This is a genomic window from Plantactinospora sp. GCM10030261 (assembly GCF_042666615.1).
Classification (GTDB): domain Bacteria; phylum Actinomycetota; class Actinomycetes; order Mycobacteriales; family Micromonosporaceae; genus KBS50.
Window position 1 is genome coordinate 113,912 of record NZ_JBHTDD010000007.1, and the last position, 57,671, is coordinate 171,582.

Annotated in this window: 35 protein-coding genes, 1 pseudogene and 2 riboswitches (2 of these 38 running past the window's edge); of the genes and pseudogenes, 17 read left to right on the forward strand and 19 right to left on the reverse strand. The window is 72.6% G+C overall.

Features of this window, described 5'->3' with window-relative positions; all coding sequences use genetic code 11:
• A protein-coding gene (locus ACFQUZ_RS11050) for an ABC transporter substrate-binding protein (RefSeq protein ID WP_377440901.1) crosses the window boundary here: on the reverse strand, positions 1 to 170 show its 5' end (the start). Its footprint begins 1,387 nt before the window's first position; only the first 170 of its 1,557 coding nucleotides appear in the window; the start codon lies at positions 168 to 170; its stop codon lies off the left edge, out of view.
• Positions 171 to 543: 373 nt separating this feature from the next.
• On the opposite strand from ACFQUZ_RS11050, the gene ACFQUZ_RS11055 reads away from it, so the two are divergent.
• Positions 544 to 1,743 (forward strand): MFS transporter, encoded by a 1,200-nt coding sequence (locus tag ACFQUZ_RS11055; protein WP_377440903.1) that lies wholly within the window; start codon positions 544 to 546, stop codon positions 1,741 to 1,743.
• Here ACFQUZ_RS11055 and ACFQUZ_RS11060 read toward each other — a convergent pair.
• The 9 genes from ACFQUZ_RS11060 to ACFQUZ_RS11100 form a co-directional block, all read right to left on the reverse strand.
• A complete protein-coding gene (locus ACFQUZ_RS11060; RefSeq protein ID WP_377440905.1) occupies positions 1,645 to 2,577 on the reverse strand; it encodes an ECF transporter S component in 933 nt (310 codons plus the stop codon). The genes ACFQUZ_RS11055 and ACFQUZ_RS11060 overlap by 99 nt on opposite strands.
• The gene (locus ACFQUZ_RS11065) at positions 2,574 to 4,205 is read right to left on the reverse strand and encodes an ABC transporter ATP-binding protein (RefSeq protein WP_377440907.1); all 1,632 of its coding nucleotides are present in this window, start codon (positions 4,203 to 4,205) and stop codon (positions 2,574 to 2,576) included. Before ACFQUZ_RS11065 ends, ACFQUZ_RS11060 begins: the two co-directional genes overlap by 4 nt.
• Positions 4,202 to 5,437, reverse strand: a complete 1,236-nt coding sequence (locus tag ACFQUZ_RS11070) for an energy-coupling factor transporter transmembrane component T (protein WP_377440909.1) — start codon at positions 5,435 to 5,437, stop codon at positions 4,202 to 4,204. Before ACFQUZ_RS11070 ends, ACFQUZ_RS11065 begins: the two co-directional genes overlap by 4 nt.
• Positions 5,430 to 6,323 carry a hypothetical protein gene (locus ACFQUZ_RS11075; RefSeq protein WP_377440911.1) on the reverse strand — a complete coding sequence of 298 codons (894 nt, stop codon included), beginning with the start codon at positions 6,321 to 6,323 and terminating at the stop codon, positions 5,430 to 5,432. The genes ACFQUZ_RS11070 and ACFQUZ_RS11075 overlap by 8 nt, the downstream gene beginning before the upstream one ends.
• Complete coding sequence (locus tag ACFQUZ_RS11080; RefSeq protein ID WP_377440913.1) at positions 6,320 to 7,780, reverse strand: prenyltransferase/squalene oxidase repeat-containing protein; 1,461 nt, start codon at positions 7,778 to 7,780, stop codon at positions 6,320 to 6,322. Before ACFQUZ_RS11080 ends, ACFQUZ_RS11075 begins: the two co-directional genes overlap by 4 nt.
• A gap of 158 nt (positions 7,781 to 7,938) precedes the next feature.
• A riboswitch (cobalamin riboswitch) is annotated at positions 7,939 to 8,009 on the reverse strand.
• Positions 8,010 to 8,138: 129 nt separating this feature from the next.
• Positions 8,139 to 9,182, reverse strand: coding sequence for a ribonucleotide-diphosphate reductase subunit beta (locus ACFQUZ_RS11085; protein WP_377441138.1), 1,044 nt, complete (start codon positions 9,180 to 9,182; stop codon positions 8,139 to 8,141).
• Entirely contained in the window at positions 9,179 to 11,626 is a 2,448-nt protein-coding gene (locus tag ACFQUZ_RS11090; protein ID WP_377440915.1) for a ribonucleoside-diphosphate reductase subunit alpha, read from the reverse strand. The genes ACFQUZ_RS11085 and ACFQUZ_RS11090 overlap by 4 nt, the downstream gene beginning before the upstream one ends.
• On the reverse strand, positions 11,623 to 11,793 hold the full coding sequence (locus ACFQUZ_RS11095) for a hypothetical protein (protein ID WP_377440917.1): 171 nt from the start codon (positions 11,791 to 11,793) through the stop codon (positions 11,623 to 11,625). Before ACFQUZ_RS11095 ends, ACFQUZ_RS11090 begins: the two co-directional genes overlap by 4 nt.
• Positions 11,751 to 11,963, reverse strand: a riboswitch (cobalamin riboswitch). It overlaps the preceding gene by 43 nt.
• Before the next feature lie 136 nt (positions 11,964 to 12,099).
• Entirely contained in the window at positions 12,100 to 13,149 is a 1,050-nt protein-coding gene (locus tag ACFQUZ_RS11100) for a dihydrofolate reductase family protein (RefSeq protein WP_377440919.1), read from the reverse strand.
• A gap of 53 nt (positions 13,150 to 13,202) precedes the next feature.
• On the opposite strand from ACFQUZ_RS11100, the gene ACFQUZ_RS11105 reads away from it, so the two are divergent.
• From ACFQUZ_RS11105 to ACFQUZ_RS11115, 3 genes are all read left to right on the forward strand, one after another.
• Positions 13,203 to 13,877: a DNA polymerase beta superfamily protein gene (locus tag ACFQUZ_RS11105; RefSeq protein WP_377440921.1), complete on the forward strand. Its 675-nt coding sequence runs from the start codon at positions 13,203 to 13,205 to the stop codon at positions 13,875 to 13,877.
• On the forward strand, positions 13,874 to 14,653 hold the full coding sequence (locus tag ACFQUZ_RS11110; protein ID WP_377440923.1) for a DNA polymerase beta superfamily protein: 780 nt from the start codon (positions 13,874 to 13,876) through the stop codon (positions 14,651 to 14,653). The genes ACFQUZ_RS11105 and ACFQUZ_RS11110 overlap by 4 nt, the downstream gene beginning before the upstream one ends.
• A 228-nt stretch (positions 14,654 to 14,881) precedes the next feature.
• Positions 14,882 to 16,141: an MFS transporter gene (locus tag ACFQUZ_RS11115; RefSeq protein ID WP_377440925.1), complete on the forward strand. Its 1,260-nt coding sequence runs from the start codon at positions 14,882 to 14,884 to the stop codon at positions 16,139 to 16,141.
• A 106-nt stretch (positions 16,142 to 16,247) separates the two neighbouring features.
• On the opposite strand, the gene ACFQUZ_RS11120 is transcribed toward ACFQUZ_RS11115, so the two are convergent.
• Genes ACFQUZ_RS11120 through ACFQUZ_RS11130 form a run of 3 tightly spaced genes read right to left on the reverse strand, consistent with a single transcriptional unit; the run spans position 16,248 to position 18,219 of the window.
• On the reverse strand, positions 16,248 to 16,799 hold the full coding sequence (locus ACFQUZ_RS11120; protein ID WP_377440927.1) for a DinB family protein: 552 nt from the start codon (positions 16,797 to 16,799) through the stop codon (positions 16,248 to 16,250).
• Complete coding sequence (locus ACFQUZ_RS11125) at positions 16,796 to 17,752, reverse strand: RimK family alpha-L-glutamate ligase (RefSeq protein ID WP_377440929.1); 957 nt, start codon at positions 17,750 to 17,752, stop codon at positions 16,796 to 16,798. Before ACFQUZ_RS11125 ends, ACFQUZ_RS11120 begins: the two co-directional genes overlap by 4 nt.
• Positions 17,749 to 18,219, reverse strand: a complete 471-nt coding sequence (locus tag ACFQUZ_RS11130; RefSeq protein WP_377440931.1) for a rhodanese-like domain-containing protein — start codon at positions 18,217 to 18,219, stop codon at positions 17,749 to 17,751. The genes ACFQUZ_RS11125 and ACFQUZ_RS11130 overlap by 4 nt, the downstream gene beginning before the upstream one ends.
• A gap of 165 nt (positions 18,220 to 18,384) precedes the next feature.
• Here ACFQUZ_RS11130 and ACFQUZ_RS11135 point away from each other — a divergent pair, with 165 nt between their 5' ends.
• The gene (locus ACFQUZ_RS11135; protein ID WP_377440933.1) at positions 18,385 to 19,380 is read left to right on the forward strand and encodes a GlxA family transcriptional regulator; all 996 of its coding nucleotides are present in this window, start codon (positions 18,385 to 18,387) and stop codon (positions 19,378 to 19,380) included.
• A gap of 126 nt (positions 19,381 to 19,506) precedes the next feature.
• Here ACFQUZ_RS11135 and ACFQUZ_RS11140 read toward each other — a convergent pair whose 3' ends face one another.
• Complete coding sequence (locus tag ACFQUZ_RS11140; protein ID WP_377440935.1) at positions 19,507 to 20,451, reverse strand: acyltransferase domain-containing protein; 945 nt, start codon at positions 20,449 to 20,451, stop codon at positions 19,507 to 19,509.
• A gap of 120 nt (positions 20,452 to 20,571) precedes the next feature.
• Between ACFQUZ_RS11140 and ACFQUZ_RS11145 the strand changes: the two genes are divergently transcribed.
• The 3 genes from ACFQUZ_RS11145 to ACFQUZ_RS11155 all read left to right on the forward strand — a co-directional run bounded on the left by ACFQUZ_RS11145 (position 20,572) and on the right by ACFQUZ_RS11155 (position 23,105).
• A complete protein-coding gene (locus ACFQUZ_RS11145; protein WP_377440937.1) occupies positions 20,572 to 21,813 on the forward strand; it encodes a hypothetical protein in 1,242 nt (413 codons plus the stop codon).
• 63 nt (positions 21,814 to 21,876) lie between these two features.
• Positions 21,877 to 22,752, forward strand: a complete 876-nt coding sequence (locus ACFQUZ_RS11150) for a macro domain-containing protein (protein ID WP_377440939.1) — start codon at positions 21,877 to 21,879, stop codon at positions 22,750 to 22,752.
• A 92-nt stretch (positions 22,753 to 22,844) separates the two neighbouring features.
• Positions 22,845 to 23,105, forward strand: a complete 261-nt coding sequence (locus ACFQUZ_RS11155) for a transcriptional regulator (RefSeq protein ID WP_377440941.1) — start codon at positions 22,845 to 22,847, stop codon at positions 23,103 to 23,105.
• 34 nt (positions 23,106 to 23,139) lie between these two features.
• Here the strand turns inward: ACFQUZ_RS11155 and ACFQUZ_RS11160 are convergent, their stop codons facing one another.
• Positions 23,140 to 25,257 carry a radical SAM protein gene (locus ACFQUZ_RS11160; RefSeq protein ID WP_377440943.1) on the reverse strand — a complete coding sequence of 706 codons (2,118 nt, stop codon included), beginning with the start codon at positions 25,255 to 25,257 and terminating at the stop codon, positions 23,140 to 23,142.
• Between the two features lie 114 nt (positions 25,258 to 25,371).
• Between ACFQUZ_RS11160 and ACFQUZ_RS11165 the strand changes: the two genes are divergently transcribed.
• From ACFQUZ_RS11165 to ACFQUZ_RS11190, 6 genes and pseudogenes are all read left to right on the forward strand, one after another.
• Positions 25,372 to 26,184: a thioesterase II family protein gene (locus ACFQUZ_RS11165; RefSeq protein ID WP_377440945.1), complete on the forward strand. Its 813-nt coding sequence runs from the start codon at positions 25,372 to 25,374 to the stop codon at positions 26,182 to 26,184.
• Positions 26,181 to 31,673, forward strand: a complete 5,493-nt coding sequence (locus ACFQUZ_RS11170) for an SDR family NAD(P)-dependent oxidoreductase (protein ID WP_377440947.1) — start codon at positions 26,181 to 26,183, stop codon at positions 31,671 to 31,673. Before ACFQUZ_RS11165 ends, ACFQUZ_RS11170 begins: the two co-directional genes overlap by 4 nt.
• Positions 31,670 to 43,066 (forward strand): amino acid adenylation domain-containing protein, encoded by an 11,397-nt coding sequence (locus tag ACFQUZ_RS11175; protein WP_377440949.1) that lies wholly within the window; start codon positions 31,670 to 31,672, stop codon positions 43,064 to 43,066. The genes ACFQUZ_RS11170 and ACFQUZ_RS11175 overlap by 4 nt, the downstream gene beginning before the upstream one ends.
• Before the next feature lie 59 nt (positions 43,067 to 43,125).
• A pseudogene (locus tag ACFQUZ_RS11180) lies at positions 43,126 to 43,326 on the forward strand (MbtH family protein); the annotation flags it as partial.
• Between the two features lie 122 nt (positions 43,327 to 43,448).
• The gene (locus ACFQUZ_RS11185) at positions 43,449 to 44,396 is read left to right on the forward strand and encodes an ATP-binding cassette domain-containing protein (RefSeq protein ID WP_377440951.1); all 948 of its coding nucleotides are present in this window, start codon (positions 43,449 to 43,451) and stop codon (positions 44,394 to 44,396) included.
• Positions 44,397 to 44,419: 23 nt separating this feature from the next.
• Positions 44,420 to 45,172 (forward strand): ABC transporter permease, encoded by a 753-nt coding sequence (locus ACFQUZ_RS11190; protein WP_377440953.1) that lies wholly within the window; start codon positions 44,420 to 44,422, stop codon positions 45,170 to 45,172.
• A 57-nt stretch (positions 45,173 to 45,229) separates the two neighbouring features.
• On the opposite strand, the gene ACFQUZ_RS11195 is transcribed toward ACFQUZ_RS11190, so the two are convergent.
• Together ACFQUZ_RS11195 and ACFQUZ_RS11200 are read right to left on the reverse strand one after the other, a co-directional pair.
• Complete coding sequence (locus ACFQUZ_RS11195) at positions 45,230 to 47,524, reverse strand: lantibiotic dehydratase (RefSeq protein ID WP_377440955.1); 2,295 nt, start codon at positions 47,522 to 47,524, stop codon at positions 45,230 to 45,232.
• The gene (locus ACFQUZ_RS11200) at positions 47,521 to 49,848 is read right to left on the reverse strand and encodes a lantibiotic dehydratase (protein WP_377440957.1); all 2,328 of its coding nucleotides are present in this window, start codon (positions 49,846 to 49,848) and stop codon (positions 47,521 to 47,523) included. The genes ACFQUZ_RS11195 and ACFQUZ_RS11200 overlap by 4 nt, the downstream gene beginning before the upstream one ends.
• Before the next feature lie 70 nt (positions 49,849 to 49,918).
• On the opposite strand from ACFQUZ_RS11200, the gene ACFQUZ_RS11205 reads away from it, so the two are divergent.
• Both ACFQUZ_RS11205 and ACFQUZ_RS11210 read left to right on the forward strand, forming a co-directional pair.
• Entirely contained in the window at positions 49,919 to 54,820 is a 4,902-nt protein-coding gene (locus tag ACFQUZ_RS11205; RefSeq protein ID WP_377440958.1) for an amino acid adenylation domain-containing protein, read from the forward strand.
• Between the two features lie 69 nt (positions 54,821 to 54,889).
• Complete coding sequence (locus ACFQUZ_RS11210) at positions 54,890 to 55,039, forward strand: hypothetical protein (protein ID WP_377440960.1); 150 nt, start codon at positions 54,890 to 54,892, stop codon at positions 55,037 to 55,039.
• Positions 55,040 to 55,069: 30 nt separating this feature from the next.
• Here ACFQUZ_RS11210 and ACFQUZ_RS11215 read toward each other — a convergent pair whose 3' ends face one another.
• Positions 55,070 to 55,690, reverse strand: a complete 621-nt coding sequence (locus ACFQUZ_RS11215; RefSeq protein WP_377440962.1) for an L-threonylcarbamoyladenylate synthase — start codon at positions 55,688 to 55,690, stop codon at positions 55,070 to 55,072.
• Positions 55,691 to 55,751: 61 nt separating this feature from the next.
• Complete coding sequence (locus ACFQUZ_RS11220; protein WP_377440963.1) at positions 55,752 to 56,939, reverse strand: serine hydrolase domain-containing protein; 1,188 nt, start codon at positions 56,937 to 56,939, stop codon at positions 55,752 to 55,754.
• Positions 56,940 to 57,107: 168 nt separating this feature from the next.
• Between ACFQUZ_RS11220 and ACFQUZ_RS11225 the strand changes: the two genes are divergently transcribed.
• Positions 57,108 to 57,671 carry the start of a sensor histidine kinase gene (locus ACFQUZ_RS11225; protein ID WP_377441140.1) on the forward strand. It continues 621 nt past the right edge of the window, so 564 of the gene's 1,185 nt are visible here — the first part of the coding sequence; its start codon is at positions 57,108 to 57,110; its stop codon lies off the right edge, out of view.

Below are 57,671 nucleotides of genomic sequence, written 5' to 3' on the forward strand. Positions count from 1 at the left end.
AGCAGCAGGAAATTGCCCGTGAACGCGTGCGGGTCCAGCGCACCCGATTCCGCGCTCAGCCCGATGCGGAGCAGTGTGGACGACGTGGTGTCGCCGGAACTGGAGCTACAGCCGCCGACGAGCGCGACCGAGATGGCGAGGGAGGCGACAAGGGAACGTGATCGCGGCACGGACTCTCCTGGTGGGGCGATAGCTGGGGGCGCGACGGGGCGGGCGGTGACGCTGTCCCGATAAGTAGTCGATCCCGTCGCCCGGTTGGTTCCCTACACATCGTGGCCGCAGCACGCCGGCGGCCCCACGGCCACCCACCGCCGGACAGGCGGAAATCATGACTGGAAACGGATAGCGGCCACCGGGTACGGTCCTGGCTGGTGGCTTACGCGAGGACAGCAGACGGGTCGGTCGGTCCCTCGTATGCGCGAGTGCGGCCTGAGAACTACCCATGAGTTGGCGTGCGGAACGAGGGCGGCCGCGGCTCGGCAGCGCCATACCCGGCGCGGCGTGGATGGCAGTCGACTGATGGCGGTCTCGAGCTCTTCCCGGATGGGTCCCTCCGTGCTCCGCCGGCTGCTGCCGGCCCGAGGTCACACCTTCACCGGCGCCCAACTCGCGTTGCTGGCAGGCGGCCTGCTGGTCAACGTCGGCTCTTTCTCGATCTATCCGTATCTGGCGGTCCTGCTGCGCGACCGGCTGGGCGCCGGGATGGCGCAGGTCGGGGTTGTGCTCGGTGCCGCCACCCTGGTGCAGTTCGCCAGCGCACCGCTGAGCGCGGCGGTCGCGGAACGGATTGGGCTGCAGCGCTCGCTGCGTAGCGCCTTGGTCCTCTACAGCCTCGGCGGCGCCGCCTTCGTCCTCGGAGCGGTGCGCCCGGTGTTCACCATCGCGGGCCTGTTCCTCATCTCCAGCGGTGGCTCACTGTACTCACCGGCCTACCGCAGCTACCTCGTACACGGAGCCGATCCCGGGCAGCGGCCCCGGCTGGTATCGGCGGGTAACGCAGCCAGCAGCCTCGGCGTCGCCCTCGGACCGGTGCTGGGTGCCCTGCTCATCGCCCATCCGGGCGGCGTGTTCGTGGTGGTCACCATGCTCTACGTCGTCCTCGGGGTCTGGCATTTCCTGCTGCCACGAGAGCGGATGGTCGACGACGCCGTGCCGGTGGAGCCGTATCACCGGATGCTGCGTGGCCTCGCGGTGCTGCCTTTCGTCGTCACCGCCCTGTCGATCTACCTCTACATGCAGTTCTACCAGTACCTCTCCAGCTACGCCGAGGGCCGAGTACCGACCCTGTTCTATGGCTTGGCGATGATGGGGTACTCCCTCGGGTTGGTCCTGGTGCAGCCGCTGGTGGCGCAGCGGGTCGAGCGGATGAGCTACCGATCGGCGATGGCGATCGGATTCGGTGCCCTGGCGGTGGGAATGGTCGCATTCGCCGGCGGAAACATGGTCACGATCGGGGTCGGGATCGCGGCGATCAGTCTGGGGAATGCGGTGCTGCTTCTCAAGAACGATCTGATGGCGCTCGCCGACTCGAAGCGGTCGCCGACCGTCGTGTTCGGGCAGCAGCGTCTCGCCGTCGGCGTCGGGTCCTTCCTCAGTGGTGTCGTCGGCGGCATCCTGTACGGGACGTTCGAGCAGGCCGACCTACTACCGGGGTTCTGGCTTGCCGTCGCCGCCCAGTGCGTTCTGTTCCCTCCGTTGGTGGTGGCCGTCAGCAGGCGGTTGCGTCGGCGGGGCCGGAGATGAACTAGCTCCCTGGGCACCGAGAGCGGCGGGCTGCGGGTCGGGTGCGGCGAAGGTGACCGGTGCGCCGAAGGCCGCCTTCCGGGCGGCGCGGCGCAGCGCGGCGAGCACCGCCGGGCCGGCGAGGACGATCGCCACGGCGGTGGTGACCGCCCGACCGGTGTCCCAGCCGAAGGTGGAGGTGACGGCGGTGAACAGCGCCAGGCGGTGCAGGTTCTCCAGCACCGGCGCACCGGCCAGGTAGGACAGTTGGGTGTCGGCGCCGGTGCTGAACGGCCAGAACCACAGGTTCATCAGCAGGCCGTAGCCGTACGCGGCGAGCGCGCCGTATCCGGCCAGCATGGCCGTCTCGGCCCGGCCGCGCGGCCGGGCCGGCAGCAGGCCGGCGCCGAGACCGATCCACGAGGCACACAGCATCTGGAACGGCAGCCACGGTCCGATCCCGGCGGTGAGCAGCGCCGAGGCGAACAGGGACGTCGAGCCGAGCAGGAACCCGAAGCCGGGACCGAAGACCCGGCCGGCGAGTACGAGCAGGAAGAACACGGTTTCGATGCCGGCGGTGCCGGCGCCGAGGGGACGCAACGCGGCGTTGACGGCGGCGAGTACGCCGAGCATCGCCAGCGCCTTGCTGTCGATGCCGCCGGAGCTGAGTTCGGCCAGCACGAGCGCCACGAGCACCGGGAGCATGATGACGAAGACCAGCGGCGCCTCGCCGGTGCGGGCGGTGGTCTCGGGATCCGCCGGCACGAAGAACGGCCAGGTGAAGGTGGCAAGCGCGGCGGCCGAGGCGAGCGCCAGCACCACGGCGGTACGCGGGGCGACCCGCAGCGCGCTCACGGCGTACTTCCGGCCGGGGACAGCGCGGTGGCGACCTGGTCCACGGTCAGCCACGGTTGCGGTGCGAGGACCTTGGCGACCTGTGGCGCAAAGGCCGGTGAGGCGAGCATGACCTCCGCGGTGCCGCCCTCGGCGACGATCTCCCCGTCGGCCATCACGATCACCTGGTCGGCCAGCGTCGCGACGAGTTCGACGTCGTGGCTCGCCAGCACCACGCTGCGGCCGGCGGCCGTCATCTGCCGCACGAGGGTGCCGAACTGCTTCTTGGCGTGGTAGTCCAGGCCCCTGGTCGGTTCGTCGAGCAGGATCACCGGCGGGGCGGCGGAGAGCTGGATGGACAGCGCGAGGGCCAACCGTTGCCCCTCGGACAGGTCCCGGGGGTGCCGGTCGCCGGGCAGGCCGGGGACGAGTTGGTCGAGGATGGAACGGCAGGTTCCGAATGGCACGTCGCTTTCCCGGTCGGCCAGGTCGCATTCGGCGTCCACCGTCTCCAGGAAGAGCAGGTCGCCGGGGCTCTGCGGGACCAGGCCGACGTGCCGGCGGGCCTGACCGGCCGGCAGCGCCTTCGGATCGACGGTGCCGTGACCGCCGGTCACGGTCACGGCACCGCCGTGCCGGGGACCGCTGCCCTGGATCGCCCACAGCAGGCTGGATTTGCCGGAACCGTTGCGGCCCATGAGCGCGACGACCCGGCCGGGACGCAGGTCGAGATCGACCCCGGCCACGGCCACCGTCCCCGGGTACCGCACGACGATCTTGCGCGCGGTCAGCACCGGGGTGGTTTCCGGGTCCGCTGGTGGGCGTGCCGGGAGCGCGTGGACGAGTCGCTGGCGCAGGGCGGCGGCGCGCCGGCGGGCATCGCGCACCGACAGCGGCAGCGGCGTCCAGCCGGCGAGCCGGCCCAACTCGACAAGCGGCGGCGCCAGGTCGACGCCGGCCAGCACGTCGGCGGGCCGGCCGTCGACCACCCGGCCGTCACCGGGCAGGTAGAGCAGCCGGTCCGCGTACTGCACGACCCGTTCCAGCCGGTGTTCGGCGAGCACGACGGTGACGCCGAGGTCGTGCACCAGCCGGGTGACGGTGGCCAGCACGTCCTCGGCGGCAGTGGGATCCAGCGCGGAGGTGGGTTCGTCGAGGACCAGGATCTTTGGATGGGCGGTGAGTACGGCGCCGATGGCGACCCGCTGCTGCTGCCCGCCGGACAGGGTCCGCAGCGGCCGGTCGCGCAGCTCGGCGATGCCGAGCAGGTCCAGGGTCTCCTCCACCCGCTTGCGCATCACCGCCGGCGGCAGGGCCAACTGCTCCATGCCGTAGGCCAGTTCCTCCTCGACGGTGTCGGTCACGAAGCCGGACAGCGGGTCCTGGCCGACCACGCCGACGACGTCGGCGAGGTCCCGTGGCGGGTGCCGGCGGGTGTCCCGGCCGGCGACGGTGACGGTGCCGTGCAGGGTGCCGCCGGTGAAGTGCGGGACCAGTCCGTTGACGGCCCGCAGCAGGGTGGACTTGCCGGCTCCGGTGCGGCCGGCGACCAGGCACAACTCGCCCTCCTCGACGTGGATACTGACGTCCCGCAGCGGGGGCTGGCCGCCATCCGCGTAGCGGACGGTGACCCGGTCGAACGCGATCATGTGCGGCCTTCCGCCGGTGTCGACATGGTGGGTTCAAGCGGCGTCCCGGCGTCCCGGCCCGTCGGGTCGGTCCGGGTCCGGACGGTCCGGGCCACGGGTGGTGGCGGTGCCAGCCAGGCCGGCGCCGACGCCACCGCGACGGCGAGCACCGTCAGCGGGGTCAGCTCGGGCCAGGTGAGCGGACTGACCGGCGGGTAGAGCAGTTCCGGGTCGACGGCGCCGGCAAGCGTCGTCAGGACGGCGGTGGCCACCCCACAGCCGGCCACCACCAACTCAGCGGGCCGCCAGCGGTCCGGCCGGTAGCGGCTGCGGCGGACCCGCCGGCCGGCCAGTAGCATCCCGATCATGGCGATGACCAGCCCGGCCAGCAGCATCGGCAGACCGAGGAATCCCCCTCCGGTGCCGTCGAGCAGCCCGTAGGTGCCGGCGCAGACACCTATCAATCCGCCAAGCATCAAAACACCGGTCGCGGAGCGCTGCCCGGCCGGCACCGCGGCGGTGCGGCCGTAGCCCCGGGAGTCCATCGCCGCGGCGAGGGCCAGGGACCGGTCCAGTGCGTCGGCCAGCACCGGCAGCGCGATCCCGCGCAGCGCCCGCATCCCGCGGCCGGAGGCCCCGCGCAGCCGCCGTGCCCGGCGCACCCGCAGCACGCTTTCGACCAGTTGCGGGGCGACCGACAGCGCCACCACCACCGCCGTGCCGACCGCGTACAGCGCGCCCGGTACGGCCTTGAGCAGCCGCTTCGGGTTGGCCAGGGCGTTCGCGGCGCCGAGGCAGACAAGCATGGTGGCCAGCCGCAGCCCGTCGTAGAAGCCGCCGAGGACCTGCTCGGCGGCGACCGGGCCGAGCAGCCGGATGCCCGCCGCCCAGGCTGGCAGCGGGATCTCCGGCAGCCGGATCAACACGTGCTCACCCTGCCCGCCGCCGAACACGACCCGGAACACCACCCGCGCCAGCACGATGATCGCGGCGAGCCACAGGTACATCCGGAACGCCAACGCCCATGGGGCGTCGCCGCGCCGGCGGACGACCACCAGCGCGGCGCCGGCCACGAGCAGGCCCAGCGGCAGCGGGTTGGTGGTGTGGCTGGCCGCCGTGGCCAGTCCCAGCGCCCACAGCCACCACGCTCCCGGGTGCAGCCCGCGCGGCAGCCGCCCCGCCGACCAGCCGAACAGCCACCGCCCGTCGCCGAGAGTCGGGCGGTTCCCGGTGGCGACGGACGGGTCAGGCATCCGGCTCGGCGGTACGCCGGCGCCGCGCGGCGATCAGCCCGCCGCCGGCCAGCAGCACGAACACCAGTATCCCGGCGATCGTGCCGACCGGTGGACCTCCGCCGTCCCGGCGCGCGGCAACGTCGGCCAGCTCCGGGTCGGAGGTGTCCGACGACGGCGTGTCGGTGGCACCACCGGTCGGTGCGCCGCTGACCTGGCTCGGCGTCGGCAGCAGGGCATCGGTGGCCGTACCCGTGGGGGTGGCGATCCCGGTGCCGCCGACGGTCGGCGCGGCCGCGCCGGGCTGGCCGCCCGGCGCGGGCGGTGGGACCTGTCCACCACCGGCGGCCGGCGGGGGCGCCGCCGGTCCGCCACCACCCGTGGCCGGCGGCGGCGGTGGGGGCGGAGCCGGTGGTGCGGGTCGCTTCGGGGCGGCGCCCGGCCGGGGCGCGTCGTTGGCGTTGCGGTTGAGCGAGAAGGACCAGCCCTCGAAGCTGCCGGCCGGCGGCTTGCGGTTGGCCACGCCCTTGTCGCTGTAGGTCCAGTCACCTCCGTTCGAGGCGTACCAGTACGACCAGTAGGCGCTGGCTGGTGGCGTGTCGACGCACTTCTCCGCGGCCGCCGACGGTTTGCCCTCGATCCGGCAGATGAATCCCTCGCCCCAGCGCAGGGTTCCGGTGACCTGGAATCCGGCGTTCTTGAGGGCCGCCAGGCCGGTGGCCTGCTCACCGTGGGCGCAGCGGACCACCGTTCCGCCGCCGAGTTCGTTGAAGTCGACAACGACGGTGACGCCGGAGGCGTCGGGGCAGTATCCCGCGGCGGCCGTCGCCGGAGCAGGCGGCGCGGCCAGGGTGCTCGCCGCGACCAGGGCGAGGACGAGGCCGGCCCGCGCGTACCGGGCCGTCACGTCGTCCGCCTGCGGCCGAGCACCAGGAGCAGCACCCCGCCACCGACCATCAGCACCGCGATCAGGACGTACCCGATGATCGCCGCGCCGGTGGTCGGCAGCCCGGCCAGTCCCGGGGTGGGTGGTGTGGTGCTCGCGGCGGGGGTCACCGCCGGTGGAGTGGTGGCCGAGGGTGTCGCCGCCGGGGTGCTCGGGGTGCCGCTGGGCGTCGGCGTGGCTGAACCCGTCACGGTCGGCGTGGGTGAGGCGGTGGTGGTGGGTGAGGCGGTGGCGGAGGGTGCGGCCGTGCCGGTCGGGGTCGGCCCGGTCGATGGTGGCGGCAGGTCGAGGCCGATGCGGCCGAGCGGCACCTGGGCCAGTCCGAGCAGGGCCTGGGCGGTGGCCCGGCGCCACTGGTCCCGGTCGGTGGCGGTGATCCCGGCCGCGACGGCGGTGGTGAAACCGTCGGTGTTGTAGGCGATGGCACCCGCGTCGGCGGTGGCCTTGCCGCCGTTCGCGCCGGTGAGCTGAATCGCGGTCAGCGCCACGGCGGCACGGCTGGCCTCGGTGTCGCGTCCGGCGGCGGCGAGGGCCTGCCCGGCCAGGCCGGTGCTGTTGGAGTTGGCGCCGACCGTCGGTCCTGAACCGCCGAAGGAACCGTCGGCGTGTTGTTGGCTGACCAACCAGTCGGCCCCCTCGCGCGCCGCGTCGGCCGCGCCGGTGGCACCCTCGTCGGCAGCGGTCAACAGCGCCTGCACGGCCATCGCGGTGGAGTCGACGTCGAGGACGGCGTCGGGCTGTTCGTCGCAGGACGGTGACGGTCCGTCCGCGGTGTCCGGGTAGAGCCGGAAGCCACCCTCGGTGCACTGCTGGCGGATGAGGAAGTCAACGGTGTGCTGCGGGACATCGCCGCTGCGGGCCAGACCCAGCACGGCGAAGGACTGGTCGAAGGTGTTGCTGGCGTCCGGTCCACTGTCGGCGGTGACCCGGCTGGTGATCCGGCCTCGCTGGTTCCCGGCGTCCACCCCGGCGATCAGCGCCAGGGTTTCGGCCCGCAGGTCGTACCCGCCGAACGCGGTGGGATCCGCGCCGGCGGCAGCGGCCGCGTAGAGCAGCTTCGCGGTGGCCCCGCCGTCGGTGAAGCCTTCGATGCCCCACTCGTCGTAGCTGTTGTAGGACCGCACATGGGCCGCGAGCTGTGCCGTGGCGGCCTGGCGGGTCGAGGTGTCCACGCCGGTGGCCGACAGGGCGAGGACGCCGTCGATGGTCAGGCCCCAGTCCGGACCACCGAACGGGCCGGGCAGCGCCCCGTCGGTGAACTCGCCAGCCAGCCAGGTTGCGGCGGCGCGGGCGGCGGTGGTGTCGTCGGGGGTGGGTGCGGCCACCCCGGTGAGGGGGACGGTGGCGAGCGCGGCGAGGGTCGTCGTCGCGGCGGCGGCGAGACCGGCGCCGAACCGCCAGGGTCGGGACAGGGACATGTGGGGTGCCTTTCGCGGAGCGGTCGGTGAGAACTCCGGAAAGCACCCCGAGGACACGGCACCCCGCTCGTGTGACGCGTGAGCGGGGTGGGTCGGACCTCGGTGGCCCGGACTTCACCCTGTAGACCTCGACAGTGGAAGCCGCTCGTCCCGGGTGAGGCATTCCGGCTCGCGAGAGGAGGGCTCTCGCTCACGGCTGCGGGTCAGCGCCGGCTTCTACCGGCTTCCCCCCACACGGGACGTATGCAGTTGTGCCCGGCGTGCACCGGGTGTCGATACCGTACCGCCCAGGCGTCGCTTGACACCAGAACGACCGCCGACGCCCGGTGCGGTGCCGGTCACACCGGCGCGCCGGTCGTCAGAAGTCGTCGTCGAAGGTGACGGTGCCGCTCACCCCGACCTGGTACGCCGACACCCGTCGCTCGAAGAAGTTCGACAGCTCCTGCACGTCCTGCAGTTCCATGAACGGGAACGGGTTGCGGCTGCCGTACATCGGCTCGATGTCGAGCAATGCCAGCCGCCGGTCGGCCACATGCCGCAGGTATTCCCGCATGTCGGCCAGCGACAGCCCCGACACCCCCTGCGCGAGCAGGTCCTCGGCGAACTGGACCTCGCAGTCGACGGCCTCGGCCAGCATGTCCTTGACCTGCCGTTCCATGTCGGCATCGAAGAGGTCCGGCTCCTCGGCACGGATGGTCTCGACCACGTCGAACGCAAAGGCCATGTGCATGGACTCGTCGCGGAACACCCAGTTGGTGCCCGACGCGAGACCGTGCAGCACTCCCCGGGAGCGCAGGAAGTAGACGTAGGCGAAGGCGCCGTAGAAGAACAGTCCCTCGATGCAGGCGGCGAAGCAGATCAGGTTGAGCAGGAACGCCCGCCGGTCCTCGCGGGTCCGCAGCTCCCGTAACTCGAAGACCGAGTCGATCCACCGGAAACAGAACTCGGCCTTGCGGGCGATCGAGGGGATGTTCTCCACCGCCGCGAACGCCTCGAACCGCTCCGTCTCGTCCGGCACGTACGTGTCCAGCAGGTTCAGGTAGAACTGGACGTGCACGGCCTCCTCGAACAGTTGCCGGGACAGGTACAGCCGGCCCTCCGGGGAGTTGACGTGCTGGTAGAGGTTGAGCACGAGATTGTTCGCCACGATGGTGTCGCCGGTGGCGAAGAACGCGACCAGCCGAGACACGAGATGCCGTTCGGCGGGGGAGAGCCTCGCCAGGTCGGCGAGGTCGGAGTGCAGGTCGACCTCCTCCACGGTCCAGGTGTTCTTGATGGCGTCCTTGAACCGGTCGAAGAAGCGCGGGTAGCGCATCGGTCGCAGGGTGAGGTCCATGCCGGGGTCGAGCAGCAGGTGCCGCTCGCCAGGGGCGCCGGTGCGGGTTTCGGGGGTGGTGGTCACTGGCACGCCTCGCAGCTCTCGGGGTTCTCCAGGGAACAGGCCAACGCCTCGTCGTCACCCACGGCGAGGATGGGCTGGAACGCCGGCACGGCGCCGGAGGTCGGCCTGGTCGCTGTCGCGACGGTGTCTGGCCTGGTCGCTGTCGCGACGGTGACGGTGGCCTGCTGGATCCGCGTCGCGGGACGCGAACGCAGGTAGTAGGTGGTCTTCAGCCCGGACTTCCAGGCGTACAGGTACATCGAGGACAACCTGCCGATGGTGGGCGCGCTCATGAACAGGTTCAGCGACTGCGACTGGTCGACGTAGGGCGCGCGGGCGGCGGCCAGGTCGATAAGCGCCCGCTGCGGCAGCTCCCAGGCGGTGCGGAACAGCTCCCGCACCTCGGCCGGCAGCTCGGCTATTCCCTGGACCGATCCCTCGGCCCGCTTGATCCGCTCCCGGACCTGCGGCGTCCAGAGTCCGCGCGCCTTCAGCTCTCCGACCAGGTAGGTGTTGACCTGGAGGAACTCGCCGGACATGGTCTCCCGCTTGAACAGGTTGGACACCTGCGGCTCGACGCACTCGTAGCACCCGGCGATCGAGGCGATCGTGGCGGTCGGCGCGATGGCGACCAGCAGCGAGTTACGCAGGCCGTGCGTGGCGATCGCCTTACGCAGCGCCACCCAGCGCTCCGTCTGGGCGGGTTCGGCACCCCACAGGTCGGGATGCAGGTCACCCTGAGCGGCGCGGGTCTCCGCGTACGCCGGATGTGGGCCGAACCGTTCGGCGAGCCCAGCGGAGGTCTCCAGGGCGGTCAGGAAGATCTCCTCCTGCACGCGGGTGGACAACTCCCGGGCCGGTGCCGAGTCGAACGGCAACCGCAGGGTGAAGAACGCGTCCTGCAGCCCCATCAGCCCGAGACCCACCGGTCGCCAGCGCGGGTTCGACGCCGCCGCCTGCTCGGCCGGGTAGTAGTTGATGTCGATCACCCGGTCCAGGAACAGCACAGCGGTGCGCACCGTCGCCCGAAGCTTTTCCCAGTCGACCCCGTCGAGGGTGACGTGGGCGCCGAGGTTGATGGAGCCGAGGTTGCAGACGGCGGTCTCGGAGTCGTTGTTGACCTCAAGGATCTCGGTGCACAGGTTGGACAGGTGGATCGTGTTGCCCGGCGCGCCGGTCTGGTTGGACAGCCGGTTGGACGGATCCTTGAACGTCATCCACCCGTTGCCGGTCTGCGCGAGAGTCCGCATCATCCGCCCGTACAGTGTCCTGGCCTTGATCGTCCGAACGGCCTTCTTCTCGGCCGCGCGGTACGCCTCGTCGAACGCCGCACCGAACAGGTCAGGCAGCTCGGGCGCGTCGGTCGGGTCGATCAGCGACCAGTCCTCGTCCGCCTCGACCCGCCGCATGAACTCGTCCGGGATCCAGTTCGCCAGGTTGAGGTTGTGGGTGCGCCGGGCGTCCTCTCCGGTGTTGTCCCGCAGCTCCAGGAACTCCTCGATGTCGGGGTGCCACGGCTCCAGGTACACGCAGGCGGCGCCCTTGCGCCGGCCGCCCTGGTTGACCGCCGCCACCCCGGCGTCGAGGGTTTTGAGGAACGGCACGATGCCGTTGGACCTGCCGTTCGTGCCCCGGATCAACGCGCCCCGCCCGCGCACCCGGGACCAGGAGATGCCGATGCCACCGGAGAACTTCGACAGCTTCGCGACCTGGTGGTAACGCTCATAGATCGAATCCAGTTCGTCGCGCGGGGAGTCCACCAGGAAACACGACGACAGCTGGGTGTGCCGGGTGCCCGAGTTGAACAGCGTCGGCGAACTCGGCAGGTACGCCAGCGACGACATCAGCCGGTAGAGACCGATCGCCTCGGTCGGCGTCCGCGACAGCCCGCACGCCACCCGCAGCAGCCAGAACTGCGGCGTCTCCACCACCAGCCGCGACCTCGGGTGCCGCAGCAGGTACCGGTCGGCCACCGTACGCAGCCCGAAGTACTCGAACCGCAGGTCACCGGCCGGGTCCACCGCGTCGTCCAGGGCGCGCGCGTGGCGGGACACGAAGGCGGCCGTGTCGTCGCTGATCAGCCCGAGTCCGTGGGCGTACCCGATGGACTGGCTGAAGCTCGCCACCTGCTGCCCACGGACCTCCTTGCCCAGGTACGCGGCCAGCAACCGGGCCGCGAGCTTCGAGTACTGCGGTTCCTCGCCGATCAGCTCGGCCGCGGTCTGGATCGACAACCGGTCCACCTCGGCGGTGCTCACCCCGTCGTACAGCCCGCTTACCGTTTTCGTGGCCACCCGCTGCGGGTCCACCTCGTCCAGGTCGGCGACCCACCGCTGCACCGCCCTGGCGATTGTGTTGACGTCCACCGGCTCGGTGTCACCGTCGCGTTTGCGCACCCGCATCGCCTGCCGACGCTGCTCCGGTCCTGTGTGCCCGGCCGCAACCCGTTCCCGCGTCGCCGTCATGTCCCCTCCTCACGCCAGTCGACGAGGTCGACGAACGCGCGGTGGGAACGCCACTGGTCGCCCGCCGGGTCGTCGGCGGGCGCGATGGCGTCGGCCGTCCCGCGCGGCCTCCGACCGCCGCACGCGGCGCGTGCGGCGCGCTGGCAGGTCTTCGGACTCGCGGGCATGACCGTTCCCGGTCGCCTACTGGCCGTCGCTTCCCAGACCTCACGGTCCAGTGCGTGGTGACGGCGGTCGTTCCCACTCACCGCTGCGGGGCAGTCCCGGACTCACACCGGGTTCCCTCTTGCCTCGACCGCCTGTGAGAGCGGACCGAACCAGCTGCGGGAGCTACTATATATGGCGCATCGGGCTCGCTGGCAACACTAGATATCGTGTCGGAGTGAAGTCGTCGTCGCTGCCGCCGCCGCCGCTGCCGCCGCCGCTGTCACTGCTGTCGCTGCCGTCGGTGCCGCGACGACGAGTGTCGTCCGTCAGGGATGCAGGGCGGGTCGGCAGATGAGTTCCTGGGTCCGACCGTCGAGCGTCCGGTGCTCGATGAGTTCCAGGTCGAAGTCCTCCGCTCCCTGGAAGATCGGATCCCGACCGCTGCGACCCGTGACGACGGGGAAGAGGGTCACCTGGATGCGGTCGACCAGGCCGGCCTTCAGTAGGGATCGGTTCATCGACAGGCTTCCGTGCGAACGCAACGGCACCTCGGATTCCGTCTTCAACCGAGCGACCACGTCCACGGCATCACCGCTCACGACGGTCACGTTCGGCGCGTCGAGGGATGCTTCCATGCTTGTCGACACGACCGTCGCCGGCAGGTTCAGCATCCGCGTCACCCAGGGGTCACGCACCTCCGAGTCGGCGTCGCTCTGGGCCACCAACTGGCCGAACAGGCGATAGGTGTGGGCACCGAAGACCATCCGCTGCTCCTGCTCGTACAGGGCGAGGCGGTGATCGAGCAACTCGGGGCCCTGCTTGCCCCAGTAGCCGGTCCAGTCCCCGCTGGCGGCACCGAAACCGTCGAGGCTGGAGAAGACGTCGAAGGTGTACGTAGCTGTCATGTTGATCTCCTTGGGTCTCACTCGTTGGGGTCGGACGCGTACCGGGGCCGGCCGGAGGGTCAGGGCCGGGCCCCGCCACAGGTCCAGGGCCGACCGGTACGCCTGCCGCGCCTGCTCCGGGTCGCTGGCCGCCATCCGGCGGGCCGCGGCGAGCAGACGTTCGAACTCGGCGGCGTCCAGCCGGTACCGGCAGGGATCGAGCTGGTACGACCCGTGGTGGTGGGGCAGCCCGCCGCCGAGCAGCTTGCGCAGTTGGTGGATGTAGAGCTGGAGATTCTTCACCGCCGAGCGCGGCGGGTCGGTGGGCCAGAGGGTGTCCACCAGTTCGGTCACCCTGACCGGGCGCCCGGCGCGCAGCATCAGCGCGGCCAGCAGCGCGCGCTGTTTCGGCGGTCCGAGCGGGACCGGTGCGCCGTCGTCAGCCTGCGCCTCGGTCGGCCCGAGGGGGCGGCCGCGGCCTCGCCGAACCACCCCCGGTGACAACGCGGATGAACTCAGGCATGGGACGGGGTAGCGTCCCCGGCGTGACGGATCTTGTCGAGCGGCACACCGTCCTCTCGGTGGTGGTGGGCTCCCGGGCGTACGGGCTGCACGGCCCGGACTCCGACCACGACCGGCGCGGCGTGTTCGTGGCCCCGACCCGCGCCTTCTGGCGCCTCGACAAGCCACCGACCCATCTCGACGGGCCGGCGCAGGAGCAGTTCTCCTGGGAGATCGAACGGTTCTGCCGGCTCGCCATGCAGGGCAACCCGACGGTGCTGGAGGTGCTGTGGTCACCGCTGGTCGAGACGGTCACCGTCGACGGGCGACGGCTGCTGGCGGCACGTGAGGCGTTCCTGTCCCGACGGGTGGCCGAAACCTACGGCGGGTACGCCCGGGATCAGCTCAACCGGGTGGCGGCCCGCCGGCGTCGAACCGGTGAGACGAACCACAAGCAGGCCATGCACATGCTCCGGCTACTGATCGCCGGGGCACACCTGCTGCGCACCGGAGAGGTCCTGGTCGACGTGGCGCCCGTACGGGACCAACTGCTGACTGTGCGACGCGGTGCGCTGCCGTGGGAGCGGGTCACCGCCTGGGCGGCGGAGCTGCAGGCCGACCTCGCCGACGCGGCCGCCGCCACCCGGTTACCCGCGCTACCGGACCGCGAGCGGGTGGACCGCCTGCTGGTCGCCGTCCGGGAAGGGAACCTGGCATGACCGTCGAGGTGCCACCGTGGGCGGCCGACGTGGCCCGCGCACTGCCGCGTCCGTTGTTGTTCGCCACCGTCAGTGGCGCGCACCTGTACGGGTTCCCATCCGTCGACTCCGACCTGGACCTGCGGGCCGCGCACCTGCTACCGCCGGAGGAGGTGGTGGGGCTGCGGGTGGGGCCGCAGACGTTGCAGCACGCCGGCATGCGGGACGGGGTGGAGTTGGACGTGGTGAGCCACGACCTGCTGAAGTTCGCCACGCTGCTGAACAGCCGCAACGGATACGTGTTGGAGCAGGTGCTGTCACCGTTGGTGGTCGTCACCACCCCGCTGCACGCCGACCTGGTGGTGCTGGCGCCTCGTCTGGTCACCCGGCACCACGCGCACCACTACCTGGGGTTCGCCGCCAACCAGGAGCGGCTGTACGCGAAGACCGGTCAGCTCAAGCCGGCGCTGTACACGCTGCGGGTGCTGCTCACCGGCATCCACCTGATGCACACCGGCCGGCTGGAGACCGACCTCGGCGTACTCGGAACGGGACTGGCGTACGTGCCGGACCTCATCGCCGCCAAACGCGAGGCCGAGCACGGCCCGCTGCCTCCGGGCGCCGCGGAACGGCTCGCCGTCGACCTGCCGCGGCTGCGCGCCGATCTGGCAGTGGCCCGGGACACCTCCAGGCTGCCCGACCGCCCCGAACCGGCGGCCGTGGATGCCCTGCACGACCTGGTGGTCCGCACCCGGCTGGGCCGTGACCCGTCAGCCACCGGCCGCGCGCCCGCCTGATTGACGGACAACCAACCTCGGCACCGGTGACGTGCGGTGCCAGTCCCGCCTGGACCCTCAAAGCCGAGGCCGGTCCCGTCCTTGTTGCAAATCACTGGCAAGAGCTAATCTGTAGCAGAAATTGGAACGGCCGCCAGCGGCGCGACGGGCCGCCCACGCCACGGCAATCGCAGCGACCGGGTGCCGGCACCACAACATTCCACCTTGCCGACTGGGAGTGACCGCACGATGACCGCGTCAACCAGCCACCGGGAAACGACAACTGCCGACGGGAGGCTCAGCCGGTATCCGGTCTTCCTGCGGGTGTGGGCCAGCCAGTCCGCCGGGGCGGTCGCCGACCAACTCCTGCCGGTCGCCTTCGCGTTGTACGCCGTCCAGCGGGGAGCTGGCGCCGGCACCATCGCGGTCATCCTCGCCGGCCGAGCGATCGCGCTTGTGGTGTGCCTGCTCGCCGGTGGCATCCTCGCGGACCGTGTCTCCCGCCCGCGGATCCTGTTCACTGCCGATGTGCTGCGTGCCGCCACCGTCCTCGGGGCGCTGCTGACCCTGAACCGGTTGCCGCTGGCGGCGCTGGGCATCGTCACCGCGCTGTCCGGTGCGGCCGAGGCGATGTCCCGACCCGCCATGCGATCGCTCATTCCCGCGTTACTCCCGACCGGCCTGCTGGAACGTGGAAATGCCCTGGTGGCCGCCGTGCAGCGTTCCGCCACCCTCATCGGGGCGCTCGTCGGCGCCGCGATCGTGGCCGCGATCGGCATCCGCGCCGCGATGGGCCTGGCGAGCCTGTTGTTCGCGACCGGCGCCGTCGCCGTGCTGGGCGTGCGAGACAGCGTGGCTGGTGCCCGGACGCGCACGGGTGTCCTCGCCGACGCCGCTGCCGGTGTCAAGGCCATCCGGCGGCGTCCCTGGGTCGTCGCCGTCATGACGGCCGTGGCGATTCAGCTGTTCGCCGGCACCGCGCCGACCATGACGCTGTTGCCGCTGGTCGCGACCGAGCAACTCGGCGGTGAACTCGGTTACGGGCTGGTCCTGGCCGCCCTCGCCACCGGTGCACTGCCCGCCATCGCCCTCGCCAGCCGTTGGCGACCGCGGCGTCCCGGAGTGGTCGGCATGCTGGCGCTGTCGAGCTATGCCGCTCTGCCGGCGAGCCTCGCCCTCGCCCTGCCGCTGCCGGTCACCGCTATCTGCTTCGTCATCGGCGGATTCGCAGTGGAGTTGTACTTCGTCTACTGGCTGTCCGCCCTGCAACGCCAGATCCCCGCCGAGGTGCTCGGTAAGACGCTCGCGCTGGACCAGCTCAGCGCTTTCGCGCTGCTACCGCTCGGTTATGCCCTCGCCGGGCCCGCCATAGCCGCGTTCGGAGTGCAACCCACGCTCCTCGCCGCCGCTGGACTCACCGCCGCCGCCAGCGTCGCCGCCCTACTGGTCCCCGGAGTCGCCACCTTCAGCGACCCGGTGGGCACGAAATCGGATCCGGCCGGTGGCTGACCCGGCGGGCGTCGTCTTCGGCCGTGGATGCCCTGCACGACCTGGTGGTCCGCACGTGCCTCGGTGACCCGCCGTCCGTGACCCGAGCGCTGGCTGATGGATCGGTTCAGGCTGTCGTCCCGTGGGCGACGGCGACGGTTCTGGCGAGCTGGTTGAGGTGGGCGAGGTCGTGGCCGGCGATCTTGTCCACCATGAGGTCGAACTGTTCGTCGCCCTGCTCATCATGGGTGCCCCAGCGTTGACGATCGGCGGCCGGGATGCCACGGAGCAGGGCTGCGTTCGCGGCACGGATCCCGGACCACGCGGCCAGCAGGACGGCGACGTCCGGTCGCGGCAGTCGCGACCAGAGCTTCTCGTCGTACCCGGGGTACGCCGGCTTGTCCTCGGTGAGCACGAGCCGCCAGCGGAACCCGTAGACGATGTCGACGTCGAACAGATGCCCGACGACCTGAGCGGCAGACCACTCGCTCTCGGCGAGCGGGACATGCCACTGGGCATCGCGTAACCCGTCGCAGATGCCCGCGGCGATGGTCGGGGTGGCCGCGTACACCTCGACCGGATCCCGGTCGCCCAGGGTGTCGATCAAGGCTTGCACGTACGCGCCCGGGTCGCGGGTGGCGTCCGGAATCTCGATCGGGACGAAGGTGTGCGGACTCACGCGGGTGCCCCCAGTGGTGCGCCCGGGCGGGGTGTCGGTGCCGACGCGCCGGTTCGGTGGCAGGCGTGCCGGCGTACCGCTGTCGCCAGGCCGTCGAGCGCCCGGCGAGCGTGCCGGAGGTAGAGAACCGGTTCGACCAGTTCCAACTCTCCGAGCAGCAGCCGGTCGGCGTCGTCCCGGAGCAGGTCGACCCGGGCGTACAGCGGCTGTTCCGGCAACAGGCCGACGATCCGCTCGGCGAGGGACCGTTCCGCAGGGGTGATCTCGTGTGGGCTCCCGTGCCGGGTGACCTCGATATCGCCGGTCAGGGCCGACTTCCGCCGGACCCCGTGGCTGACCGCCCCGTCGATGACGATGACCGACACCTCCCCGTCCCGGTCGACAGTTGCCAGATACGGCTGGAGCATCGCGTCGCAGTGCCTCAGGATCCGTCCGAGCAGCCGCTGTCCCTCGGCGTCACCGGGCCGCACCTTGCCGGTCAACCAGGCCGAGGCGGACACCGCGGGTTTGAGCAGTGCCTGTTCCCAACCCGTGTCGTCGAGCAGTTGGCGTACGTCGGCGTTGCTGCCCGGTGTGATCCAGACGGTCTCGACGGTGGGGATGCCCGCCGCGGCGAGGCCGATCAGGTACCGCTTGTGCGTGTTCCAGGCCACCAGGCGCGGCGGGTTCAGCACGGTGGTCACCGTGCTGACCTGGCTCAGCCACCGGATGAACCGTTCCGGGTGCAGGTGGTAGTCCCAGACCGAGCGGATGACGCAGACGGCGGCGTCGTGCCACGGCACGTCGGGATCGGTCCAGACGGCCACCGTGACCGGTACGCCGGCGGCCAGCAGCGCCTGGTGCAGCAACCGGTCGTCGGTCCCGAGTTCAGGCTGGTCGGCGCTGGTGACCAGGTATACGGGGCCGGGGTCCGAGCCATCCCGCGACCGTCCGGTGGATGCCGGCGGACTCATGCGACCAGGCCCCAGTCCAACGGCTTCTCCTCGCCGCGCACGACGGGGCGGCGTCCCTCGGTCGGGTGGCCCTCCCTGACCCAGTACTCGAGGCCCCCGATCATCTCCTTGACCTGCCGCCCGTAGCGACTCAGCCGCTCGGCGCCCTTGGTCGCCGCGTTGCAGGACGGGCCCCAGCAGTAGGTGACCAGCAGCCCGGGCGGCAGCCCGGCGGCCGTCTCCTCGGTGATGTCCGCCCAGGGCAGGCTTACCGCGCCGGGAAGGTGGGTCTTGGTGTAGTTGCCGGTGGAGCGGCAGTCGACGATTGTGAAGTCCACGGTGCCGGCGGTGATCGCGTTGGCGACATCGGCCGGGTCCACCTCGAAGGCAAGCTTCCCGCGGAAATGGGCGTTGGCCTCCTGCGGCTCCGCGGCTGGTGTGGCGGTGACCTGGTTCAGCGGTGCCGGGGCGGTCTGGTTGTGCGTCATCGACATTCCCTTCGGGTGTGGAACCGGTCGATCGCCGGCCGTGCGGCGACGGGGAAACCCGATCCGACGCGAGTGACGTCGGCGCGGTAACACCGGCGACAACTCTGCCGGGCGGCACTGGACCGGGCGAGTGCCGTGAACGACAGCACCCGCTAAATTCCCGTCATGCGATCAGCGGTCCATCACGTGGTCATGGTGGTGTCGGCGGGGATGCCGATCTTCGAGGCGGCGGTACCGTGCGAGGTCTTCGGCATCGACCGGTCCGACCTCGCCTCACCGTGGTACCGGTTCTCCGTCGTGGGCATCGGCGCCGACCCGGTCGCCCTGGCCGCGGGGTTCACCTTGACCGGAAGCGACACCCTCGACGTCCTGGACCGGGCGGACACGCTCATCGTCCCGGCCTGCACCAACATCCACGACCAGCCGCCGACCGACCAGGTCGCCGTGGTCCGCGCCGCGTACGAGCGTGGTACCCGAATCCTGTCGATCTGCTCCGGCGCGTTCCTGCTCGCGGCGGCCGGCGTGCTGGACGGCCGGCGCGCCACCACGCACTGGATGCACGCCGACGAGATGGCCCGCCGCTATCCCGCCGTGCGGGTGGACCCCTCCGTGCTGTACGTCGACGACGACAACGTCATCACCTCGGCCGGCACCGCCGCCGGCATCGACGCCTGCCTGCACCTGGTCCGCATGGACCACGGCGCCGCCGTCGCCGCCGAACTCGCCCGCCGCCTGGTCATCCCGCCGCACCGCGACGGTGGGCAGGCCCAGTACCACCGGCTCCCGCCGGCCAAGGTCAGCGACGACTGGCTCGGCCAGTTGCTCGACTGGGCCACCAACAACCTGCACGAACCACTCACCACCACCGACCTGGCCGCCCGGGCACAGGTCAGCGTGCGCACCCTCGAACGACGGTTCGCCACCACCCTGAACACCTCACCCCTGCGGTGGCTGCTGGAGCAACGCATCCGGCAGGCGCAACAGCTCCTGGAAACCAGCGACCTACCCGTCGACCGGATCTCCAGCCGGTGCGGGTTCGGCACACCGGCCAGTCTGCGCGCCCACTTCACCAGGACCGTCGGCGTACCACCGACCGCCTACCGGCGAACCTTCCGGACACCGTCGGACGATCGGCGCGACGCGCTCCAACCGACCCGGTAGCAGCGGGCGGCACGCCACCGCAGGAGCGCGCTCGTCCCCGCTCGCCGTGACTCACCGCCGGGACGACGCCCGTACTCATCGACCTGGACGGTCCCGCGCCGGTGGTTCGGCTGGCGCGGCACGCGTTCAGAGTGGGAAACGTCCGCGGCGCCACTGCCAGTGACGCCCGGCCCTCAGGTGCTCGACGACCGCGCGCTGGAGCACGGTGCGGCGCGGCAACTGGTCGAGCGGTGTGGTCAGGTCCCGGAAAACGAACCGGCGTACCTCGACGTCGGCGTCCAACCCCTCCGGCTCCTCGTAGGGCTCCAGCTCGAAGCGCTGCTGGAACCGGACGATGTTGGAGTGCACCGGCAGGTACTCCAGCAGCTGCGGGTCGAGTAGCCACGAGCCGCAGGCGAACGCCGGGTAACGCTCCTCGGGAAAGTGGCGCGGGAAGAACACGCGGGCCTCGTCGAGTGACGCCGCGACCGCCTCCGGGGTCAACGGCCCCGAGTCGGGGATGTGCAGATTGATGTCGGTGCCGCCGCGCTGGTGCTGCAGCCGGCCCAACTCGTAGAGCCCGCCGCGTGCGTGCAGCGTCAGCCAGCTCTGCATGACCGGCCAGCCCGCACCGCGCATCCGGCGGTCGACCGCGAGGTTGCGGCCCAGGTCCGCGAGGGTTCCCCACGACACGGCTTCGGCGATGCCGTGGGTCCGGTGATAGGTCCGGACGACGCCAACCAGGGCGAGGTACGCGTACACGTAGAGATGCCGCCAGGCGGGACCTCGCTCGCGTGGCAGCGCCGGGCCGGGCGGCAGCCAGCCGTGGCCGCCGAGGTCGGCGCGGACCAGAGCGATCGAACGATCGAGCAGCCAGCGTAGTTCCGGAGTCCACCGCGGAGAGTCGGGTTCGGGCCAGCCCACCATGATCTCGGCGGCGTCGTCCGGCCGTACCGCGAGCCGGTCCAGGATCGCGGGCGCGGCGGCCTTGACGGGCAGCGGAGCCGACGGCCGGTCACCGGCGAGCCGGTGGACGCGATCGACCTCGTCGACGGGTACCCCGAGTCGGGCGGCGGTGGCGGCCAGATTCATCCGGACGACCTTACCGACCGGTGGGGCCGGCCGGTACAGGATCTCGCAACGTCACAGATCGGGTGGTCGTACGGGCTGCCGGGAACCCGTTGCTGGCACCGCTCTGCGATCATCGGTGCCATGCGCAAGGTTGCCGCGACGCTGGCCGCCGTCCTGCTGGTCACGGGGTGTGCCGTCGAACGTGCCGGCACGAGCACCTCGATCCCACCCGCGGACCCGTCCGTGACCGATGCCAGCGGGTCGCCCGAAGCCGGCGTGGCCACCGCCCCGGCAGCGGCCTGGCGCCTGGCCACGCTGCCGGATCTGGCCGGGCCGACGAGCGTGTTGTGGGACGTCGTGTCGGTGGACGCCACGCATGCGTGGGCCGTCGGCAGCGAGGCATACTCCCCCGAACGGCCAGACGACACCGGCACCCCGTTGATCCTCCAGTGGGACGGGACGCGCTGGGCACGTGCGGCGCTGCCGACGATCGGGTGGCACGGGCGGTTCGACCTCGTCGCGGCCGACTCACCCTCGAACGTCTGGGCGGTGGGCAGCTCGGCCGCCGCCGTCCCGCAGGACCAGGTGACCCACGTCCTGCGCTATGACGGGACCGCTTGGCGTGAGGTGCCGTTTCCGAGGGGCGACGGCCGAAGCGAGGCACTGATCACCGGACTCGCGGTCGTCGAGGGACACGCCTGGGTGGTGGGCAACCACATGAGCGAGGTGATCATCGAGCAGTGGGACGGCCGATCCTGGCGGCCGCACCAGTCACCCGCCGAATGCCGCACCGGCGGCACATCCTTCGGCGGCATGCCGAACTTCTGCACCTTCACCGCGATCAAGGCGTTCCGCCCGGACGACGTCTGGGCGGCGGGCAACGGCGCGTGGAACGGGTTCAAAGGCCCGCTGCTCTTCCACTGGAACGGCTCCGGCTGGCGCACGGTCCAGGTGGGCATCAACGAACAGGAATCCTACTTCGCCGCGCTCACGGGTCGCTCGTCCGGCGAACTATGGGCGGTCGGCGACGGCGGATTGGCCGTGCGCGGCGACGGCAGTTCGTTCGAGGTGCTCAGGGACGCGCCCGGTGGAGCGCTGCCCGACGTGGCGACCGACCCGACCGGACAGCCCTGGCTCATCGAGAACGCTCCGGCGCCCGGTGCCGCGCTCGCCACGCACGGCGCGGGCGCGTGGGTGGACGCGCCGGCACCACAACCGCCCGACGCGGTGGGCATGAGCCTGCACGGGATCACCGGAACGCCCGGCAGCCCACGGATGTACGCGGTGGGTGCGGCCGACCTTCCGACAAACCCGCGGTACCTGAGGGCGGTCGTTGTCGAATACGGCGACGGTCCGCCCACCGAATCGGCCGGCCTTCCGTGATGACGCCACCGACGACCGCCCGGGGGCGAGATCAGGAAGTCGGACCGCCGGCAGAATGACGGCATGCCGGTCATCACCGCTGTCCTCGGGGACCTCACGACGGAAAGCGTCGACGTCATCGTCAACCCAACCGCCACGGCGGTGCGAGGCGGCGGCGGTGTGGATGGCGCGATCCACCGTGGCGGAGGCGCGGCGATCCTGCGGGACTGCGTCGCCCGGTTCCCGAACGGTCTCGCCACCGGCGACGCTGGCTGGACGACGGCCGGTGCCCTGCCCGCCCGATGGGTCGTCCATACGGTCGGGCCGGATTACCGCGCGGGGCAGCGCGACCGGTCCCTGCTGATGTCGTGCTACCGCCGGGCGCTGGAGATCGCCGACCAACTCGACGCCCGGACAGTCGCATTTCCACTCATCGGTACGGGTGCCCTCGGTTGGCCACGCGCCGATGCCATCGCGGCGGCGGTCGACACCATCGCGACCGCCGCGACCCGGGTCGACGAGGTGCGTCTCGTGGCGGTCGAGCAAGCCGTGCACAGGCAGATTCGAGCGGCACTGTGGCTCCGGTGCCCGCCGCCTGTCGGCGCGGACACGGTCGGCTCCCTGTTCGAACGGGTGCCGGTCCAGTTCGGGCTGCGCGGTGACCCCTACCTGTGGCGGGAGTTGCGCGGACGGTTCGCCGACACGCCATTGCCGGCGCGATGGTCCACCCTGCGGACGCTCCTCGCGGACACCATCGAGCAGATCATCGGCGAACCGCTCACCAGCCACGACGACATCAGCTGGCACGACAACAACGCGGCGGTACGTGTTCCGGAGTTTGACCCGGGCCACGGTATGTCAGCGGGAACGGTGCACGTTCCGTGGTGGCTCCACACGGGAATCCCGATCCTGCTCGACCGCTACGCGGCCCTGGGCGAACCCTCATCCGATCCGCGATGACCGAGCCGCGCCGCGTCGGGCTGGTGGGGTCGAGCCGGCATCGGACGGCCGGCGTTCGGTGGGCCGGTCGACCACGTGGCTACAGTCTCCGTATGGTGGCGATGGAGACGGCTGACATGGTCGCACGGCGGCGGTTCGTCAGCGCGCAGGCGATCTTCGAGCGGCGGGCCGATCTCAGCGGATACCCGTTCCGGTTGCTCAGCGTGATCTCGGAGCGTGGCCTCGGGATGGACCAGGTCAGCGCGGTGATGGCAGCCGCTGAGATGCTGATGCCACACGGCTGGGACCTGGTCAACATCACCGAGTCCGCGAGCAGTAACCGCGCCTGCGCGGTGATGCGGCGACAACACTGAGGCCTGTTTCGAATTTTGGTCGAGCGCACCACCGCTACCGGGCGGCACTGGCGGCCGGTAGCGCCACCCGGTGGTCGGCCGTCACCTCCAGCAGGCCGCGCGCGGACAACCGGGCCACCACGGCGGCACCGTCCCCTGGGCGGCCGGTCCCGACCAGGTCGTGCAGGGACCGCCAGGTGTCGTCAACTCGGGACACCACCCGCTCCTCCTCGCCCAGCAGCGGATATACGCAGCGTCGTCCGCGGTCCACGGCGATGGTGATGGTGAAGTCGGAGGCCTCGAAGGTGGCGCGGTGATCGTCGGCGAAGTGGACGGCGCCGGAGTTGGTGATGTGCACCTGCTTGAGTTCGCAGCCCTCGGCCAGGCGCACCAGCGTGCCGTCAGGGGCCGCTGTGCCATCGGGAACCACCGCTTCGCCGGGCACCGCCGCCGGCCGGGCCGCGGCCTCCGGTCCGTCCGCCGACTGGTCCACCGGTGCGTCGAAGAAGTCCCGGAAGATGCCGGGTCGCCGGTCCGCGGTGTAGAGGATGTCCTCGGGCACGTCCACGAGGGCGACCTCCGGGTACAACCGTTGGATCCGTTCGGCGGCCCGACGACCGGCGGTGGGTTCCTTGGGGGCCTGGTCCGCGTACTCGAGGTGGTGCCACCGCTTCGTCGGATCGTCGCGCAGGGTGATGCCGTACAGCTCCGGTGTCTCGGCGATCGGCGCTCCCTTGAGCAGCCGGAAGGAGCCGACATCGGCCCGCGCGATGACGTGCCGGTGGTCCCGGATGAACCGGTACGTGTCCTCCGCCTCCTCCGCCGTCTCCGACGGGAAATCACTGAACACCCCGGCCTCGACGGCGATCCCGGCCGCGTGGCACATCGCCAGGATGTCCGCCATCCGCTTCGAGTCGGTGCCCTTCACCATCGCCTTCAGGACCCGGTCGTTCCCGCTCTCGAGCCCCATGTAGAGCCGGACACAACCGGCCTCGCGCATGGTGGCGAACAGGTCCGGCGAGAACCCCTTTTCGAACCGGGCGACGGCGTGCCAGCGGACGTCCACGTCGGCGGCGTTGATGGCCTCCGCGATCGCCCGGAGGTGGCGGGGCAGGATCACGTCCGATTCGAAGCAGAAGACGTCCTCCCCGCACGCACGCTGGATCTCGGCGATGTCGGCGGCGATCTTCTCCGGCGACCGCATCCGGTACGGCGCCATCTTGATGAAGGCGTAGTTGCAGAACGCGCACTTGTTGAAGTAGCAGCCGCGGGTGGGGACGAGGCAGATCACCCGCTTGGGGGCGAAGTAGTTGTCCAGCGGGAGCATGGTGAAGTCCGGTGTGGGTGACCAGTCGAGGTCCAACTGGTAGCGCGCGTCGATCTGGGAGATCACCGCACCGTCGACGTAGCGCACCACGTTCTGCACCGACGACATGTCTCGCTTGCCATCGAGCGCCTCGACGAAGTGCAGGAACGTCTGGTCGGCCTCGCCGACGAAGAACGAGTCGAACCAGCGGCCGAATCGCGGATCCGCCGACAGCACCTCCTTGCCCCAGGTGATGACCGGCCCACCGCAGGTGATGTGCACGTCCGGGTCCTGCTCGCGGATCGCCTCGGCGAGCAGGAACGCCGGGATCAGCTGGGAGAAGTAGGGCACCGAGAGCCCGATCACGGTCGGCCGGTTGGCGAGCAGCGACGGAACGGTGACCGCGCGGAAGTATTCGGCCAGCGGTCCACCGTCCCGACTAACCGCGGCGTCGACGTCCGCATAGGAGTCGTACGGGGCCGCCGAGTAGGAGTACTTGCCGAACGACAGGTCGGGGTGCCCGGCGGTGACCAGTTCGCTGGCCAGGTGGAAGACGCGCTTGGCGTACAGCAGCTTGGCCGGGTCGTAGAAGTCGACCGGATCCCGCAGCACCCGCCGGGCCTCGTCGATCTCCGCGACCAGCTCGTCGACAATCGCCTCGGGGACGCTTCCGGCTGCCCGGTCGGCCGCGGTCCGCAGCGCCTCCGGACGCAGCAGGTCGTCGAATGCCTCCAGGTTGACGTCGCGCAGCGTGACATCCCGGTATCCGGCGCGGCGGAGCACCGCACCGAGCAACGGCAGGGCTCCGTAGGGAAGTGACGGATCTGCGGCGGGCGGGAACACGATCGTCACCGTCGGCATGGTCATGAGGGGCACCCTAGGCGAACATCCGTCCGACGGCCACAGTGGAGATCGCCTTGGGGCACCGAGGCCGACCAGTACAGACTTGTCCCGGTGGAGATGACATGACAACATTTCGCGGTGCTGACGGGCGGGGGGCTGACGACGTGGTTGGCGCGGCTGGAGCCACGGCCGCGGGCGACCGTGCGGCTGTACTGCCTGCCGTACGCGGGAGGCGGTGCCACCTCCTTCCGTAGCTGGCCAGCGACGCTGGGCGACGATGTCGACGTGGTCGCCGTGCGGCTGCCCGGCCGGGAAGGCCGGTTGGGTGAGCCGGCCGAGTTCGACGCGTCCGAGGTCGCGGCGGCGATCGGGGCTGACGCGGATCGCCCCTTCGCCATCTACGGACACTCCATGGGTGCCCGGCTGGGGTTCGAGGTGGTGCGGCTGCTGCGCGAGCGAGGGTCGCCCCTGCCGGTCCTGCTCGCGGTCGGCGGATGCCGGGCGCCGCACCTGCCGCCGGACGGGCCGCTGGACGGACTGTCGACGCTGTCCGACGAGGACCTCGCCGCTCGACTGGCCGAGGCGGGCGGGATTCCCGGCCCCCTCCTGGCCGAGCCGGAACTCATCGCGCTGGCGCTGCCCGCCCTGCGGGCCGATCTCGCCTGGTTGGACAGCCGCCGGTACGTGCCGTCCCCACCTCTTCCCGTTCCGCTCGTGGCGTTCGCCGGCCGGTCCGACGACCGGGTGCGGGCCTCGGTGGTGGCCCAGTGGAGTCGCCACGCGGGTGCCGGCTTCAACCTGCACCTGGTGCCCGGTGGGCACTTCTTCCTCAACGACGGGCTGGATGAACTTGGCGCACTGATGGCGGCGGAACTGTCCGCCGCCGTACGCAGGGCCGCCGCGCCGCAGCCAGCGGACGATTCGACACCCACGGGGGGACAGCGCGAATGACATCTGAAGACCTGGCACCGGTCGAGCCCGTCGCGGTCATCGGCATGGCGGCCCGGGTGCCGGGCGCCACCGATGTCGAAGGGTTCTGGCGCAACCTCCTCGATGGTGTCGAGTCGGTTTCCCGGTTCGACCGGGAGGAACAGCTGGCCCGCGGCGCCGCGTCGGCCGACCTGGACGACCCGAGCTGGGTGTCGGCCGCACCGGTGCTGGACAAGATGGACCATTTCGACACCGAGCTGTTCGGGATGACCGAACAGGAGGCGCGGCTGGCCGATCCCCAGCACCGGCTGCTGCTGGAGACCGTGCACGCGGCCCTGGAGAACGCCGGCTGCGATCCGGCACGGTTCCCGGGCCCGATCGGCCTGTTCTGCGGTGCCGGCGGCAACCAGTACCACTGGGAGTACCTGGCGGCGGATGAGCAGCTGTGGGCCGCCCACCGCAACAGTCTGGCCGTCGCGGTCGGCAACTCGCCGAGCTACCTGACCACGCTGGCGTCGTACAAGCTGAACCTGCGCGGCCCGAGCATGGCCGTCCACACCGCCTGCTCGACGTCGCTTGTCGCGATTCACCTGGCCTGCGAGGCGCTGCGCGCCGGCGAGTGTGACGCGGCCCTGGCCGGCGGCGTGTCGATCGAGTTGCCGCACGGAGTCGGTTACCGGGGTAGTGACGGGTTCCTCTCCGACGACGGCCACTGCCGCCCGTTCGACGCGGAGGCCAGCGGCACTCTGTGGGGCAGCGGCGTCGGTGTGGTGATGCTCAAGCGGCTCTCCGACGCGCTCGCCGACGGGGACACCATCCGCGCCGTCGTGCTCGGCAGCGCGGTGAACAACGACGGCGCGTCGAAGGTCGGCTTCTCCGCGCCAAGCGTCGCCGGGCAGTCCGAGGTCATCGAGCAGGCGCTGGACGCGGCGGCGATCGACCCGCGCACCATCGGCTACGTCGAGGCGCACGGCACCGGCACCGCTCTCGGCGATCCGATCGAGGTACGGGCGTTGTCCCGTACCTACGGCGCGGACACCGACGACCGAGGCTGGTGCGGCCTGGGCACCGTGAAATCCAACATCGGCCACCTCAGCCAGGCCGCCGGCGTCATCGGCTTCATCAAGGCGGCGCTCGCCGTGGAGCGGGGGATCGTCCCGCCCACCATCAACATCGAGGAGCCGACCCCGGCCATCGACTTCGACAGCACCCCCTTCCACCTGGTCACCTCGGTGGCCGGGTGGCCCGCGGAAACGTGGCCACGGCGGGCCGCCGTCAGCTCGTTCGGCATCGGCGGCACCAACGCGCACGCGATCCTCCAGGAGCCGCCGGCGCGGCCGGCGCGGCCGGCGACGGACCGGCCGGCGTACCTGTTGCGGGTGTCAGCAGCGTCCCCGACGGCGCTGCGGGACACCGCGGACCGGCTCGCCACCCACCTCGCGGAGGCCACCGACGTCGACCTGGCCGACGTGGCGTACACGTTGGCGGCCGGCCGGACCCAGCATCGGCACCGCGGATACGTGGTCGCCAGCGGGCCGGCCGACGCGGCTGCCGCGCTGCGCGACCGCAAGCGGCTGCGCCTCGGAGCCGCCGACGGTGAACCCCGGGTGGTGCTGTTGCTGTCCGGCCAGGGCGCGCAGTACGCGGGAATGGGCGCCGAGCTGTACCGCACCGAGCCGGAGTTCGCGGCCGTCGTCGACGAGTGCGTCGCGATCGGCAAGGAGCACCTCGACCTCGACCTGCGCGACGTGATGTTCGCCAGCGGTACCGCCGCTGAGGAACTGCTGGGCCAGACCCGGTACGCGCAGCCGGCCCTGTTCACCCTGGAGTACGCGCTGGCGCGTACCTGGCAGCACTGGGGTGTGCGCCCCGCTGCCCTGGTCGGCCACTCCATCGGCGAGTACGTCGCGGCCACCCTGTCCGGGGTGTTCGCCCTGGACGACGCGCTGCGGCTGGTCGCCGCCCGGGGCCGGCTGATGCAGGAGCTGCCGCCGGGCGCCATGCTCGCCGTCCAGGCCGACGAGGCGGACGTCGTCCCGGGGCTACCCACCGAACTCGCGGTGGCCGCGGTGAACGGGCCGGGGACCTGTGTGGTCGCCGGTCCGGGCGAGGACGTCACCCGGTTCGCCGAACGGCTCAAGGCGGACGGGGTGGGCTGCCGGCCACTGCGTACCTCGCACGCCTTCCACTCGGCGATGATGGAACCGATGCTGCCGCGGTTCGCGGCGCTTGTCGAAGCGGTTCCCCGGCACCGGCCCAGCCTGCCCTTCGTGTCCAACGTCACCGGCACCTGGATCACCGGCGAGCAGGCGGTCGACCCCGACTACTGGACGCGGCACGTACGCCAGCCGGTGCGCTTCGGGGACGGGCTCGCCACGGTGCTCGACGGAGCGCCGCCGGTGCTGCTGGAATGTGGGCCGGGCCGGCAACTCACCGGTCTGGCCCGCTTGCAGACCGGCCGTGACGGCGCCACCGCCGTGCACAGCCTCCCCGGCATCGGTGAGCGCACCGGTGACCTCGCCACGCTCTGCCAGGCCGTCGGGACGTTGTGGGCGGCCGGCGTACCGGTCGACGGTGCGGCGCCCGGGGGACCGGCCGTCCGGATTCCCCTTCCCGGCTACGCCTACCAACGCCGTCGGTACTGGGTGGACGCGACCGCGCCGGTGATCCAGCGGCCGGCGGCACCGGCCTCACGGACCACCGCCCCCGCGGCGGCGACCGGACCGCTCCCACTGGACAACTGGTTCGCGGCTCCGGTGTGGCGACAGCACGCCACCACGACCACGACCGGTCCGACCGGTCCACACCTGGTGCTCGCGGCCGGCCCGCGCGGCGCGGCCCTCGCCGAGGCGCTGCGTGGCGCGGACGTGCCGGTGACCGTGGTACGACCGGGATCAGGCCCTGACCAGCTCCCGCCCGCCGACCGGGCGGCCTACGACCGGCTCGTCGCCGGGCTGGCCGAGGCGCCGGAACCGACCACCGTCGTGCACGCGTGGACGCTCGACACCGACACCGACACCGACACCGACACCGGCGTCGACGCCGTCTGGCGGGCGCAGGAGCTCGGCTACCTCAGTGCGGTGCGGCTCACGCAGGCGGTGGCCGCCGCCGGCGCGTCCGGCCGGGTCCGGTTGGTCCTCGTCACCCGATCGACCGAGGACGTCCTGGGTGGCGACCTGACGAGTCCCCTCCAGGCCACGCTGGCGGGGGTCGCCCGGGTCGCTCCGCTGGAACTGCCGGACCTGTCGGTCCGGCGGGTCGACGTGGACGAGTCGGTACCGGCCACGACGCTCGTCGCGGAACTGACCCGCACCGACGAACCCGAGGTCGCCCTGCGCGGCACCCGCCGCTGGCTGCGCGGGTACGAACAACTGGTCCTGCCCGCCACCGATGACGGTGGTCCGCGCCCGGAGGGGCGTTACCTGATCACCGGCGGGCTCGGCGGGATCGGCATCACCCTCGCCGAGGACCTCGCCGTCCGGTCACGCGCCCGGCTGCTGCTTGTCGGCCGCCGCTCCCTGCCACCGCGCCACGAGTGGGCCGACCGGGCGGCGAGCGGTCCGAACGACACGGTAGGGCGGGCGATCGGGGCGATCCTCCGCATGGAAGCCGCCGGGGCGCGGGTCGTCACCATGACCGCCGACGTGACCGACGCCGCGGCACTGGCCCGGGTACGCCAGACGGCGTTCGACGAGTTTGGCGGGCTCGACGGGATCGTGCACGCCGCCGGCCTGCCTGGCGGGGCGATGCTGGAGGTCAGCGAGCCGGCCGCCGCCCGTGACGTGCTCGCGCCGAAGGTGCTCGGCACCCTGGCTCTCCGGGACACCTTCGGCGACCTACCCCTGGACTTCGTGGCCCTGTGCTCCTCGATCACCTCGGTGGCGGGTGCGCTCGGCCAGGCCGACTACTGCGCCGCCAACGCCTTCATGGACGCCTTCGCCCGAAGCGAACACGGCTGGCCCACGCGGGTGCTGTCGCTGAACTGGGGCGGCTGGTCGGAGGTGGGCATGGCGGTGGAAACGGCCACCCCACCCGCGCTGGCGGCGCTGCGCGAACCGGTGGTCGAGCCGATGTCGCATCCGATGCTCACCCAGCGGACCGCGGGAGAGTGCACCGGGTCGCTGGCCCCGGAGACCCACTGGGTGTTGGACGAGCACCGGATCAACGGGATGCCCGTGGTGCCGGGGACCGGTCACCTGGAGGCCGCTCGCGCCGCCGTCACCGAACTGCTCCCCGCTCCGGCCCCGGGGCACGTGCTGGAGCTGGGTGACGTCACCTTCCTGCGCCCCTTCGGCGTGCCCGACGGCGCGTCCACCCGGTACACGGTGACCGTCCAGGTGACGGCGGACACCGCCGAGTTCACGGTGCGGGACGATGGCGACGGCCCGGCCGCCGTCCACGGCTCGGCCCGGTGGACCACGGCCCGGCCGGGGCCGTTCGACCCGGCCGCCGTCACCGCACGGTGCCGGGACGTGACGGGTCCGCGGGACAGCCACAGCGGTCTGGTCTCGTTCGGCCCGCGGTGGGCGGCTCTCGACCGGCACCTCGCGGGCGACGGGGAGGAACTGGCGGTCGTCTCCGCTCCGCCGGCGGCCCTGGCGGACCTGGAGCGGTGGGTGCTCCACCCGGCCCTGCTGGACGTCGCCACGTCGTTCGGCAAGCGTCGCGGTGACGGCAGTTATCTCCCCCTCGGCTACGGCCGGGTGGTGGTGCACGCACCCTTGCCGGCGCGATTCCACAGTCACCTGTCCTACCGACCGGGAGAGGGCACGGAGGTGGTCGCCGCCGACCTGACCCTCGCCGACCTTGACGGGCGGGTGCTCGTGGAGATCGAGGACTTCGTGCTGCGCCGGGTGGACGGCGCCGCCATCTCCCCGGTCCCGGCCGCCCCGGCTCCGACCACGCCGGTCCCGACCGCCCCGGCCCCGGTGGCCTCGGCCGTGGTGCCGTCCGGCGGGCCCGGGGCCGCGTCGATCGCCCCGGTCGACGGCGCCGAGGCGTTCCGCCGGGCGCTGGCCGCCGAGGCGGGCGCCCAACTTGTCGTCCACCCCCGCACCGTCGCCGATCTGCTGGCCCACCGGCTGTCGGTGACGACGGTGGAGGAACGCGTCAGCGAGCCGGCGACGAGTGGTGCGCCGGTAACCGACCTGGAGGCGGCCATCGCGGACGTCTGGCGGCAGGTTCTCGGTGTGCCGGATGTCGACACGGACGACGACTTCTTCGAACTTGGCGGGAACTCGCTGGTGGCCGTGCAGCTCATCGCGCAGACCCGGAAGGCCACCGGGGTCCGGGTCCCGATGCGCAGCCTGTTCGAGGCCCCGACGGTCGCCGGTCAGGCGGCCGTGGCGCGCCGCCTGCGGGAGACGGCCACCACCGATCGGACGTCCGCTGACCGGTCAGCCGACGGCGGAGCCACCCGGGCCCCGACCGCCGGCCGGACCGACCCGGGCGGGCCCGACGCCACCGGCCGTCCGGCCAACGCACCGACGATCCCGCGTCTGCGCCGATGAAGGAATGGGCCTTCCCGTCCTCGTACGACCAGGAGCGGATCTGGTTCGCCGACCGGTTCAGTGAGGGCGAGCCGGTCTACAACGTGCCGGCGGCCGTCCCGCTGTTCGATCTCGCCCTGGACCCGACCGCCATCGAGGCGGCCCTGGCGCAGGTCGTGGCCCGGCACGAGACGCTGCGGACCGCGCTGCGGGCGGACCAGGACGGCCGGGTGGAACAGGTCGTGTACGAACGGGTGGACCTGAACCTGGTCCACGTCGACCTCTCCGGGCACGACCGGGCCGCCGCCGACCGCCAGGTCGGTGAGCTGATCCAGGCGCACAGCGCGGCGCCGCTACCGCTGGACCACGCACCACTGTGGAAGGCGACGCTGGTCCGGGTCGCCGCCGCCGACTGGTGGCTGGTCCTCGTCGCGCACCACGCGATCTTCGACGCGGCCTCCTACCTGCTGTTCCGCGACGAGATCACCGAGGCGTGCCGGGCCCGCCAGGCCGGCCGGGAGCCCGACCTGCCGGAGCTGCCCATCCAGTACGCCGACTACTCGGCCTGGCAACGCGGCCAGGCCGACGACCCGCAGTGGCATGCCGACCTGCGGTACTGGCGCGAGCGGCTCGCGGACCTGCCCCGGGTCCACCCGCTGCCGACCGACCGGCCACGTTCGGCCCGGTCCTGGCACGGCGGCGGGCAGGTACGCATGCCGATGCCGGCGGCCCTACCCGCGGCGGTACGTGGCCTGGCGGGCACCGCCGGCGCCACCCCCTTCGCCGTGTACCTGGCCGGCTTCCTCGCCCTGCTCCGGCGCATGTCGGGACGGCCGGACACCCCGCTGGCGGTGCCCGTCTCCGGGCGCGACCTGCCGGAACTCACCCCGCTCATCGGGATGTTCGTCAACACTCTGGTGATCCGGGTGCCGGTGCAGGGCGATCCGTCGTTCGCCGAGCTGACCCGCGCGGCCCGGGACGCGATGGCCGACGCGCTCGACCACCGGCAAACCCCGTTCCAGGTGCTGGTCGACGCCCTCGCGCCGGACCGGGACCCCGGCGTGGCACCGCTGTGCCAGATCTCCTTCAACTACCTGCCGGACTCCGGCAACGAACCGGTCCACAACGGCACGGCCAAGGATGATCTCGCCCTGGAGCTGTCCGACACCGACCTGCGCCTGGTCTACCGCAGCGACCTGTTCGACGCCGCGACCGCGGACCTGATGCTGCGTCGCTACCTGCGGCTGCTCCACGGTGCCGTCGCCGACGCGGGCACCCGGGTGTCCCGCCTCGAACTGCTGACCGAGGACGAAGCCGGCCGGCTCGCGGCATGGCGTACCGGACCGGGGGTGGACCCGCCCCCGCGGTGCCTACCCCTGCTGCTCGCCGCCGCGGCCGAACGAACCCCCGGTCGGCTCGCCGTGGCCGCACCCGACGCCACCCTCGACTACCGGCAGCTCCACGACCGGGCCGGTCGGCTGGCCGCGGCCCTGGCCGCCCGGGGCGCCGGCCCGGAACGGATCGTCGCCGTCTGCGTACCCCGATCGGCCGCCGCCGTCGTGGCGTTCCTGGCGGTGCTGCGCACCGGCGCCGTCTACCTGCCGATCGACCCGCAACTGCCGACGGCCCGGATCGAACTGCTGCTCGGTGACGCCACACCGACGCTGTGGCTGACCAGCAGGAACTGTCCGGTGCCCGCACCGGCCGGGCTGCCCAGCGTCGACGTCGACGACCCGCCGGCACACCCCCCGTTGCCGGTGCACCGGCCACACCCCGACCAGGCCGCGTACGCCCTCTACACGTCCGGTTCCACCGGCATCCCGAAGGCCGTCCTGGTCACCCACCGCGGCCTGGCCAACACCATCACCGGCCAGCTCGACCGGTTCGCGGTGACCGCCGACGCGCGGTTCGGGCAACTGGCCTCGCTGTCGTTCGACGTGTCGATCTCGGAACTGGGGACCGCGCTGCTGGCTGGCGCGACGGTGGTGGTTCCGCCCGCCGACCTCGTCCCGGTCGGCACCGCACTGGCCGGCTGGCTGACCACCGAGCGGATCAGCCACGCCCAGGTGTCCCCCGCCGTGCTCGGCAGCCTGCCGATCGGCGGCCTGCCCACGGTCACCACCCTGGTGGTCGGCTCCGAGGCATGCCCCGGCGAGCTGGCCGACCGCTGGGCCGCCGGCCGTCGCCTGGTGAACGCGTACGGACCGACCGAGACCGCGGACACCGTCACCACCTGGCTCGCGCCGGACGGCCCGGTGCCACCGACGACGCCGATCGGCCGACCGGTCCCGGCGACCACCACGCATGTGCTCGACGAGCACCTGCGCCCGGTACCCGTCGGAGTCGTCGGGGAGCTGTACGTCGAAGGGGTCGGCCTCGGACGGGGCTACCTGCGCCGGCCGGCGCTCACCGCCCAGTCCTTCGTGGCCTGCCCCTTCGGACCGCCGGGCAGCCGGATGTACCGCACCGGTGACCTGGTGCGCTGGCGACCGGACGGGCACCTCGAATTCCTCGGCCGCGGCGACGGGCAGGTGCAACTGCACGGCATCCGGGTGGAACTCGGCGAGGTCGAGGCGGCACTCGTGGGGCTTCCCCGGGTACGTCAGGCGGTCGCGGTGGCTCGGGACGGCCGCCTCGTCGGCTATGTCACCGGCGACGAGCCGGATCCCCGGGAATCGCACCGGATCCTCACCGACCGGCTGCCCCGGCACCTGGTCCCGGCCAGCGTGGTGGTCCTGGACGCGCTGCCGTTGACGCCGAACGGCAAAGTGGACCGGGCGGCCCTGCCCGCGCCGGTGACGGAGCCGGCGGTGGCCGACGCGCCGGCCACCGACCCCCGCGAGGCGTTGCTGCGGGAGCTGTTCGCCGAGGTCCTCGGCCGACGGTCGGTCGGTGGCCAGGACGGTTTCTTCGACCTGGGCGGCGACAGCATCGGGGCGCTGCACCTGGTCAGCCGGGCCCGCTCCGCGGGGCTGGGGCTGGCCCTCGACGCGGTGTTCCGGCACCGGACACCCGCCGCGCTGGCGGCGGTCGCCAGCCCGGTCGACAGCACGGTCGCGGACGTCGGCGACGAGGCAGGCCCGGTGCCGATGACGCCGATCGTGGCCTGGCTGCGGGACACCGGTGGTCCGATCACCGGATACAGCCAGTCCACGATGGTCGCCACCCCGGCCGGCCTGACCGAGTCCCGGCTGCTCACCGCCCTGCAGACGGTTCTGGACCGGCACGGCGTGCTGCGGTCGCGACTGCTGCGCGACGGCGGGGACTGGCGAATGGAGATCCGGTCCACGGACGCGGTGCGCGCCGCCGCCTGCTGGACCCGGGTCGACGTCGCCGGACTGGGCGGCAGCACGCTGGCCGCCACGGTCCAGGCGCAGACCAGTGCGGCCCGGGCCCGTCTGGCTCCGGACGCCGGTGACATGGTCGCGGCGGTCTGGTTCGACGCCGGGCCGACCGAGACCGGGCGGTTACTGCTCGTCGCCCACCATCTCGTCGTCGACGCGGTGTCCTGGCGGATCCTGCTGGACGACCTGGCCAGCGCCGCCGCTGGCACCCCACCGCCGGCCGTCCCGACCAGTTACCGCCAGTGGGCGAAGGCGCTCACCGCCCGGGTGCCGCGGGAGGAACTGCGCTCCTGGCTGGCGATCACCGAACCGGTGGATCCGCCGCTGCCCGGCGCGGTGCTGGACCCGGCCCGCGACACGTACGCCACCGCCCGCCGGCACACCGTCCAGCTCGACTCCGATCTCGCCGCCCGGCTGCTGACCGACGTGCCGCAAGCCTTCCACGCCCGGGTCGACGACGTGCTGCTCACCGCCCTCGCCCTCGCCGTGGCCGGCTGGCGGCGGCGGCACGACCGGCCGGACGCGCCGTTGCTTGTCGACCGGGAAGGCCACGGGCGGGACGACCCGCGAGCCGACCTGTCCCGAACGGTCGGCTGGCTCACCACCGTCTATCCGGTCCGGCTCGACCCGGGGCCGGTGGGCGCCGGGGCCGGTGCGGCGCTCCGGCGGGTCAAGGAAGACCTGCGCCGGTTACCTGGCACCGGAAGCGGCTACGGGCTGCTGCGCCACCTGGATCCAGGATCCGCCGCCGAGTTGCGCGACCGGCCCGCGCCCCAGTTCGGCTTCAACTATCTCGGCCGGTACACCACTGCCGGATCGGGCCGCCCGTGGACACCCCTGTCCGGTGCCGACGTGCTCGCCATGGACGCCGGCGACCTGCCGTTGCCCCATCCCGTGGAGATCGACGCCGTCGCCGTCGACGGACCGGACGGGGTAGTCCTGTCCGCCACGTTCACCTGGGCACCGGCCCTGCTGGGTGACGCGGACGCCGTCGATCTGGCCGAGTCGTTCCGGCGGGCACTGGCCCTGCTGGCCGCCACCGACGACGGCGGTCACTCCCCGTCGGACTTTCCGCTCGTCACGCTCACCCAGCACGACCTCGACCGGTTGACCGCCGACCACCCCGGCCTGACCGACGTGCTGCCGCTGTCACCCCTGCAGGAAGGGCTCGCCTTCCACGCCGCGTACGACACGGCGGCCCCCGACGTCTACAACGTCCAGCTGGTGATCGACCTGGCCGGGCCGGTCGACGCCGCGCGGCTGCGGCAGGCATTCACCGGGCTCCTCCGCCGGCACGACAACCTGCGGGCCGTCGTGGAGACCCGGCTCGACCGCCCGGTGCAGGTGCTGACCGGGACCGCCGAGGTGCCGCTGCGGGAGGTGAGCGTCGCGGACGAGGCCGGTGCCGACCGGCTGGCCGCCGCCGACCGGGCCGGCCGCTTCGCGCTCGACCGGGCGCCCCTGATCCGCGCGACGCTGATCCGGCTGCCCGGCGACCGGCACCGGCTGGTGGTCACCAACCACCACCTGTTGCTCGACGGCTGGTCCACCCCGATCCTGCTGCGTGAACTGCTAGCCCTGTACGCGGACGCCGGGGCGGACCTGCCCCCGCCGACGCCGTACCGGGAGTATCTGCGCTGGGTCGCCGCCCAGGACACCGACGCAGCCCTGGCCGCCTGGCGGGAGGCCCTCGACGGGCTGCCCGGGCCGTTGCACGTCGCCGCGGACGAGGCGGCCCGCCGGCGCCCACTCCGTCCGCGGGTGGTCGCCGTGACGCTGTCCGAGGACGCGACCGCCGCCCTCACCGACCGGCTCCGCGCGTTGGGTGTCACCCTGCACACCGCCGTGCAGGCGGCGTGGGCCGTGGTGCTGGCCGGGCACACCGGCCGCGACGACGTCGTGTTCGGCACCACCGTCGCCGGCCGGCCGGCCGACCTGCCCGGCGTCGAGACGATGCTCGGCCTGTTCATCAACACCCTGCCAAGCCGGGTCCGGCTGCGACCCGCCGAACCGCTCGGTGACCTGCTGCGCCGGGTCCAGACCGGACAGGCGGCGCTGCTGCCGCACCAGCATGTCGGCCTGGCCGAGGTGCAGCGGGCGGCCGGGCACGGCGACCTGTTCGACACCGCGATGGTGGTCGAGAACTATCCGGACGCGCACCGGCTGGGCGGCGGCAGCGGTGGCGATGTGGGTCCTGCCATCGAGGACCTGCGGGCCGAGGACGTCACCCACTACACGCTGGACCTCACGGTCGTGCCGGGCCGCCGGTTGCACCTGCGGCTGACCTACCGCGCCGACCTCGTCGACGGTGACCGGGCGGCGGCACTGGCCGCCCGGGTACACCGGTTCCTGGCGGCGGTCACCGACGGCCCGGCCGCACCGCTGGCCCGCTTCGACGCGCTGACCTCGGACGAACACGCCGCGCTCGCGGCCGACGGCCGTGGCCCCGACCGTCCGGTGGAGCCGGTCACCCTGGCCGGCATCGTTTCCCGGTACGCGTCCAGCGCGCCGGACCGGCCGGCCGTCGTCGCCGCGGACGGCGTGTCGACGTACGCGGAACTGGACCGGGCGGCCGCCCGGCTCGCGGCCGTGCTGCGGGCGGGGGGGGCCCGGGCCGGCACGGCGGTGGCACTGGCGCTGCCCCGAGGCACCGGACTGGCGGTGGCGGTTCTCGCGGTGGCCCGGTCTGGTGCGGCCTGCCTGCCTGTCGATGTGGACTACCCGACCGAGCGGGTGGCGTACATGATCTCGGACGCCCGGCCGGTGCTGCTGCTGACGGATCGGACGACCGGGCGACGCTGGCCCGACCTGACCGTCGCGCGGATGCATCTGGACGATCCGCTGCCCGCCACCGGGAGCGGTGCGGCTCCGGCGCCGGACGGGCCTCCCACCCAGCCGGCATTCCTGCTCTACACTTCGGGTTCCACCGGCCGGCCCAAGGCGGTCGTGGTCACGCACGCCGGCCTGGCGAACATGGCGGCCGTGCAGGTCGAGCGGTTCGCCGTGCCGGCCGGGGCCCGGGTCTCGCAACTGGCGGCCCTGGGCTTCGACGCCGCGATCTCCGAGCTGTACACGGCCTGGTTCGCCGGGGCGACCCTCGTACTGCCGGCCGCCGGCGAGGTGCTCGCCGGCGAGGCGCTCGCCGAATGGATGACCCGCACCAGGGTGAGCCACGCCCAACTCACGCCGGCGGTCCTCGGCACGGTGCCCGCTGGCGGCCTGCCGACGGTGACCACGCTTGTCGTCGGCGGCGAGGCCTGCCCGCAGGACCTGGTCGACCGGTGGGCACCGGACCGGCACATGGTCAACACGTACGGACCGACCGAGGCGGGGGACAGCGTGACGCTGTGGACGTGCCGTCCTGGGCGGCCCGCCGGGACGGCGGCGATCGGCGGGCCGATCGCCAACACCCGGGTGTTCCTGCTGGACCGTGGTCTGCGTCCGGTCGACCGGGGTGCCGTGGGGGAGTTGTACGTGACCGGCGCCAGCCTGGCCGAGGGCTACCTGCGCCGGCCCGGCCTGACCGCCGGCCGCTTCGTCGCCTGCCCGTTCGGGCCGCCGGGCAGCCGGATGTACCGTACCGGGGACCTGGCCCGCTGGGGCGCGGACGGGGAACTGGAGTTTGTGGGACGCGCTGACGGCCAGGTCAAGATCCGGGGCGTCCGGGTGGAGCTGGGTGAGGTGGAGGCGGCGCTCGCGGCCCACCCGGGGGTGCGCCAGGCGGTGGCCGCCGTCGTCGACGACCGCCTGTTGGGTTTCGTCACCGGCGCCACGTCGGACCCGGTGGCGGCGCGCGGCACCGGCGCCACTCTGGACCCGGCGGCGGTGCGGGACACGGCGACCCGACGCCTGCCCCGGGGCATGGTGCCGGCGGCCGTCGTCGTCCTCGACGCCCTGCCACTCACCCCGAACGGCAAGGTCGACCACCGGGCCCTCGCCGCCCACGCGCCGGCCGGCCCGGCCGCCGCCGCGCGGGCCGCCCGCAATCCCCGCGAGGAGGTCCTCTGCCGGCTCTTCGCCGACCTGCTCGACCGTGACCGGGTATCTCCCGACGACAACTTCTTCCTGCTGGGCGGGCATTCGCTCACCGCCGCCCGGCTGGTCACCCGCACCCGGGCCGCGCTGGACGTCGAGCTGTCCATCCGGGACGTGTTCGAGCACCCCACAGCCGCGACCCTGGACCAGGAACTGGCCCGGCGCGGTTCGGCCACCCCGCGCCACCCCGTCACGTCCGGCCGACGGGGCTCGTCGCTGCCACTGTCGTACGCGCAACGCCGGTTCTGGTTCCTCGACGAACTGCACGGGCCGGCAAACGCCGCCCGGCTCACCCTCACCATGCGGCTCACCGAGGCCGAGTGTGCCGTCCTCCCGGCCGGCCTGGCCGATGTCGTGGCCCGGCACGAGATCCTGCGCACCCGTTACCAGGTTGTCGACGGGGTGCCCGAGCAGGTTGTCCTGGCCGCCGACGCACCGCAGCCGCTGCCACACGTCGCGGCCGACGGTGAGGTGGCCAGCACCCTGCGCCGGCTCGCCGGCCAGCCGTTCGACCTGACCGCCCGGCCGCCGCTGCGCGCCCATCTGGTACGCGGACCCGCGGCCGGACCGGTGCTGCTGCTGGTCGTGCACCACATCGCCGCCGACGGCTGGTCGATGGACGTGCTGGAGCGCGATCTGCGCCAGGCGCTGGCCGCCCGCGCCACCGGCGCCGTTCCCGCCTGGTCCCCGCTGCCGGTGCAGTACGCCGACTATGCGATCCACCAGCAGGAAGCGGCGAACCGGGCCGTCGAGGCGGACCAACTCGACTACTGGCGACGGCACCTCGCCCGGCTGCCGGACGAGATCGCCTTGCCGGTCGACCGGTCCCGAACGGCCGGTGGGTCGGCCGCGGGCGGCACCGTCACGACGCTGCTCGACGCGGACCTGCACCGCGGGCTGCTGGCCGCCGCCCGGGCGACCGGCACCACGCTGTTCATGGTGGTGCAGGCGGGCCTGGCCGCGCTGCTCACCCGGCTCGGGGCCGGGGTGGACATTCCGCTGGGTGTTCCGGTCGCGGGCCGCACCGACAGTGTGCTGGACGAGCTGGTCGGCTGTTTCGTCAACTTCGTGGTGCTGCGCACCGACACCGCCGGAGACCCCAGCCTCCGGGAACTGCTGGACCGGGTGCGGGCCACCGACGTGACCGCGTTCGACCACGCGGACGTGCCACTGGAACGGGTGGTCGAGGCGGTGAATCCGCCCCGCAGCCCGGCCCGGCACCCGTTGTTCCAGGTCGTCGTGTCGGTGCAGACCACCACCACCTCGGCGGGCGACGCGCCCGCGCCGGTGGACCCCGACTCGGCGCAGTTCGACCTCTTCCTCGAATGCGTCGAGCGGCGCGGACCGGCGGGTGGCGCCGACGGAATCGCCTGCCATCTGGGCTATGCGGCGGACCTGTTCGACCGGACCACCGCCGACCTGCTACTGGTCCGGCTGCGTACGTTGCTGGCCGCGGCGGTCACCGATCTGGACACGCCGATCGGACGGCTACCGCTGCTCACGCCCGAGGAACGGCGGACCGCGGTGTGGTCCGGTAACGACACGACGTGGACCGTTCCCCCCGGATCGGTGGTCGAGTGGTTCCACGGACAGGCCGACCGACGTCCGACGGCACCCGCGGTGACGACCGGTACGCGGACCTGGACGTACGCCGGGCTGGCCGGCCGCGCGGACGAGCTGGCCGTCCGGTTGCGGGACCACGGCGTCGGCCCGGAGGACCTGGTCGCGGTGGCGCTTCCGCGCACGCCGGATCTGCTGGCCGCCCTGTTGGCCGTGCTGGCGACCGGTGCGGCGTACCTGCCGGTGGACTCGCGACACCCGGCCGGACGGGTGCGCCAGGTACTGACCGACGCCGGCAGCTCACTGCTGGTCACCGACGCGGCGACGGCGACGATGCTGCCTCCGGACGTCGGGCCGCGCCGCCTGCTCGTCGACCGGCCTCCCGCCGACCGGCCGGGCCCCGTCGAGCCGACGAACCAGGCCGACCCGGCGGAGCCGGCCGACCGGCCCGTCTCGGCGTACCGGGCGGATCCGACCGACTCGACCGGCTGGGCGGGTGCGGTGGTGCGCCAACCGGTGCACCCCGACCAGGCGGCCTACACCATCTACACCTCCGCTTCGACGGGACCGGCCAAGGGGGTGGTGATCCGGCACGCGGCCATGACCAACCTGGTCCACGCGATGGTCGAGGAGTTCCGGTTGGGACCGGACGACCGGCTCCTCGCGGTCAGCTCGCACGCCTTCGACATGTCCGTACCGGAGTTGTTCGCTCCGCTGGTCAGCGGGGCCTCGGTGGTGCTGGCGGCGGAGCGCGACCCGAGGGCGGTGGCCGACCTCGCCAGCCGTGCCGGCGTCACCGTGGTGCACGCCACCCCGGCGCTCTGGCAGGCGTTGCTGGACGACCGTCCGGAGCTGTGCCGCCGGGTCCGCCGGTTCGTCGGCGCCGAGGCGCTGCCGGCCGCGCTGGCTGACCGCCTGGCGGCGCTCGGCGCGCCGGTGACCAACCTCTACGGTCCGACCGAGACGACGGTCTGGTCCACGGCCGCGCGGGTGGCCGGTGGGGACAGCGTCCCGCCGATCGGCCAGCCGCTGGCCAACACCCGCGCGTACCTGTTGGACGCCGCCCTGCACCCGGTGCCTCCCGGTGTCGTCGGCGAGCTCTACCTGGCTGGGGCGGGACTGGCCCGCGGTTACCTGAACAAGTTCGGACTCACCGCAACCCGGTTCGTGGCCTGCCCGTTCGGTGCGCCCGGCGAACGCATGTACCGCACGGGCGATCTCGCCCGGCGCCGGGCCGACGGGCAGTTCGAGTACGCCGGCCGCGCCGACGAGCAGGTGAAACTGCGCGGCTACCGGATCGAACCGGCGGAGGTGGAGCACGCCCTGACCGCGCTGCCGGGAGTCGGCCGGGCCGTGGCGACCGTACGCGACGAACGGCTCGTCGCCTTCGTCACCGGCGCCGAGCATCTCGACGGTGACCGGCTTCGCCGTGACGTCGCCGAAACGCTGCCCGGATACCTCGTGCCGGCGGCGATCACCGTGCTGGACGCGCTGCCGCTGACGCCGAACGGGAAGGTGGACCGGCGGGCGCTGCCCGCCCCCGAGGTCCGCTCGACGGCCGGTCCGGCGCGGTCACCGGTGGAGGCCGCGCTGTGCGCGTTGTACGCCGAGGTGCTGGACCGGCCGGAGGTCGGTGTCGAGGACGACTTCTTCGCCCTGGGAGGGCATTCACTGCTCGCCGCCCGGCTGGTCGCTCGGGCCCGGACCGCCCTCGGCGCCGACCTGACGCTGCGCGACCTGCTGGATCGCCCCACCCCGGGCCGGTTGGCCGGCCGGCTGCGCGGCGGGGACCGGTCCGCCGACTACGCTCCGCTGCTCCCCTTGCGTCCGGACGGCGGTCGGGCACCGCTGATCTGCGTGCATCCGGTCCTCGGCCTGGGCTGGGGGTACGCGGGACTCCTCGGCCATCTCGACCCCGACCGGCCGGTGTACGCGCTGCAGGCACCGGCCCTCAGCGGAGCGGCCGACCCGGCCAGCGTGACGGACCTGGCCGTCGACTATCTCGACCGGATCCGGGGCATCGTCCGTGGTGGACCGGTCCATCTGCTCGGCTGGTCGTTCGGTGGGCTGGTGGCACACGAGATGGCCGTCCGGTCGCGGGACGCGGGCGCCGACCCCGGGCTGCTGGTGCTGCTCGACGCCTACCCGGCCACCGGCGCCCGGGAACCGGGCGAGGTCCCGACGGAGGCGCTGGCCGTGGTCGACCCGGCGCGGCAGGCGGGCGCCGCCGCGCTGATCGAGCGGCATTTCCGGCTGGCCCGGGCGTTCCGGCCCGGCCACTACAAGGGGGAGACATTGCTGTTCACCGCGGCCCGGGAGCATCGGTCCGGGGCGCCGGTCGACGCCTGGGACGGCCACCTCGACGGCGACCTGCGCGTCCAGGCGGTGGACTGCGACCACGACGGGATGACGGCACCGGCCGCGCTGGCGCGGATCGGACCGGCGGTCGACGAGGCGTTGCGCCGATACCCCTGACCGCATCCAGCGCCCACGCCGGCCCGCTACCGGGCCACCGCCACCGAAGGAGACTGCTCGTGACCAACCCGTTCGATGACCCGGACGGCTCGTTCCTGGTGCTGGTGAACGACGAGGGGCAGTACTCGCTCTGGCCCGAGTTCGCCGACGTGCCGGCCGGGTGGACGGTGACCCTGCCGGCGGGCCCCCGGGACGCCGCTCTGGCCTTTGTGGAGGCGCGGTGGACCGACCTGCGCCCCCGTTCCCTCGTCGCGGCACTCGATGGCGACGGGGCGGTGACGGGGCCGGTGTCGGGTGACACGACGGCCGGTGACGGGCCGGTGTCGGATGACGCGACGGCCGGTGACGGGCCGGTGTCGGGTGATGCGCGGGAGTCACGGTCGTGATCGAGACCCACGGGATCCGTAAGACATACCGGGCCGGGTCGCAGACCGTCGAGGCGGTACGCGGCATCGACCTCACGATGGGTGCCGGTGAGATCTTCGGACTGCTCGGCCCGAACGGCGCCGGTAAGACGACCTTCCTGCGCATCCTCACCACGCTCACCCGGCCCGATTCCGGCACCGCCGTGGTCGCCGGTGTCGACGTGACTCGCGACCCGCGGGAGGTGCGCCGGCGGATCGGCTTCGTCGCGCAGGGCCAGTGGACGTGGAGCACGCTCACCGCCCGCGAGGAACTGATCATGCAGGCGCGGCTGTACGGGATGCGCAAGGCCGCCGCCGCCCGCCGCGCGGACCAGGCGATCCGCGACTTCGGCATGGGTTCGTTCGCCGACCGGCTGTGCCGCACCTACTCCGGCGGGCAGCGGCGCCGGGTGGACATCGCCCTCGGGATCGTGCACGCGCCGCGGGTGGTCTTCCTGGACGAGCCGACAAGCGGTCTGGACCCGCAGAGCCGGGCCCATCTCTGGGACGAGGTCCGCCGGTTGCGGGACACCGGCACCACCGTCGTCGTCACCACCCACTACCTGGACGAGGCCGACGCGCTCTGCGACCGGGTCGCGATCATCGACCACGGCCAGATCGTCGACCTCGGCACGCCCCGCTCGCTCAAGGACGGGATCGCCGGGGACCTGGTGACCCTCGGCGTGGACGGCGACCCCGAGCGGACCGCCGGGCTGCTGCGCGACGAACCCGCGGTACGCGAGGCCGAGGTGGTCGACGGGCGGCTGCGGCTGGTGGTGGCGAAGGGCGCCGAGACCGCGCCGCTGCTGCTCCGCCGCCTGTACGACGGGGGAGTGGGGATCACCAGCATCGAGGTCCACCAGCCCAGCCTCGACGACGTCTTCCTCGCCCGCACCGGTCGGTCGCTGCGGGACCAGGCGGAGTGAGCGAGATCAAGGGAGTATCACGGATGCGGCTCGGCTACGACACATGGGTCATCATGGTGCAGTCGCTGCGGATCAGCAGCCGGCAACGGCTGTGGGCCATCCTCGGCCTGGCCCAGCCACTGTACTTCGTGGTGCTCTTCGGGCCCCTGTGGGAACGCTCGCTGCGGATGTCGAGCAAGGAGTCGTACGCGACCTTCCTGCCCGGCATCTTCATCGAGGTCGCCGTATTCGGCACGCTGTTCGCCGGAATCGGTCTGGTCAGCGAGGCACGCGCCGGCCTCATCGAACGGATGCGGGTCACCCCGGTCAGCCGTTCGGCGCTGCTCCTGGGCCGCTGCGGTCGGGACATCCTGATGCTGTTGATGCAGGCGCTGATCCTGGTGGTGGTGGCGATCCCGTTCGGGCTGCCGGTGCGGGTCGTGCCGCTGGCGCTCACCTTCCTGCTGATGTGCACGGTGGCGTTCGTCGCGACGTCGCTGTCCTACGCGCTGGCGCTCACGGTGGAGTCCGAGACGACGCTCGCCTCCCTGGCGAACATCGTCAACGTGCCGCTCATGCTGCTGTCCGGGATCCTCATCCCGATCGCGTTCGCACCGGACTGGTTGCAGACGCTGGCCCGGGCCAACCCGGTCTACTACGCGGTCGAGGCGGCACGCGGCCTGTTCGGCGGCGACATCACCACCACAGCACTGCTGCGGGCATTGGTGATCGTGCTGGGAGTGGGGGCGATCGGGGGGTTCTGGGCGATCCGCCGGTTCTCCCGAGCGGTCAGCTGACCGTGCCGGAGCGGGCGACGGCCCGGGTCGCCGCCGCCAGCGGCGGCGATACCCGGGTCAGGCCGGACGCGCCGGATCGGTGAGCTGAAGGCGTAGTTCGCTGAAATAGCGCCGACCGGCCGCGTCCGGCAGCCAGGCCGCACCGACGTCCGGAAGCGCCTCGCTGATGGTCAGCGACACATCATGCCCGCCCGAGCGGGCCGCCGCCCGCACCATCGCCGCGAACGTGCTGACCGAGTGCGGCGAGGTCAGGTCCACGAAGCACGGCTTGACCTCAGTGCCGATCTTGGCGAACACCCGGTAGGGCAGACCCAGCCGACCGCGCAGCCGGCGCGCCGTCAGGAAGGCGTTCTCGTCACCGGGCCGGTCCGCCAGGCCGGTGTCCCCCAGGGACAGCCGCCACGCCTCGCGCGCCAGAACCAGCCGACCGACCGTGATCCGGGGTTGGTGGGCTCCGGCGATCAGCAGCTTGAAGGCGTCGACCGAGTGGACCGCGAGCCATTCCGAGAAGACCTCCACCACCGGCCAGCGCCGGCCGTCGGGCTCGACGGCCACCAGTTCGCCCGCGCGCCGTTCCAGCCGCACGGCCATCGCCGGGACGAGGGGGATCCGGGTGGGTCGCGGGGCGGGCACGAAGCCCAACCGGCGACCGTACGGACCGGGCGACATGGAAACCCGGCCGGTGTGCCGCGGCCAGCCAACGGGATACAGGGGACGAAGCACGTCGGGACCGCCGCTGTCCGCCGCCATCGCCGCCCACAACGCCGCCGGATCCGGGTGCCACGGCACGGCGGTGTCCAGCGTGCACCGAGCCGTGTGCAACTCCCCGAGAACGGCGAGGTAATCGCCCCGGTTGATGGCCGCCACGTCCGGGGCGCAGAGTTGGATGTCGGGACTGTGCGACACGGCCGCCGACCATCCGGGCCGCTCGGCCGGGAACAGCTCGGCGACCCGGGCCGCCAGGTCATGGGCGTCGCGCTCGACCCGGGCGGTGCCCGCCGGCAGGCCGGCGAGGTCGAGCAGGGCCGACCACCGCCGGTTGAACTCGGCGCCCACCGCGTCGACCGGCCGGTCGTGGCCGGACCAGAACAGGCCCTGCGCCAGATACATGAGGTCGCCCAGGCGCATGTCCGGGCCGTCGACGAGATCGTCGAGCGCGATCCGGTACGCGTCGGCCAGGGTCACCGTCAACCAACGCGCCATCCGCAGCACCAGTTCCAGCGGGGCCGCGAGGTCGGCCAGCAACGCCCCACCGATGGTCAGGTCGAGGTCACGCTGGGTCTCCTCGTAACACGGGGTGCGACCGGCGTACATCTGTCCGGAGCCCTGCCGTGCTGACCCGCCGGTCTGCTTCTCCACCTCGCCGTCCAGGTCCCGTAGCGCGACGGCGAGCGTCGTCGGTTGGCCGGCGGCGGCGGCGACCCGGTCCCGCGCGGCGCGGAGCCGGTCGAACCCGGCCGACTCGGCGGCCCGCAACTCGGGGTCGCCGATGGCGGCGAGCCGCTCCGCCAGCAGTCCCTCGGTGCCCACCTCGACCGGCACGTCGCCACCCGAATCGAGGAGGCCACGCTCGGCGAGCCGGTCCAGCACCAGGAAGCCGTCGTCTGGCGAGCGGAGGCCGAGGGCGGGGTCGGCGGCCAACGCCGCGGCGATCCGCTCGGCCGACCGGCTTCCGTCGGACAGCGTCAGCGCCATCACCTCGACCGGGCCGAGTGCCAGCGGTGGGCGGCCGGGACGCAGCCCCGTGCGGCCCTCGACGGACAGATCCGCGACGGTGGTGGGGCAGAGCCACCGGCGCACCCGGGGGTCGGCGGCCAGCCGAGCGGCGTACCCCGCCACGACCCACCGCTCCAACACCACGTCCCGCCGACGAACCAGGCCGGGGCCGGTGTCGAGCCGGATCCGTTCGGCCTGCCGGGGGTCGACACGTACCCAGCAGATGGGACCGAAGAAGCCGATCATCTCGTTCTTGCCGCAGTAGCGGTGCCAGTAGCGGACGACGGCCCGTTCCCGCTCCCGGCGCCGTCTGTTGCGTACCGCCGGGTCGGTCTTGCGCAGCCCGTCCACGGTCCCCAGCATGGTGGGGTTCTGCCAGGTGATCGCCTCGCGTAGCAGCGGGTCGGCGGCGATCGCCGACAGTTCCTCCGCACCGGCCAGCTCCGCGGCGCGAAAGGCCTTCCGGTACGCGGCGTCGGCCTCGTCAGAGCCGCTGACCAGCAGCGCGTCGGCCGCCGCGGCACAGTCCGGAGCGGACAGCACCGTCAGCCCGTCGGCCGGAAACCCGGTCGAGCGCAGCAGCGCGTCGGTCCAGACCCGCCATCCGGTGCCCGTGATCGCGACCCGTTCCGTCACGCCGGGTCCCGTCGCCGGGCGTGCCGGGGCGTCCGCTCGTCCCGCAGGTGCAACCGCAACTCGGACGTGTACCGGTCGCCGGCCGCGTCGACCAGCCACGCGTCCGTGGCGTCCGGCAGCATCTCGGTGACGGTGAGTTCGACGTCCTCGCCGTGTGCCTGCCGCGCGCCGCGGGCCATGGAACAGAGCTGCCGCACGTAGCTCAGGCTGCCCAGATCGGCGTAGAAGGGCTTTGTCTCACTGCCGATCTTGACGAAGATCCGGTCCGGCAGGTCCCAGTCCCGCCGCCAGCGCCGGGCCGCCAGGACCCGTTCCCGGTCCCCGGTCGCGTCGGCCAGTCCGCTGGCGCCCACCGTGGTCCGCCACGTCTCGCGCAGCAGCACGAGGTCGTCCACCACCACCCGCGGGGTGTGCGCGGCCGATCCGGCGAACTTCCAGGTGTCGAACGTCGAGATGTTGAGCAGCTCGGCGTACACTTCCAGCAGCGGCCACGTCCGACCGTCCGCGGCGCGGGCCACAAGCCCGTCCGGGCCGGCGACCACCACCACTCCGGTCACCGGCAGCAACCGGTCCCGGTCGGCGCCGGCGGACGGGGCGAAGGCCAGTTGAACGTCCCGCGGACCCTTGATCCAGTTGGCGTTACGGGCGCAGTTGCGCGGCCATTCGTCGGGCAGCAGCAGATGGACCCGGGGCTCGGGCAGGTCGGCGCGGAGGGCTTCGGCGAGCCGGTCCGGCGCCGGATGGCCGAGCCGGAAGAAGTCGGTGTTGAAGGCGGCCATCGCCATGTGCAGTTCGCCGAGCACCAGCCGGTAGTCGCCCCGCTGGACGGCGGCCCAGTCCGGCGCGCACACGTGCACGTCCGGACTGTGGATCCGGGCCTCCCACCAGCCCGGATCGGTGTCCTCGAACGCCTCGTCGACCCGTCGGGTCAGTTCCGCGGTCGAGAGGGTCAGCTCCCGGACGTCGGGTGCCACGCCGTCGAGGTCCAGCACCTTGTGCCAACGGCGCAGGAAGTCGGCCACCACCGCGTCGGCCGGCCGGTCGGCACCGAGCACCAGCCCCTGCGCCAGGAACCACAGGTCGTGCAGTGGCACCTCGGCGGTGCCCGAGTCGGCGGCGAGTTCGGCGTGCAGCCCGAGCAGCGCCTCGTGCAGAGCGGTGGCCACCGCGGCGGTGAGCCAGCGCGCCGAACGCAGCAACGGCTCCAGCGGTGCGAGCTTGTCCAACAACAGTGGTCCGAACCGCAGGTCGAGGTCACGACTGGTGTCCAGGTGACACAGGGTGCGACCGGCGTACGTCTGTCCCGGCCGCCGCCGCGGCGGCTGCCCGGTGAAGTCGGTGAACGCCGTGTCGAGTCCGGCCACGGCCGCCGCCAGGTCGGCCGCGTCCGTCGCGGCGGATGCCGCGTCGCGCAACGCCCACATCCGTTCCAGCGGCGCCGCCGCCCGAGCCCGCAGATCGGCATCGTCGATGCCGGCGACCCACTCGCGCAGCACCCGCTCGGCGGACAGGTCGACCGGCAGATCGATGCCCACCCGCAGGACACCGCTCTGCTCCAGCTCGTCCACCTGGACGTACACGTCCTCGACGCGGCGGAAGGCACCGGCATCCACCAACTGACGGGCCGTCTCGCGCAGTGAACCGCCGGCCCGCGCCGCCGCCACCAGCGCCGCCGCGGAGCGGGTCAGCGGCTGGACCGCCTGGCCGGGCGCCACCACCTCCCGCTCCCGTACCGTCAGGTGCGGGCTGGCCAGGACCGGGAACCAGACCCGCAGCTCCGGGTCCGTGGCGAGGGCGTCGGCGAACGCGGTGAGCACCCACCATTCGAAGTGGACGGCCCGTCGCCGCTCCAGGCCGGGGCCGGGTCCGCCGCTGATCGCGGGACCTGAGTCGGTTACCTCGGTCCAGCACATCGGGCCGAAGAAGCCGATTGTGTCGTTCTTGGCGCAGTAGCGCTGCCAGTACTTGCCGATCACCTCCGCCCGGCGGCGCTGCCGGTAGTTGGGTGGGCCGGTCCGCGCCGGCTGTGTAGCGGATCCGATCGTGGCCGCGACATCGGGATTCTGCCAGTGGACCGCCTGCCGGAACCGGTCGTCGGCGGCGATGGCCGACGCGGCGGCGTCGGCGGCCAGGGCGGCCGTGGCGAGTTCCGTCGTCAATTCGGCCTCGTCGCCGTCCCCGGCGACGAACGCGTCGGCGACGGCGGCGAGCCGCGGCGAGGTAAGCCGGTCGAGACCCGAGACCGGGAACCCGGCAGACCGCACCAGGACGTCGCGCCAGACGCTCCACTCGGTTCCCGGCAGTTGGAGAGTGTGCTCGGTCATCGGATGTGGACGGCCCCGCGGGACCGGTGGAAGCGCGGCATGGCGCCACCGTACCCGCTACGATTCGCGGGTGGGAACCCTTGATCATCTGGCCCCCGCCGTTCGCTACGGACCGACGGTTCCCCGCCACCTTCCGTACGGCTTGGCCGGGTTGGTCCGCGAGCAGGCACAGCGTGACCCGGAAGCGGTCGCCGCCATGGACGGCGACGGGACGCTCACGTACCGGCAGCTCGAAGTGGAGTCCGACGTCGTCGCCCGCGAGCTGGCGGCGAGCGGCGCCCGCCCCGGCGACCCGGTCGCGGTGCGGATGCCGCGTGGCCGGACCCTGCTGGTGGCCCTGCTCGGCGCGGTCAAGGCCGGCATGCCGTACCTGCCGTTGGCGCCGGACGATCCGCCGGCACGCCGGGCGGCCGTCATCGACGACGCCCGCCCGGCGGCGGCGCTTGTCGTCGCCGGCACGTCGCCGGTGCCGGGAGTGTCGGCGACCGTGCCGGTCGACCTGGGTCACCCGGACCTGCCCTGGGACGACCTGGCGGCTCGCGACGAGCAACACCCCGTGTACGTGATGTACACGTCGGGCTCCACCGGTCGGCCGAAGGGGGTGGTCGTGCCCGTCCTGGCCCTGGCGAACCGGCTGTTGTGGATGCGTGAACACTACGCGCTGGGCCCCACCGACCGGGGTCTGCAGAAGGCTCCGGTCACGTTCGACGCCTCCGCGTACGAGCTGTGGGCGCCGCTGGTGAGCGGCGGCCGGGTGGTGCTGCTGCCGCCGGACGCCCACCGGGACCCCGCGATGATCATCGACTGGATCGTCGGGCACGGGGTGACCTGGTGTCACTTCGTGCCGTCCATGCTGGCGGAGTTCCTGCGTTGGCCGGGCGCCGCACGGTGCCGCAGCCTGCGCGTGGTCTACTGTGGCGGCGAGACCCTCACGCCCGGCCTGGTGCGGCGGTTCCAGGAGGTGCTGCCGGTCCCGCTGCACAACCAGTACGGCCCGACCGAGACGACAATCGACGTGTCCGTCTGGCCATGCCCGCGTCCGGCGGACGACCTGGACATCGTCCTGATCGGAACGCCGATCGCCAACTGCGCGCTGCTGGTGCTCGACGAGGCGGGTGAGGTCGTCCGTGGCGACGCGGTGGGTGAGCTGGCGGTCGGCGGAATGCCGCTGGCAACCGGCTATCTGAACCATCCCGACCTGACCCGGCGGGCGTTCGTCGCCGGTCCCGCCGGCACCGGCCTCGACCGGGTCTACCGGACCGGAGACCTGGCCCGGCGGGTCGGCGACGCCATCGAGCACCTGGGTCGGCGGGACGGCCAGTTGAAGGTCCGCGGTCAGCGGCTGGAGGCCACCGAGGTCGAGGACGCACTGCTGGCCGTCGCCTGGGTACGCGACGCGGCCGTGGTCGTCGCCGCCTCGACGTTGTGGGCCTACGTCGTGGTGGACGAGGGGAGCGGGCACGACGAGGCGCGGGTCGCCACCGACCTCGGCGGTCGGTTGCGCGAAACGCTGCCAACCGTGTTCGTACCGGACCGGTACGTCGTGGTCGACGAGCTGCCGGTGACCGGCAGCGGCAAACGGGACCGGGCGCTGCTCACCCGCTGGGCCGCCGATGCTGCGTCGCCTGGCACCGCCGATGCTGCGTCGCCCGGCACCGTCGACCCCGGCACGGGCGGCGGGCGCGACGCAGCCGGATTCGACGGGGAGCGGAGCCGATCCGACGAGGACGAACTGGCCCGGCTGTGGGAACGCGCACTCGGTCGGCCCACAAGCGTGGACACCGGCTTCCTCGACGCCGGTGGGCACAGCCTCGCCGCGGTCCGGGTCTGCGGCGAGGTGCTGCACCGGTGGGGTGCCCGGCTGCCGCTGAGTCTGCTGCTGCGCGACAACGCCACCCTGGCGGACCTGCGCGATCGACTTCCGGACCCGGCCGTCGCACCGGTCGGTGTCGCCCGCCGCGCGGACCCCTCGGTCGCTGACCTGTCGCCCGAGCAACGGCGGCTCTGGCTCCACCACCAGGTCTTTCCGGGCATGCCCGCGTACAACGTCGTCGGCGTGCTGCGGGCCGAGGGGCGATTCGAGCGGCGGGCGGTGGAACGCGCCTGGCACCGGCTGGTGCTGCGCCATGAGACGTTGCGGACGACGGTGGAGGACAGCCACGGTGAGCCGCGGCAGCGGATCCACCCGATGGAGCCGCAACGGCTGGTCGTCGGGCCGGACGGCGCCGACCTCGCCTCGTTCGTCACCCGCCTCGCCGACACGGTGTTCCGCCCGGACGCCCTGCCCCGCGCGGTGCTCGGCCTGCACCACGGCGACAGCGGCGACGCGCTCGTCCTCGTGGTCGACCACCTCGTCGCCGACCAGCGCACGCTCGACCTGTTGCAGGCCGACCTGGCGGCCGGGTACGCGTTGCCCGGCACCGGGGCCGAGGACGGCACCAGCGCGGTCCAGTACGGCGACGTCATCGCAGGCGCCCGGTCGGACCTCCAACGCCATGACCGGGACCGGGCATACTGGCGGCACCACCTGGCCGGCGCCCCGGCCACTCTGGACCTGCCCTTCCGTGCGCCACGTCCGTCCCGGCCGAGCTTCCGCGGCCGGCACGTGGACGTCGATCTCGGGGCCGGCCTCGACAGTTGGGCACGAGCCCACCGGTGGACTCCCGCGGCCGTCGCTCTCGCGGCGTTCGTCCGGGTCCTCGCCGACTGGGCAGGCGTCGACGATCTGTGCGTGGGGGTGCCGGCCTCCGGCCGTGAGTCGCCCGCCGCGCACGCCGCCACCGGGTTCTTCATGCGCACGCTGCCCCTGCGACTGCGGGTCCCCGCGCAGGCGACCACCGCGGACCTGCTCCCGCGGGTCACCCAGGCCCTGCACGACGGGATCGAGCACGGCTCCGTGCCGTTCGACGAGATCGTCGACCTTGTCGGCGCCCGACGCGACCTGACCCACAACCCGGTGTTCCAGGTCTGGTTCAACGACCTGACCCAGGACGCGCCGCCCGCGTCCATCGGTGGCGTGCCGGTGACCCCGGTGCCGCCGGACGTGCGCTGGTCGCTGTTCGACCTGGGGCTCTACCTGAGCCGTCGGCCCACCGGCGGATACCGGCTCCGCCTGGTCTACGCGACCGACCTGTGGGGCTCCCGCGCCGCGGCCGAGTTCCTCGACCAGTGCCGCGCCGAACTCGACATGCTCGCCACGGCATCGCCTCCGGGACCGACCCCGGCAGTGCTTCCCGGGTCGACCCCCACTGAGCCCACGGTGTCGGCACGGGCCGCGCCCCCGTCGTACGACGCGGTCGTGCGGCGGATCCTGCGACATGCCGCGCGGAACCCCGCTCGGCCGGCCATCGTCAGCGGGCAACGAGTGGTCACCTACGGGGCGCTCGTCGAACGGGCGCGACGTGCCGCCGGGGTCGCCTCGACCGCACCTGACGGGCTGATCGCGGTGCGGGCCGCCCGCCACCCCGACCTCGCGGCGGTGGTCCTCGGCTGCTGGCTCGCCGGCCGGGGCCCGTTGCTGCTGGACGCGACGCTCCCGGCGAACTGGGCGGACGCGGCCCGCGCCGCGGCGGGCGCCACCGTCACGATCGACGTCGGACTCGACCCCCTCGACGGGCCACCGGCGCCCGGCCCGCCAGCGACCCCGGGCCCTCTCGGGCATGCCCTCGTCACATCGGGCACCACCGGCGCCCCGGCGGTCGTCACCCTGCCGGCCGACTGCCTACCCGAGGCGTTCGACGAGTACGCGCGGGCGCTCGGCCTGACCCGGGAGGACAGCTTCTGTTTCACCACCCCGCCGGCACACGACCCGATGTTCCGGGACCTGCTCCTGCCGTTGTGGCTGGGTGCCAGCGTCCGGGTCCCGTCCGCCGACCTGGCCCGCCAACCACCCCGCCTGCTCGGGTACCTCGCCGAAGCCCGGACCACCATCCTGCACACGACGCCCGCGCAGGCACGACTGCTGACCGCCGCCGCCGGTGGCCGTCAGCTGCCGCACCTGCGTCACCTCGTGCTGCACGGTGAACTGAGCGGTGACGCCGACGCCCGCGCCGCCCGCCGGCTCGCACCCGAGGCGACGGTCTACGACCTCTACGGCACCACCGAGACCCCGCAGGCGGCTCACCTCGCCCGCTGGGACGTCACGACCGGCCGCCGGACCGGCGTCCCGCTCAACCACCGGAGCACCCAGATCCGCACCGCCCGAGGGCCGGCGCGGGTCGGTGTCGTCGGCGAACTGGTGGTCACGGGTCGGGGTCTGGCGCTCGGCTACCTCGGTGACACCCCCCGGAGGGCACCGGAACCGACCGGGGCCGGACGCCGCTATCCCACCGGTGACCTGGGCCGTCGCGACCTCGACGGCGCTGTGCGGATCCTGGGCCGTCGGGACCGGCAGGTCACCGTCAACGGCCACCGGATCGAACTCGACGGGATCGAGCGGGAACTGACGGCGGTACCCGGGATCAGGAACTGTGCGGTGGCCCGCACCGAGGCCGGCATCGTGGCCTGGTACGCCGCGGATCCGCGACCCGGGTGGACGGACCCGCGCGCCGTCCTCGCGACCCGCCTGCCCGCCTGGTCGATCCCGACCGCATTCGTCCGCATGGAGGAGCTTCCCATGACCCACAACGGCAAGATCGATCGAGCGGCACTGCCGGATCCGGCCGGCCAAGCGCGAGACGTCGCGGCGCCCAGCAGCCCCGCCGAGTTGGCCGACCGGATCGCCAGCCGGGCCACCGACATCCTGGGTGAACACCAGCCCGGCCGCCGGGTCGGCCCCGACACGAAGTTCTTCGAGGCCGGGCTGACCTCCCTCGACCTGGTCCGGCTGCGGCAGGCGCTTGTCGTCCAGGACGGCCTCCGGGTGGACGTGGTGGACCTCTTCGAGTGCCCGACGCCGAGGGACCTGGCGCTCAGCGTCGGCCGGCCCACCACCCGTACCGGCCGACCCCGGCGGCCGAGCCGGAACCGTTGACCAGCGAGCCGGTCCAGGGCCCCTGCGGTCCGGGAGCGGTGTGACTGGGGCGCCCCCGCCAAGCTGTGGTTGCTGCGTTGGGACTGGATCCTTCTCGCGATCCAGGTCGGGCTGGCGGTCGTCGGGGTGGCGCTGGCGAACATGCTGACGTTCACCCGGCTGGCCGGTGGGGACGAGGCCGCGGCGAAGCGGTCCAGCCGCAGCCGGGCCAAGAGTTAGGGCGGCGCGGGCGCGAGGACGGAACGGACGTCAAACGAAGCGCGAGGGGTCACCGGCTCCGTAACGCAGGATTTCCGGCTCCGGACCCGACAGGTCGACCACGGTCGTCGGCTCCTTGCCGCAGTCGCCGGCGTCGACCACCGCGTCGAGAAGGTGGTCGAGCCGCTCCTTGATCTCCCACCCCTGGGTCAGCGGCTCCTCCTCTCCGGGCAGCGTCAAGGTACTCGACACCAGCGGCTCTCCGAGTTCGGCAAGCAACGCCTGGGTGACCGTGTGCCGGGGGACACGGACACCGACGGTGCGCTTCTTCGGGTGGAGCATCCGGCGCGGCACCTCCCGGGTGGCGGGCAGGATGAAGGTGTAGCTACCCGGAGTGCACGCCTTGACCAGGCGGAAGACGGAGTTGCTGACCTGGACGAACTGGCCGAGCTGGGCAAAATCCCGGCATACCAGGGTGAAATGGTGCCGATCGTCGAGGCGGCGGATCTCCCTCATCCGGTCCAGGCCGTCGCGATCGCCGAGTCGACAGCCGAGCGCGAAACACGAGTCCGTCGGGTACGCCACGAGCCCGCCGTCCCGGATCAGGTCGACGATCTGCCGGATCGCTCGGGGCTGCGGGTTGTCCGGGTGTACGTCGTAGTACCTGGCCATAGACCAGAGCCTAGGTGGCCACGGCCCGGGACGCGCGGGTCCGCCGTGATCGGGCACGATGTCACACCCTGCCGCACAGAGCGTTCTGGACCAGCGCGTCGGCCGCGCGTTGCTGCTGGAGGTGATGGTCCGGCGAGTCGCCGAGCGCGGTGGACATGGACACCACCGCGCTGCGCCGGCCATCCTCGGTCGCGCCGGTGACGGTGATGAAGCCGCCGTCCCCGCCGTCGTGTCCCCAGTAGACGCCACCGCACGGCAACGGGCGGCGCACCAGGCCGAGACCGTACCGGCCACCCGGCCAGACCCGCTCGATGTCGGCGCTGACCGGAACCGTCCGCGTCATCTCCGCCAGCTGTGCCGGTGGCAGCAGCCGTCCCCCCAGCAGCGCACGGAAGAACCGGTTGAGGTCCGCACTGCTGGAGATGACGGAGTCCGGGTCCCCGGGAACCTGCTCCGTGACGTCCACCAGATCACCGCTCGGGAACAGCTCGTACGCCCGCGCGTGTGGTCGTGGCAGGGTGGGCGTGGTCCCCGGCCAGGTGGTGTGGCACAGCCCGAGCGGCCGGGTGATCCGATCGATGATCTCCTGGTGTAGCGGCCGGCCCGTGACCCGCTCGATGATCATGCCGGCGAGGATGAATCCGGTGTTGGAGTAGGCCCATCCCGTGCCGGGTCGGAAGTCCAGCGGATGGGTCAGCGCCCGCGCCACGAGTTGCTCGCGGGTGTAGACGTCGTATCGCTGCTGTCGATACTCCTCCGGTGTGGTGTAGCCGGGTAGGTCGTCGTGGATACCGCTGGTGTTCTGCAGGAGGTGGCGCATGGTGATCCGACGGCCGTCGTAACCGTTGCCGCGTACCACGCCGGGCAGCCACCGTTCGACGGTGTGATCCAGGGACAACCGACGTTCACCGACCAGTTGCAGGGCGACGACGGCTACTGTCGTCTTGCGGGTGCTCGCGATCCGGAAGCGTCCGTCGGGTGGCACCGGACGCCCGGTGGCACGATCGGCGACACCGCTGACGGCGACACGGTCCCGACCGTACGGAGCGGTCACCCGGGCTTGAACGCCGGTCACCCCGAGAGCGTGGATGGCGTCCGTGTCGCGCTGCAGCCGAGTGGCGGCGGGACCGGAGCCCCGCCCGGCTCCGTTGGCGGCCTTCGACCCGGTGGCCGTGACCGCGAGGGTGGTAAGCGCGGCCGATGCGCTCAGGACGGCCCGCCTCGATACGTTCCGGCTGTTTGATCTCATGCCGTCTGACGCTATGGGCCCGGTCGGCGACGAGCGCTACCCCGTACCACCGGATTCGAGGTACAGCTGGCTGTAGTGCCATGGCCGGCGGCGACCGGGCAGACTTGCCGCCATGTCACAAACGCGAAGGGCAACCACACCCACGGGTACGGACAGCGTCCTCCGGTGATGTCGGTTCGACGCTGGGTGCGGGTGTTGCGTGGCCTGACCTACCTCCTGGCAGCACTGGTCTCCGGAGTCGCCACGGTGCTCGCGCTGCCGCTGCTGTGCCTTCCGGGGCTCGCCCGCCGGTGGGCGAACGCGCACCGTGACCGCGCCGCTCGACTGATCGGCACGCCGTTGGCGCCGCGTCCCGCCTCGCGGGCGGCGGGCCGTCGCGCGTGGGCCGATCCGGCCACCCTCCGTGATCTGCTCTGGTTGCCGGTGCACGCCATCACGGGTGTGGCGTTCGGCATGTTCACCCTGTTGTGCGTGGGAAACCTCGTGCCCGCCACGGTCGCCACCCCGTTGTGGTGGGCGTTCGCGCCAGCGGACCGGCCGCGGTTGTTCGTCGACGTCCCGGTGCCCGACTGGAGGACAGCGCTCACCCTCGGTCCGTTGCAGATCGTCCTGCTCCTCACGGTGGCATACCTGGTATTGCCACCACTCGCGCGCGCGCACGCCCGGATCTGCCTGCGGGTGCTGTCGTACTCCGCGGCCGAGCAACTCGCCGACCGGGTCGCCGTGTTGACC

Excerpts from the sequence above, each read along its gene's own strand:
- ACFQUZ_RS11055 (WP_377440903.1), top strand. The coding sequence starts at position 544 with ATGGGTCCCTCCGTGCTCCGCCGGCTGCTGCCGGCCCGAGGTCACACC.
- ACFQUZ_RS11145 (WP_377440937.1), top strand. The coding sequence starts at position 20,572 with ATGCGCAAGGTTGCCGCGACGCTGGCCGCCGTCCTGCTGGTCACGGGG.
- ACFQUZ_RS11065 (WP_377440907.1), bottom strand. The coding sequence starts at position 4,205 with ATGATCGCGTTCGACCGGGTCACCGTCCGCTACGCGGATGGCGGCCAG.
- ACFQUZ_RS11135 (WP_377440933.1), top strand. The coding sequence starts at position 18,385 with ATGCGATCAGCGGTCCATCACGTGGTCATGGTGGTGTCGGCGGGGATG.
- ACFQUZ_RS11070 (WP_377440909.1), bottom strand. The coding sequence starts at position 5,437 with ATGCCTGACCCGTCCGTCGCCACCGGGAACCGCCCGACTCTCGGCGAC.
- ACFQUZ_RS11220 (WP_377440963.1), bottom strand. The coding sequence starts at position 56,939 with ATGAGATCAAACAGCCGGAACGTATCGAGGCGGGCCGTCCTGAGCGCA.
- ACFQUZ_RS11175 (WP_377440949.1), top strand. The coding sequence starts at position 31,670 with ATGAAGGAATGGGCCTTCCCGTCCTCGTACGACCAGGAGCGGATCTGG.
- ACFQUZ_RS11190 (WP_377440953.1), top strand. The coding sequence starts at position 44,420 with ATGCGGCTCGGCTACGACACATGGGTCATCATGGTGCAGTCGCTGCGG.
- ACFQUZ_RS11125 (WP_377440929.1), bottom strand. The coding sequence starts at position 17,752 with ATGAGTCCGCCGGCATCCACCGGACGGTCGCGGGATGGCTCGGACCCC.
- ACFQUZ_RS11170 (WP_377440947.1), top strand. The coding sequence starts at position 26,181 with ATGACATCTGAAGACCTGGCACCGGTCGAGCCCGTCGCGGTCATCGGC.
- ACFQUZ_RS11110 (WP_377440923.1), top strand. The coding sequence starts at position 13,874 with ATGACCGTCGAGGTGCCACCGTGGGCGGCCGACGTGGCCCGCGCACTG.
- ACFQUZ_RS11080 (WP_377440913.1), bottom strand. The coding sequence starts at position 7,780 with ATGTCCCTGTCCCGACCCTGGCGGTTCGGCGCCGGTCTCGCCGCCGCC.
- ACFQUZ_RS11090 (WP_377440915.1), bottom strand. The coding sequence starts at position 11,626 with ATGACGGCGACGCGGGAACGGGTTGCGGCCGGGCACACAGGACCGGAG.
- ACFQUZ_RS11160 (WP_377440943.1), bottom strand. The coding sequence starts at position 25,257 with ATGACCATGCCGACGGTGACGATCGTGTTCCCGCCCGCCGCAGATCCG.
- ACFQUZ_RS11095 (WP_377440917.1), bottom strand. The coding sequence starts at position 11,793 with ATGCCCGCGAGTCCGAAGACCTGCCAGCGCGCCGCACGCGCCGCGTGC.
- ACFQUZ_RS11215 (WP_377440962.1), bottom strand. The coding sequence starts at position 55,690 with ATGGCCAGGTACTACGACGTACACCCGGACAACCCGCAGCCCCGAGCG.
- ACFQUZ_RS11200 (WP_377440957.1), bottom strand. The coding sequence starts at position 49,848 with ATGACCGAGCACACTCTCCAACTGCCGGGAACCGAGTGGAGCGTCTGG.
- ACFQUZ_RS11150 (WP_377440939.1), top strand. The coding sequence starts at position 21,877 with ATGCCGGTCATCACCGCTGTCCTCGGGGACCTCACGACGGAAAGCGTC.
- ACFQUZ_RS11130 (WP_377440931.1), bottom strand. The coding sequence starts at position 18,219 with ATGACGCACAACCAGACCGCCCCGGCACCGCTGAACCAGGTCACCGCC.
- ACFQUZ_RS11140 (WP_377440935.1), bottom strand. The coding sequence starts at position 20,451 with ATGAATCTGGCCGCCACCGCCGCCCGACTCGGGGTACCCGTCGACGAG.
- ACFQUZ_RS11155 (WP_377440941.1), top strand. The coding sequence starts at position 22,845 with ATGGTGGCGATGGAGACGGCTGACATGGTCGCACGGCGGCGGTTCGTC.
- ACFQUZ_RS11115 (WP_377440925.1), top strand. The coding sequence starts at position 14,882 with ATGACCGCGTCAACCAGCCACCGGGAAACGACAACTGCCGACGGGAGG.